The sequence below is a fragment of the Mangrovibacterium marinum genome (genome assembly GCF_003046625.1).
Lineage (GTDB): Bacteria > Bacteroidota > Bacteroidia > Bacteroidales > Prolixibacteraceae > Mangrovibacterium > Mangrovibacterium marinum.
This window is the reverse complement of the sequence record NZ_QAAD01000025.1, coordinates 1-48801: the sequence shown is the minus strand read 5'-3', so window position 1 is coordinate 48801 and position 48801 is coordinate 1. Positions and strand designations below refer to the sequence as shown.

Here is a 48801-nt window from a genome sequence, read left to right as displayed (position 1 = left end):
CTTAAATTCTTTGTCAAACTTCTTTCTCATAGGACTCATAATATAGGTAAATAAATTATACTTAACCTACCGTCCAGTCAAATGTAGCAGTTCCAGTTATTGGGATTGATTTGGGTGGAACAACCATAAAAGTAGGACGCGTAGGAAACGAGAAAATTGAAGAAATAGCAGTTAGTCCCACGCCAAAAGCTTATGATGCAATGGTGGTGGTAGATGCTATTGTTGAAACCATTTCGAAAGTTGTTACTTATAACACAAGTGCCATTGGCATTGGTATTCCGAGTATTGTTGACGTGGAAAAAGGAATTGTTTATGATGTAATGAATATTCCTGCGTGGAAAGAGGTGCCCATTAAAAGTTTGCTGGAAGAGAAACTGAATCTTCCGGTTTTTGTGAATAACGATGCCAACTGTTTTGCCATTGGCGAAAAAATTTATGGAGAAGGTAAAGACTTTCAGCATTTTGTTGGCGTAACGTTGGGAACCGGTTTGGGTGCTGGAATCATTCAAAACGGTAGGCTTTTAAAAGATGCCAACTGTGGATCAGGAGAATTCTGCATTGTCCCTTATCTCAATTCTGACTATGAACATTATTGTAGTGGAATGTATTTTCAGAAGCGTGGTCATAGTGGTCAGGAATTTTACGAGAAGGCAAAAGAAGGAGATCCTTCATCGCTAAAAGTGTTTAACGACTTTGGTTTTCATATCGGTCAACTCGTAAAACTTGTAATGGCTACTGTCGATCCGCAAATGATTGTTTTTGGCGGTTCTGTTGCAAAAACATTTCCATTCTTCAAAGATGCAATGCGGATGGCAATAACTGATTTTCCTTATTCCAAATCGGCAAATAAATTGGAGATTCGGATCTCAGAAAAAGATGATCACGCGATTTACGGAGCGGCAGCCCTTTGCCGTTAACCGAAGTTGAACATTAATTTAAAAACGACAAATGAGAACAAATCGACGTAACTTTTTGAAGAAAAGCGCGCTGGCAGGATCTGCAATGTCTCTTGCTCCTATCGTACTTAAAGCCGAAGAAAGAAAATCAGAGTATAAATTGCCATATAAAAATACCTATGTAAAAAACAGTTTTGTTGCAGAAAATGAATTCCGGCGAATGGATCCTGATTTGATAGAGCCACCGTCATTTGAAAATGGGAAGAAAGTATTACCGTCTCCTTTCTGGAAAGGACACGATGACGCCATCGATATGTATTGGAAAGCTTGGGAAATAGGGATTGGTCATGTTCGTAAACCGGAACCTGGTTCAGGATTTGTTTCGAGCTACCTTGATACGGCATACAATGGTAATATTTTTATGTGGGATTCTGCCTTTATTACCATGTTTGCCCGTTATGGAAGTCGTTTATTCCCTTTTCAGCAAACACTCAATAATTTTTACTCTCTACAGCATCTCGACGGTTTTATCTGCCGTGAAATTATGGCTTCCGGCGATGATGCTTTTCATCGTTACGATCCGGTAAGTACTGGCCCCAATATTATTCCGTGGTCTGAATTGGAATATTACAACCATTTTGGCGATTGGGACCGTGTGAACATGATCTTCCCTGCGTTAGCTGCATTTAGTCGTTGGTTGCGTCTGAACCGTACCTGGCGAGACGGATCGTACTGGACCAGCGGTTGGGGAACAGGCATGGACAATATGCCACGTGTTCCTAAAGAGTATAATCTAATATACAGTCATGGGCACATGGTTTGGCTTGATGCCTGTTTACAGCAATTGATGGTAGATAAAATATTATTGAAATTTGGTTTTGTACTTGAGCGCTGGCAGGAAATTGAAGATATTGAAGATGAAATAGGCCTACTGAGCTCTTACATTAGAGAACATCTTTGGGATGAGAAATCTGGCTTTTTATATGACAGCTTTGCCGACGGAAGCCTGAGTATTACAAAAGGGGTAGGTGCGTATTGGGCTTTGCTTGCCGATGTGTTGGATAAATCCCAATTGGATAAACTTGTAAATCATCTGAATGACACAAATACATTTAATCGCAAATTTCCGGTTCCTTCTCTTTCTGCCGACCATGAAAAATATCAAACTGATGGTCGGTACTGGCAGGGAGGAATCTGGGCCCCAACAAATTTCATGATTATTAAAGGGCTTCAGAAAAACGGCTATGATAAGCAGGCTTTTAACATTGCACGTCGGCATCACGATCAGATTCTTCAGGTATTCAGAGATACCGGAACCTTTTGGGAGTATTATGCACCGGAAAGTGCAAACCCAGGCCTGTTAGCACGCCCCGATTTTGTAGGATGGACAGGCTTGCCTCCAATTGCTGTGCTTTTTGAAGGTGTATTCGGAATCAACGTCAATTTGCCTGAAAAAAGCGTTAATTGGAAGATTAACCTTTTAGAGGAGCATGGTATTGAAAGATATCCAATGGGGAAGGAGGGCTTGCTTTCGTTTAAATGTTTTACAAGAAATTCACCATCAGAAAAGCCTGTTCTTGAAATAGAATCGAACATAGAGCTAAAGCTCAACCTGTTTTGGGATGGAGGCGGGGAACAGCTGATAATTCAAAAAGGGAAAAACAAATTCTAAGAGAATAATCTGCCTTTTCCATAGCTGAGTTGCACTTTGCAACTCAGCTATGTCAGATTCGGCAGGCTGTTTTGCTATTTCCCGGTTATTTTATGCTGAACGAGAGTAGAATGGAATGCAAATTTTTGCTGTCCGGGCATATCGGTATTTACGGGAGTCCGTTTATGATCCGGTACCGGAAACAGCAGGTTACATTGGCTTAACCCGAAGGAGTGTTTTTCGGATTCACAGAGAGCCTCTCCCAAATTTTAACTATTATTAAGCCGAATTTGTTATTGGAACATGGGCATACAGGGAATTGAATTACTGGTAGGGAGACTAAAAGCAGGAGATGAAATTGCGTTTCATTCGCTTTTCGATCATTTCTACCCTTCGCTCTGTTTGTTTGCCTTGAAATACGTCGAAGACCAGCATGCTGCGGAAGATATTGTTCAGGATACCTTCATAAAGTACTGGGATAAACACATCGACTTCGATCATGCTTACAAAATTAAATCCTATCTATACCTTGTTACCCGCAATAGCTGTTTGAACTACCTGCGCGACCGCAAAAAACTGGCAAAAATTCAAGAAGGAGCCGACGTTGAGGCGGACGAAAAATTTCTTCAATACCTAATGGAAGAAGAAGCTTACCGCATTCTTTACCAGGCAGTGGAGCAATTGCCCCCGCAAATGCGATTGGTGATTAAACATGCCTTGATGGGGCTCAAAAACAGCGAAATTGCCGAAAAAATGGAACTCTCGGAACACGCGGTCCAGGCGTATAAAAAGCGAGCTTACAAAAAATTACGGGAAAGCCTGAACGAGCAGAGTTTGCTGGTTTTTCTGGTGTCTTGCATTTTGTTTCAGTAGAAAATATCCCGACCATTCATTCTCGTTTTCACAATGTGACTTTGGGGGCGTTAATTTCACTTTATTGAAACCTGAAGGGCTGTATTTGTGGCAATTTATCGACCTTTTTTAAGAATATTACAAAAAAGATAATTTTCGACGTACCCTGTTTTTGTATCCAAGTGTTATAGGATTGTCAATGCAGAAAATAAAAAAGAATATATGAGTCTTGAAAAGTACCATTTTGATATTGCAGCCTTGGTTGGAAAGTCGTTGGCCGGGCAGCTGAACCAAGAGGAACAGTCTGTCTTAGACGGTTGGTTGGCCGAGTCGGAAGAGAATCGGGAGTGGTATGCTCAGATTTCCGCCGAGCCTTTCAAATTAAAAAAACTTGAAGCGCTGAAACAGATCGACTCCAAATCGGCTTGGGCTGGTTTAAAGAAAAAGCAGCGTGGTAAGAAGCAGCGCCGCCTGATGCCGGTCTGGATCAAATATGCAGCAGCCGTGATTTTACCGATTGCAATCGTCATGGGCTATTTGTTTAGCGATAATTTGAACGTATTTAAACGAAATGAGCTGCCTGAAATCTCACCCGGATTTAGCCAGGCAACACTTGTTCTGGACAATGGAAAAGCGATTCGTTTAAATGATATCGAGGAAAATGCGCTGCGGGTTGAAACAGGAGCAGAGCTAAAGCTTTCTGAAAAACACTTGGCCTACGAACAGTTAAAAACAGAAAAGGCAGCCAAACCGGTGTATAACCAACTAATTGTGCCGCGCGGAGGCGAATACGTTTTGACGCTGAGTGACGGGACAGAGGTTTCCCTGAACGCCGATTCGCGCCTCAGGTTTCCGGTCAATTTTGAGGGTAATATCCGGAAAGTGGAACTGGAGGGCGAGGCTTATTTTAAAGTAGCCCACAACAAAGCCAAGCCGTTTATTGTCAATGCCGGGGGAATGGATGTTCGTGTGCTGGGAACCGAGTTCAACATTTCAGCTTACAAAGATGAACCCGCAGTATATACCACGCTGGTGAATGGTTCGGTTAGTGCAAGCACCGCCGATGGAGAAAGTACAATCTTGGTTCCCGGGGAACAGGCTGCCTTGGAGATCCGGTCGGGTCGGTTAACGAAACAGACGGTCGATGTATCCTTTGCAACAGCCTGGCGCAATGGACGCATTCGTTTCCGCGACCGTCCTCTCGACGAAATTATGAGCAATGTAGAGCGTTGGTATGATGTAAAGGTCATTTATGAAGACGACGATCTGCGGAAAATGACCTTCGGCTGTAATTTAGATCGGTACAGCAACATCGAACCTCTGTTGAAGGTGTTTGAGGCAAATGGTTTACTAACCATGTCGATTAATGATCGGGTAATCACGGTCCGTCACGCATCTCATTAAATAGTCGAAACGACAAGAAAAATTTACCCAAAACCATAATTTGTTAGTATGAAAAGAAAACTCTGTAATGTTTGCCCCCGTGGCGAAATGAGGAAGTACGCGCTTAAGCTATGCTTGCTGTTGCTGCTTATTCCTTTCATTTCCAATGGAAAGGCTTATGCGATGATGCAAAATAATGTCATCAGGTTGACGATGAAGAATGCTTCGCTCCAAGAGGTTATCTGGGAGTTGGAGAAATCGTCGGAATTTATTTTCGCTTACAATGCGGAAGAATTGAAGGCAGTCGGAGAAATCAATGTGAACATCTCCGGCGAAACGGTGCAGGATGCCTTGGCCAGCTGTTTACAAGGCACCGGGCTGACCTATGTGGTGGAGCAGAATGTGATTGTGATCCGCAAGATGGAGCAAACCGACCAGTTGCCTCAGGAAAAGAAAGTGATCACGGGCCGGGTGGTTGACTCCAACAACCAGCCAATTCCCGGGGTAACGGTTCGGTTGAAAGGCACCAACATTGGTGTGTTTACCGACGACAAAGGGAATTACAGCCTGAAAGCGGATTTCCCGGCTGATGCGGTCATTCAGTTTTCATTCATCGGAATGAAACTCGAAGAAGTTGCTGTCGATGGTCAGTCACAAATCAGTTTAACCCTGAAGCCGGACACGCAAGACGTTTCGGAGGTCGTTGTAACCGGGGCTTTTACCCGTAAAGCCAACACATACACAGGCGCTGTGACGACAGTTAAACGCGACGAGTTGCTGAAAATGAGTACGCAAAACGTTTTGAGTGGCCTGGCAAATATCGATCCTTCGTTTGTGAAAGTTGACAACCTTGCTGCCGGGTCCGATCCGAATGCCACTGCAACCTATCAGATGCGCGGAACCAGTTCAATTTCGCAAAACTTTCAAAGCCAGTATGAAAATGATCCAAACCAACCGCTTTTCATTTTAGATGGTTTCGAAACCACGATAGAAAAGGTAAAGGACCTGGACATCAATATGATTGAGAGCATCACCCTGTTGAAAGATGCTACTGCAAAAGCAATTTACGGCTCAAAGGGTGCGAATGGGGTGGTCGTTGTTGAAACACGCCGGCCCGAAGGAGGCAAGCTTCGTGTAACTTACAATGGTGGCTTGTCGCTTGAGATGCCCGATCTGACCAGTTACGATCTGGCCAACGCTGCTGAAAAGCTCGAAGTTGAGCGTTTGGCCGGCCTTTACAGCTCCGACAACTATGTCACGCAATTGTCGCTGAATAAAACGTACAACAATAAAATGCTGGAAGTTTTGCGCGGGGTGGATACCGATTGGCTGGCGCAACCTGTACGAACAGGCGTTGGCCAAAAGCACTCGGTTTATATCGATGGTGGCGACGATGTCATGCTCTACGGTGTCGACCTTTTTTACAACAACGTTGCCGGTGCCATGAAAGGCTCTGATCGCGAGACTTTTGCCGGTGGCATTACCTTAACTTACCGTAAAAAGAACATCTTGTTTCGTAACCGTTTGGCTGTTACTTATAATGAAAGTAATAATTCGCCTTATGGGACCTTCAGTCAGTACGCGCTGATGAACCCTTACAGTCGCTTGTACGACGAGAATGGCAATATGGTCCAGTCATATAACTATAACGGAACACTGGAAGCAAACCCAATCTGGAACACAACGATCAATACAACAGATCGTTCAACCTATACCGATATCTCCAACAACTTCTATGGTGAGTGGACAGTCCGGCAAGGATTGAAAGTGGTTGGTCGTTTGGGCGTTAGCGCTAAAGAATCCCGAACTGACCTGTTTAAACCGGCTTCTCATACTGATTTCCTGAATTACACTGATGTCCTGAAAAAAGGAAGTTACGTTCAATCAAATGGACGGACACATTATATAAATGGCGATATGGGTGTAAACTATTCGTTTGTGAAAGGAAAGCACCTGCTGTTTACGAACGGTCAGGTTAATTTTGCCAGCAATAGTTACGACCGGGTTGCCTACAGTGCTGAAGGCTTCCCGAATGACTACATGGATCATATTATTTTTGCCGTGCAGTATGCTGAAGGCGGCAAGCCAACCGGAACAGAAGGGATCAGCCATACTGCCGGAGCTTTACTGTCGGCGAACTATTCTTTCGACGAGCGTTATTTGTTTGATGCCAACTATCGTCTGTCCGGTTCGTCGGAATACGGCAGCAATAAACGTTGGGGAACATTTTGGTCGCTAGGTGCCGGATGGAACATGCACAAGGAAACATTCCTGGCCGACAGCCCCTTTATTAGCCTGCTAAAGCTGCGTTTCTCGGTTGGGTACACCGGTTCTCAAGGGTTTAATACTTACGAAGCCCTATCGACCCTGCGATATTATACAAATACAAGTTATTACGGAAATATCGGTTCGTATCTTGTAAGTTTGGCTAATCCTGATCTGAAATGGCAGTCAAAATACGACAAGAGTGTCGGTCTTGATTTTGCTTTGGCGCATAACCGTATTAGTGGACGTTTTGACTACTATGTCGCAAATACAGAAGATATGTTAACCGATGTGACTCTTCCGCCGTCAACCGGATTTGGCTATTACCGGGCCAACCTGGGTAAAACGGAGAACAAAGGGATTGAAGCCAACCTGAATGTGCGGGCTTATCAAAGCAAAACAAGTCGTGACTTCTTGAATTTGTACGTGTCGGTTGCTCATAACAAAAACAAATTGAAAGAGATTTCGAACAGTTTGAAAGCTTTCAACGACACGCAGGATGAAACCAAAAGTGAAGCTGAAACATCGACAAACTACGACGACATCACAACGCCATCGGTTCGTTACGTTGAAGGGCAGTCGATCAATACAATTTGGGCGGTGCAGTCTTTAGGAATTGATCCGCAAAACGGACAGGAAATTTTTGTGAAGAAAGATGGTACAACAACCTACGAGTGGGATGCCAACGACCAGATTGCCGCAGGCGATGCCATGCCTAATGTAACCGGTAACCTGGGCATCAGCGGCGAATTTAAAAACATCGGTTGTAACATCTCATTCTACTACCGCTTGGGTGGTCAGATTTACAATTCAACCTTGGTGGACAAAGTTGAAAATGCTGATGTTGCCTATAATGTTGATCGAAGAGTGTTTACCGATCGTTGGCAGCAAGAAGGTGATTTAGCCCGCTTCAAGGCCATCACCGATAAAAGTTACACGCGCCCGACCACTCGCTTTGTGGAAGATAACAACACGCTGACACTTTCGTCGGTGAACGTTTACTACGATTTCCGCGAGACGAGCCTGGTTCAAAAATCTTTCTTGCAACAATTGCGATTGAGCGTCAACCTGAACGACATCTTCGTGATCTCATCCGTGAAAACCGAACGTGGTACCTCGTATCCGTTTGCCCGTAATGCAACTTTCACCATTCAAGCAACCTTTTAATCCGGAACGATTATGAAACGATTTTCAATACTAAAAATAACGGGTAAACTATTCGCAGGCAGCGTACTGGCCCTGTCGATGGCTTCCTGCTCGGACTACTTCGATGTTAGCCCGAAATCCCAAATCCTTACCGACGAGCATTTCAGCCGCGAGAGCGGATTCTACGACCAATTGACCGGTGTGTACTCCGAAATGGCAACCGGAGCTTTGTATGGTCGCGAAATGACTTTTGGCCTGGCCGAGGTCCTGTCGCAAAACTACGATATGGACGCGACGAATACCTATCGGTATGCAGCCCAATACGATTACGAGAACTCGGGAGTTAAATCACGAATCAACAATGTCTGGAGTACGGCTTACAATTGTATTGCCAATCTGAACGTGATGCTGGAGTATTACAATACCGTTGATTCGACCATATTTACGGCGAACCATTACAATCTGTATCGCGGAGAGGCTTTAGGCCTGCGGGCATTTTTACATTTCGAATTGCTGAAAGCTTTTTCACCAAGCCCGGCCAGCAATGCACAAGCATTGGCTGTACCTTATGTAACTGCTTATGATCCTTCAATAACACCGCAAAAAACGGTTGATGAAACGATGGATTTGATTATTGCTGATTTGGAAGACGCTGTTAGTTATTTACAAACCGACTCGCTGCGTATTGGTGATAGTCCGTATTCATTTTCAGAGGAGCGCCATTACTTTTTCAACTATTATGCGGCAAAGCAAACTCTGGCCCGGGCCTACCTTTGGAAAGGTGATTTAACCAATGCGGCAGAAGTAGCCGAAGAAGTGATCACCGACTACGAAGATGGAAATAGCTCACCCGCTGGCTGGGTACACTTTACCCAAGTACAGGGCCCACCCAACGATCAGGTGAACCGCCTTTATACGCCGGAGTTGGTTTTTCGGCTGAATATTCCGGATATGCTGGACTATGTTGACGCTTATTTCACCGAGGAGGCTGGTGCAAATTCATTCTACTTTACGGAAGAAAGTCTGGATAAAATCTTCGAGAAATCCTCGAAAGGGCTGGGAAATGATTTCCGCTCCTTGTTCGGTTTTCAGTACGACGGCGAAAATCAGTATCTCTGGAAATATCACCAGTATGATGATTTTAAAGACATGATGCCGGTAATTCGCAAGTCGGAAATTTACTACATCGCGGCCGAAGCCGAAAAGGAAACCAATCCGGCGCGTGCCGTCGAGTTGTTGAATGAAGTGCGTTCGTACCGAAATATTTCAACCGATAATGAATTGCCGGAAAGCCTGACTGCTACTGAAATTCAGGAAGAAATTTTTAAGGAATACCGCAAGGAGTTTTTAGGTGAAGGACAGCTGTTCTTTTACTACAAACGCTTGAATATTGGCACCATTGAGGGTTCATCGGTTGCAGCCAACAATGCGGTGTACGTTTGGCCGATGCCGGATAATGAAGTTGAATTTGGCAACCGCTAATGTTAAAACCAGGAACAATGAAAAGATTAAAACTATATCTGGCAATATCCGCTTTAATAGCGCTGGTTGCCTGCGAAAACGATCCGTTTTATTTTAACTCGGAAGCCCGGCTGAGAATGGAGGGGCCGGAAGTATGGACACTTGGAACCGATTCGCTGGAATTTTCATTCGCGAATTACAGTTCCACAATTACCGACACCACTTTTGAGGTTACCGTTTATGTGATGGGAGAGGCTTCGGATGCAGACCGGACAGCGGAGTTTGAAATTGATCCGGCTTTATCGACTGCCGAAACCGGCATGTATTCTTTCCCCGAATCGGTGATCATTCCTGCCGGTTCCTATTCGGCAACGCTTCCGGTGGTTGTTAACCGAACCGAAGAATTGCAAGCAACACAAGTGAGCTTGTACATTCAGGTGAAAGGGAATGCTGATTTCGGAGTCGGAGTGAACGAGCAAAATCACTTGTTGCTGAAATGGTCCGATATCCTGTCGAAACCCAATAATTGGAGTGACCTGGAAGAGTTCTTTGGCGAGTACAGTCTCACAAAATATCGCTTCATTATCGATGTCTTGAATACCGGATCGTTTGACACGGATGTATTAAGCTGGGCACAGTTGAAAAACTACCAGATTCAGTTGGCCGAAGCGCTTCGGGTGTATAACCTGGAGCACCCGGGTGATCCTTTAACCGATGAGGACGGCAACTTAATTACGTTTTAACAGCTACTTTCAAAATTATTCGAATTATGAGAAAATTATTCTTTGCCATATTGCTCACGCTCGCGATTGCAGCACTGGTGCCCTCGTGTTACAAAGACCACGGAAACTACGATTATATTGATGCTGACGAGTTGGCAATCGATACGACTGGTGTTACTAAGGCCAGTCCTTATTTTACGGTTCACCTGGGTGATACCATAAAAGTGAATCCCATGGTGGATTATGCTCATCCCGAAAACTTAAGTTACACCTGGTTTCTGTTGCCTTTCCCTTATGAAACAGAGATCGTTGGAAATACGACCCAATATCCGGCTCCGGATACCATTGCACACACATTAGACCTGGATTGGATTGTGGATGTTGAACCGGGGGGCTACAGATACTACCTGGAAGTGAAGGACACCGTGTTGGGCTTGTCAGACAACATTTATCCGAACCACAGTAATTACCTGAATGTCGTTTCGGCCAGCTCTTTTTATGGATTGATGTGTTTAACTGAATATGACGGAAACACGGATATTGATATTTACTACACGCCATTGGCATTGATCTTCAGTGCCGAAACCAAACAACACTTTTACAGTGAGAAGACGGGCAGTATGATTCCTGGTTCTCCATCAACCTTTGGTTATTGCAGTAAAGGCTATTATTATGCATTTACCAACCAGGAAGGGCGTCGTCTGGATAAAAATGATTTCCTGACCATGGAGAATTTTGACGAGATGTTTTACTCCGCTCCAAGCCTGAATGCCCGGGAATATCAATATGTGAAAAACCAGGAACTGCTGGTTAACGACGGAAAGTTGCACGTGATCAACAATAATCTTAGCAACGATCGTAAATTCTCCTCCGCTATTTCCGGCGACTACGAAGCGTTCCCGTACATTACCCAAAAGGGATACTCGAACAGTTCGGGAGCTGCATGTGTCATCTTCGACGAAGAGAGCAAGTCGTTTATGCGGTATTACACCGGCGGCACAAGCTTCAGCAAATACGGGGCAGCAAGCGCCGGCGCTTATGTCGATGCCCGTAATTTGCCCTCGCTCCCCCTGGCTATGTTCACCTACAATGGCGATTATACGGGTGTTGTTCTCCGAGACGAAGACGGGAAAATGGCTTTGTGGTTATACAACCTGTGGGCTTCCGACGACAGCGACCTGTCGGGGAATGGTTCTCGCTCCAAAATCGATCTGTCGGCTTGTGAGGACATTGAAAACGCGACCATGTTCTATGCCGAGTCATCCGGCACTACCTTCCACTACGCAACCGACAAAGCCATTTACGGTTTCTCAATCACTTCGGGCGAAACAACTTCAAATAAGGTTTACGATTTGCCCGAAGGAGATGAAGTTACAGCGATGTACAGTATCCCGGCGAAAGGTTTCCCTACGGGAGGTCGTGTTTACTGGTTTGCAACCTGGAACGAGGCGTCGAAAAACGGTAAAATCGTGGAATGCGAAATCGACCCGTACTCCGGTAAACTGGATTGGTTTTGGGGGATGATGTTTGGCTTGCCGGGGCCTAACCCAAGCGTAACTGAAGGCTACGGGAAAATTGTCAGGATGAAAGTAGGTATTTGATTTTTTAATTTATAGACGATTACAATGAAGAAATTATTAACAGGATTTTTAGGCTTGCTCATCATTTGCAGCCTGGGATGTAGCCGTGGCTACAAGATTGAAGGCGAGTTAAGCGAAGCCGCCGACGGGACAAAAATTGCCCTGGTGCCTTTTGCCAAATACGACGTAAAACCCGAAGCTGAAACGACGATCGAAGGCGGAAAATTTCATTTCGCAGGAACGGTTCCGGAGCCACGCTTGTACTTTCTGGTTTTGGGAGACAAGGAAGACTATTTCCAGTTGATGGTTGAAAACAACTCCATCAGCGTAAAAGGTACGGTAAAAAAGCGCCCCGGGAACGATGGCGCAACAACTCAGGCCTTCGACAAAATGGAGGTGACAGGATCTGAAAGCCACAACTACTTTAAAAGCCAAATGGCCGTAAGGGAAGGGCTGAATAAATTATTCGAAGAGAAAAACGAACGTTATGCCGACGTTCAGGCCATGTACGGCAAAGCGCGGGGTGAGAAGGACCAGGCCCGGATGGATTCCATCAAAAACCTGCCTGCTTATCAGGACTATGTGCAGGCGGAGAATGCTTTTTTCGCTGAAGTGGAGAAACGTTACAACCAGGTGTTCGAGGATAACAAAGAAACCTTCTGGGGGCCGTTGATGATGCTGAACCTGTACTCGTACTTTACTTCCGAAGTCCGCCCGACGTTCGACGCCATGTCGGAAGAGGCAAAAAATAGCTATTACGGTAAAATGGTGGCCGAGGACTTGTATCCTGCCAACCGGACAGGCGAAAAAGTACCGGATTTCACCACAACCGATAAGAATGGAAAGCAATGCACCTTAAATGAGTTGATTAAGGACAAAAAAGTGATTTTGATTGACTTCTGGGCGTCGTGGTGTGTGCCTTGCCGTAAAGAACTTCCAAATGTAAAAGCGAACTATGAAAAATATGCTTCCAAAGGATTTGAGGTGATCGGCTTTTCAATCGATAAAGACCCGAAAGCCTGGGCCAAAGCCCTGGAAGAAGAAGGCCTGAAGTGGCCAAACTTCAACGACCTGGAAGTATCATCGCTCTACAAAGTGAAAGCCGTTCCTACAACTTACCTGATTGATAACGAAGGCCGCCTGATCGCCGACAATGTTCGGGGCGAAGATCTAGGCAAAAAGTTGGAAGAAATACTGGGAGACTAGGATGACGTAGTTGAGAATAGATAAGCCCGGCTGGCAGGATTCTTCAAGTCTATTTTAGGATCTGCTGGCTGGGCTTTTCTATGCCCGGTTGAAAGGGCATTTGAGTTTGATTTTAGGAATAATTATAAGACAATGAAAAGAATAACTAAGTTGAAGTTGCTGGCCGTTTATCTGTTGTTTTGCGGACTCGTTACCCGAGGAGGAGAAGCGGCTGCGCAAAGCTATCCCAATCAGTGGACGGACTGGGAGAAACCACTCATTGAACAGGCTGATTCAATCATCAAGGCCGGAACCAGTGTCAGCCAGGAAGAAGCCCGGGAGCAAGCGGCTCCAAATGTCGGCCCGGTAAAGTTGAGTTTGCATCAGAAAAAAAATGAAAAGCGATTGTCCACCCCCGATTTGTATCGCAAAGTTGCTGCTGCAACTGTTATAATGACCGATGCCTGTTTGTGCGATAATTGCGATCAGCTGCACATTTTCCCGGCCACCGGCTACCTGATTTCGCCCGAAGGTGTTTGTGTTACGAATTATCATGTGCTGAATTACTTCATGAACCGGGATGGACATTTCAAACCGCAAGCTTTTGTCGCTTGTATGCACGATGGACGCACCCTGGCCGTTCGTAAAGTTTTGCTGGCCGCACCCGAGTACGACCTGGCTATTTTGCAGCTGGATACATCCAATGAAAAACTTCCGTTTTTGTCGTTGGCAGAGGAAGCCGAAATCGGCGATGATGCTTTTATCGTCAGCCATCCGCAGGGCATGTACTATACGCTTTCGCAGGGGATTGTAACCGGGAAACAAAATATCGGGTTTCCGACCTTCGATGGGAAAAGTACGATCGGGCGAGATGTGATGACCATCTCTGCCGATTTTGCAACCGGTTCGAGCGGCGCTGCTATTGTAAACACAGCCGGAAATGTGATTGGCACCGTCTCGGCTACGCGCACTCTGTTTCACACGGGATTACCCGACAAACCGGTGCAAATGGTTGTTAAAACAGCTATTCCAGTCGCTTCATTAAAAAAACTCATTCAATAAAGATCAATACCATGGTGCTTGAAAATACATCAGAATTACTTGATTTGCTTCATCGGGAAGTGGTCCCGGCAATCGGCTGTACCGAACCGGTTGCGGTTGCCCTAGCAGTGACTAAAGCAAGAGAGGTTCTTCAGGAAGAAGCGATTCGTGCTGAGCTGTTTCTGAGTCGGAATATTTTAAAAAATTCAATGGGCGTGGGCATTCCCGGAACCGGAATGATTGGCCTGCCCATTGCAATTGCGCTGGGGATGGTCGTTGGAAAGTCGGAATATGGACTGGAAGTACTAAAAGATATGGATCCGGAGTCTTTGGCCGAAGCGAAGAAGATTGTTGATGAAAAGCGAACTTCTGTTGAGTTAAAAGAAGATGTTCTCGATAAGCTGTATATCGAAGCGCGTTGTTTCGGAGCCCGGGGAGAGGCAAAGGTCATTATATGCGGAAGTCATAATAACATTGCCTATGTGGAGTTGAACGGGGACGTGATTCATGACGGGTTTACGAATGGAAACTTCCAGCAGGTAGACAGCAATGAAGTCCAATTGGACTTCAACCGGATATACGATTTTGCCTTGCAAGCGCCAGTCGAAGAATTGCACTTCATGCTGGAAGCTGCCCGGCTAAATAAAATGGCGGCCGAGGAATCCAGAAAAGGAACCTTTGGGCATTCGGTAGCCCGCGTGATCGAAAATGAATCCTTCCGCCATCTGATGGGGAGCAGTGTCTACAACCGATTGGTAGCCGTTACAGCCTCGGCCTGCGATGTGCGGATGGCCGGTGCAATGGTGCCGGTGATGAGCAACTCGGGGAGTGGTAACCAGGGGATTACCTGCACATTGCCGGTGGTTGTTTTTGCCGAAGAAATGCAAAAGCCTGAAGATGATTTGGTGCGTGCCCTGGTGCTTAGCCATTTAATGGTCATTTACATCAAACGTCGGTTGGGACGCTTGTCGGCGCTCTGTGGCGTTACCGTCGCAGGTATTGGCGCAGCCTGCGGAATTACCCACTTGATGGGCGGTAACCGCGACCAGGTGGCTTATGCGGTGAAAAATATGATCGGGAACATAACCGGTATGTTATGCGACGGCGCCAAGCCTAGTTGTGCGTTAAAAGTATCAAGTTCAGTTTCATCAGCAGTATTCTCGGCGATGATGGCCATGGATAACAAGGTGATCAGCTCCCTGGAAGGAATTGCCGATGCCGATGTGGATAAAACAATCAAAAACCTCACCGATATTGGTAGTACAGGAATGGGGGATGTCGATAAAATGATTCTGAAAATCATGACCAGTAAATAATTCGTAATGATTTGAAATTGTAAATAGTCCGTTTTAATAATAGCATCGATTTTGTTTTTACGAACTGCCATGGAACCCGACAGGTTTCATGGTTTTTTTGTATAGACCGGTTCCGAAGACTTGGGCTGAAGAGGTGAATATTCAGCTTGGCAATTTGGATTTGTATGCCGGAGCCGAATACCTTCTACTGGTGTTGTCGATTGCAGCTGTATCTCGATCTCTTTTGGTCGCGGGATCGCAAAATAGTTGCTTTGTAATAAAACAGCTGCGGAAAATATTCTACATTTTATTGATTTACTAATTTAGCCTCACCAATAAACCGTCAACAATGAAATACCAATATCTCCTGCTGTCCTTTTTGCTAATGCAATCGTTATTTGGCTTCAGCCAGCAGCCCGGGAATCTGTACTTTGAGAAAGTTGTAGCCGGGCCGGATACGCCACATACTGCAATAATGGGAATTGTGAAGGACAAAGACGGGTTCGTCTGGTTTGGTAGTTGGGACGGATTGTTTCGCTTCGATGGTATACAGTTCAAAATCTTTCGAAATACGGAATCGGACGAAAATGGAATTTCTTCAAACCGAATCCGAACCATCTTTCCGGATGATGCGGGCGAGCTGATTGTGATGGGTTTTGACAGGGAATTACGGCGCTACGATCCTCTTCAGGAAAGCTTTCAGAAGATTGAAAAGGCAGCCACCGCTAACTATTCTAATTTGTATGAAAAGGCGCTTGAGTCAATCGCTAAAGGGAAGCAGGTTACCTATGCGAATATGCAATGGGAGCTGGACGATGGAGTCCTTTGGCAATATAATCTTCAAACCGGGCTGAAAAAGCAAGTTGTAAACGACTTGAGCAAGCCCGGGGCGCTATCTGACGATTTCGCTTCGTGGATTTTCCTGGATGATCAGCAAATATTGTGGGTGGGCATGGCCAACGGAGACATCAACAAAGCCGATCTCAATCGCAAACCCTTCAATTTTCAATACACCCGGTTTGAAGAACAGGGAATATGGAAAAATAACGCGATCCGGGCTATTTATGAGGACGATAAGTACCTTTGGTTGGCTGGAAATTATAGAAATGTAAGAAAGCTGGATAAGCAAACCGGTAGATCTGTTGATATGGCCGATGTGGTTCCGGGAGGTGACAATCTGCTTCGCACCCGGGCAATTGTTCCCGATGGCAAGGGGAATATCTGGTTTGGAAGTGTCCGGGGAATGCATCGCTACAGCCCTCAACGGAATCAACTGAAATCGTACAGTCCCAGAAAGCTGTTTAATGCCGATATGCCTAATTCGGTTTTTACTTTTTGTTGCGATGACAAAGGGCAACTCTGGGCAGGTCTCTACGGAAGCATTGCGCGCTATATCCCCGAAAAAGATCAGTTTGAATGGTTCGACCTATCATCCCACATTGGTGAGCGCAGCGTTATGGCGATGTTGTTTGACCGACAGGCAAACCTTTGGCTGGCGACAGAAGGGAGTGGGCTAATTTGTCTGAAGCAAGGAGCGGGAAAGCGCTTGGGAGAAGAAATTATTTCCTACCGCAACAAGCATGACTCCGTTCGGGGGCTGCCCGGCAACCGGGTTTATTGCCTCTACGAAGACGACGAAGGGCTTATTTGGGCAGGAACGTCAAATGGCTTATGTTACCTTGATCCCGAGGGTGAGGTTCATGTAATGCCTGAAAACAGTGGATTGTCCGATGGCTACATCTCGGCTGTCACGGGCGACGCTAACGGAAATATCTGGATTAGCCACAAAGCCGGTTTGGCCCGGTATAACAAGAAATCGGATGAGCTGAGGCATTTCGATCCTTTGGTCGATAAAGAACGAATTAGTTTTCTGGATAACAGTTGCTATAAAAATCCGGAAACCGGACAGATTTATTTTGGAGCACAAAGTGGTTGGTTGTCTTTTCAGCCTTCCGGGATAAAATTGAATCCGATTGCACCGGTTGTGCGTTTCACGGCACTGGAAGTCTTGAACTCGGAAGTGGCGATTGGGGAAGAATGGAGGGGGCGGGTATTGCTCGAACAGGCGTTAGCCCATACCAACGAGCTGACTTTCTCGTTTTGGGAACGAAGTTTTGCCTTGTCGTTTGCGGCATTGAGTTATGCCGAGCCGGCAAACAATCGCTACCGTTACAAGCTGGAGGGTTTTGACAAGAACTGGATTGAAACGGGAGCTGCCAATGCAAAGGCTGTTTACTCGAACCTACCTGCAGGGCGTTATGTGTTGAAGGTGAAAGCTGCCAATCCGGATGGCGCCTGGTCGGATGAGCAAGCGCGGATCCTGATTCGAATTAAGCCGCCTTTCTGGGCGAGTTCATTTGCCTGGGCATTTTATGTTTCGATAATAGTGGCGGTTTTGATAGCGATCTATTATTACTTGTTGGCAAAGGAGAAATTTCGCAGTCAGCTGGCGCTGGAGCGGGTCGAAAAAGAAAAAATAAGGGCCGTTGACAATGTAAAACTTGAATTTTATACCAATGTCTCACACGAATTGCGAACGCCGCTTTCCCTGATTTTAGATCCGGTTGAAAAGCTTTCAGAAGGGAATGTGCCACCGGATAAACAGCGAGACTACCTTCAGATTATTCACCGAAATGCGACCCGTTTATTGAGCCTGATTAATCAATTGCTCGACTTCCGGAAAATTGAAACACAAAACGAAACCTTAAACCCGACCTATACCGATTGGGTTGAATTTGCCCGGCAGATTACCGGTTCGTTTCAGATGCGCGCCCGTCGCCGGCAAATCGAACTGAGCTTTCACGCATCAGAACCTTCCGTTTGGGGAAGGATCGACCAGGATAAGTTTGAAAAGATTCTTTTCAATCTGTTGGGCAACGCCATCAAATATACGCCCGATGAAGGGACTGTTCAGGTAGATGTGCAAGAGCGCAAGGCCGCGGACCAGTCTGTCGGAAGCCGTAAGACGCTGGTGTTGTCAGTCAACGACTCGGGGATCGGAATCCCGGACGATGCGCAGCAAACGATCTTTAGTCCTTTTGTTCGCATTGCTGCCAACAAAAGCTATGAAGGAAGTAGCAGCGGTATCGGCTTGGCGTTGACCAAAAAGTTGGTCGAACTGATGGGCGGAACAATCCGGGTGGAAAGTAAACCCGGGCACGGTAGCCGGTTTATTGTAGAGCTGCCGCTGGAGGATGAACAGCAAGCTGGAGAACAAGTCGTCCCGGTTGCTGAGGAAGTGCCTTTGAATCAACAAGCCGGGCAGGAATATACATCGGAGAAGCCCTTGCTACTGATTGTCGACGACAATCCGGAAATTCGGAATTACCTGGAGAAAGAATTACAGGACTTGTTTAAAATTGAAACGGCAGAAAATGGGAAAGAAGCCAAACAGAAAGCGACGAACCTGGTGCCCGACATTATCATCAGCGACCTGATGATGCCCGAAATGGATGGCATAGAGTTTTGTAAAAAAATCAAGTCTGACATCCGAACCAGCCACATTCCGGTAATCTTACTGACTGCCCGGCAGGCGCACGAGTTTAAAATTGAAGGTCTGGAAAAAGGAGCGGATGCCTACATGACCAAGCCGTTTAACAGTTCGGTACTGAAAGCACAGGTGAAAAGCCTGGTGGAAAATCGCCGGAAAGTGCAGCAGCAGTTTCAACAGGCCGGTGAACCGCTGCTCGACGCAAAACCGGAGCTTGATCTCGAACAGGAATTCTTGCGCAAAGCAATCGGGCTGGTTCAGGAAAATCTGAATGTCGAAGGATTTAATTCCGATGTGTTGGCCGAAAAACTGAACCTCAGCCAGCGGCAACTATACCGAAAACTGGATGCACTCACTGGTCAAACAGTTCACCAATTCATCACCTCCATCCGGATGAACCGGGCCAAGGAGCTTTTGCTGAAAAAGGAGATGAGTATTTCTGACGTTGCTTTCGAAGTTGGTTACAACGAATTATCTACGTTTTCACGCAGCTTCAGCAAACAATTTGGTAAAAGCCCGTCGCAGTTTTTGGCTGAAAATTAATGCTTTGACTCGGCTCTTTTTAGCTGTGGCAAGTTTTGTCAAGTCGGCGTCAAGAATTGTCAAGCCGCTTTAAGCTTGATCAGTTAGCTTTGAAAATGTTTCTGCATTGCCCGGTGGCAGCATTCAAAAAAATGAGCCGGAATGCACAACTTAAAAGTCAATCTAACTAATACACGTGAAAATGGAGCACAGTCGACCAAACAGGATCCGAGTCTTATTTTTTATTCTGGCAGTCGTATTTAATCTGAATGCGGTGGCGCAGGGAAGCCGCCACACCTATAACTTCAATCCCGATTGGAAACTGTTTATCGGCGATGCTGAAGGGGCCGACCAGGTTGGTTTCGACGATTCGAGTTGGAAAAACGTTACGCTGCCCTATGCCTGGAATGAGCATGAAGCCTTCCTGAAAGACATCACCGAACTGTCAACCGGAATTGCCTGGTACCGCAAAACCTTCGTTTTGCCGAAAGACGATCAGAATACAAAAATCTTTTTGGAGTTTGAAGGAGTCCGTCAGGCGGGCGAGTTCTATGTAAATGGAGTCAAAGTCGGCCTGCACGAAAATGGTATCACAGCGATTGGCCTGGATATTTCCGATTTGGTAAAACCTTATCCGCAAGAGAATGTGGTGGCCGTTCGTACCGATAATGCCTGGGATTACCGCGAACGATTCTACAACCAGCGCTACCAGTGGAACGATAAAAATTTCAATGCCAATTATGGCGGTATTCCGAAAAATGTGAAGTTGCACACGGCCGGTTCAATATATCAAACCTTGCCTTTGTTTTCAACCCTGGGAACAACCGGGGTTTACGTTTATGCCTCTGATTTCGATATTCCAGGAAAGTCGGCCACTGTGCATGTTCAGTCTGAAGTGAAAAATGAATCTGGTAAAGCAGTGGCTGCCGGCTTACAGATTACGGTTGAAGATTTGGATGGTAAGCAAGTTGCTAAATTTGATGGAACCCAACGAATGATTTCACCCAACGGAATCCAAACCATCACAGCGCAGGATAGCATCAGCGGATTGGAATTTTGGAGCTGGGGTTATGGTTATTTATATACCGTAAAATCGAAACTGCTTGTCGACGGGAAAGTCGTTGAAGAAGTGCCTGTTCGGACCGGCTTTCGCAAAACCGAATTCAAAAACGGCATGGTTTACCTGAACGACCGGGTACTTATGATGAAAGGATACGCCCAACGCACCAGCAACGAGTGGCCTTCGGTGGGGATGTCGGTTCCGGCGTGGTTGAGCGATTACAGCAATAAACTGATGATTGAGTCGGGTGGCAACTATGTGCGCTGGATGCACACCAGTCCGTGGAAACAGGATGTGGAGTCGTGCGATCGGGTCGGATTGATCCAGGCGATGCCTGCCGGTGACTCGGAAAAAGACGTGACCGGCCGTCGCTGGGAACAACGTTGCGAGGTAATGCGCGATGCCATCATTTACAACCGCAACAACCCAAGTATCCTGTTTTACGAAGGTGGAAATGAAAGCATCAGCGAAAGTCACATGGCCGAACTCAAACAAATTCGCGATACCTACGATCCGCACGGGGGCAGGGCCATTGGCAGTCGCGAAATGTTGGACAGCAAAGTTGCCGAATATGGTGGCGAAATGCTCTACATTAATAAGAGTGCCGGAAAACCCTTGTTTGCCACCGAATACTCGCGCGACGAAGGTCTGCGCAAATACTGGGACGAATTTACACCACCGTATCACAAGAACGGGGAGGGCGGTACCTATGCCCACAACATTAACGGGAGCAAAGTAACCGATGCAAGTGCTTACAATCACAATCAGGATTCGCACGCGATTGAAAATGTGGTTCGCTGGTTCGATTACTGGGAACAACGCCCCGGAACCGGAACACGGGTGAGCAGTGGCGGCGCCAAGATCATCTTCTCGGACAGCAACACCCATTATCGCGGGGCACAAAATTACCGTCGTAGCGGCGAGGTTGACCCAATGCGTATTCCGAAAGATAATTTCTACGCCCAGCAAGTCATCTGGGCCGGTTGGGTCGACCTGGAAAAGCAGCTAACCCACATTATCGGGCACTGGAACTACGAACCGGGCACGGTGAAACCAATCTATGTGGTTTCGGGTGGCACTCAGGTTGAATTGTTTGTCAACGGAAAATCAAAAGGATTGGGCGAAAATTCTTACCGATTCCTGTACACCTTCCCCGACATTAAATGGGAAGCCGGTGAAATCAAAGCCGTTTCTTATAACAAGGCAGGCGAAGTGGTTTCTGAAGATCGGATTCAAACGGCTGGTGAACCTTATGCCATCAAGCTGACAAGCATTCAGTCGCCGGTTGGTTTTAAAGCTGATGGCGTTGACCTGGCTATTGTTCAGGTTGAAGTGGTTGACAAAAACGGCCAACGTTGCCCGACAGCCCTGAATAAAATTGATTTCGAGTTGAGCGGAGCCGGTGAGTGGTTGGGTGGCATTGCCGAAGGACCAAACAACTACATTGGTTCAACAACGCTCCCGGTGGAGTGTGGTGTGAACCGCGCGTTTATTCGTTCAACAACCAAAGCCGGTAAAGTAACGGTGAAAGCTTCTGCTGAAGGATTGAAATCAGCGAAGATTGATTTTGAGACCCTACCCTTTGCGGTAGAGAACGGCCTGAGTCGCCAGTTACCATCAGCAGGTTTACCGACCAACCTGGAGAAAGGGCCGACACCATTGACACCTTCGTACAAAGTTACCCGCAAAACTCTCGAAATTGTCGCTGTGAAAGCCGGAGCAAACCAGGATAAAGCAATTCAGAGTTACGATGACAATGAACTGAGCGAGTGGACCAACGACGGACTATTATCCACGGGATGGATCAGCTACGAGCTGGCCGATGAAGCCCGCATTGATGAGATCTCGCTGAAAATGACCGGCTGGAGACGGCAGTCGTACCCGATCGATATTTTAGTTGGCGACCAGACTGTATGGTCAGGCAAAACGGAACGTAGCCTCGGGTATATCACCATCCCGGTAAAACCGACCGTTGGTAAAACCGTGACCATCAAACTAACCGGTGCTGGCGTCGAGGAAGATGCTTTCCAGAATATGATCGAACTGAGCGGAAACAAAGAGCTCGACGGATTTAAAGACCCGGAAGGTTTGAACACCGAAGGTCAGCTTCGGATCGTTGAAGCGGAGATTTTTCAGAAGGTCGCTGAATAGCTGATCTCGTCGAGCCTCTTTCTGTATGCTGATAAGCTCACGGCAATGGCAAACTACTATTGAATGGCTTTTTTACACAATTATAATCTACTACAACTACTACTACTAATGTGGCTACACCACAAGTCGGTCCTTCCACGAGCTTTTGCCGGTGGTTGGACGGACTTTTCCGTCGGCAGCATGGTTGGCTTATTCGGTCAGGATTTGTATCGGAAAAAGGGAACACCGTAGCGGGATTCTTTGACCTGACACGCTGCTGCTGTTGACCGTTCGGGATGAAAACGCCGAACGCACACGACGACTACACTACGAATGAAATACTAAACGAATGAAAACTAAACAACTACTACTTTTACTACTGCTGATTGGGTGTTCCTCCGGCCCGGTTTTCAGTCAACGACCGATGGAATACCTAAACCGGAGTATCGTTCCCCTGGAAACTAAAAACGGAATTTATCTCACTTGGCGCATGCTGGGTACCGATCCGGCGGATGTAGCTTTCAACCTATATCGAAACGGTGAGAAAATAAATGAAAACCCGATTGATGGTGCCAGTAATTACACGGATGCAAGCGGATCGGTTACCGACAAATATTCGGTTGAAACAATTGTAAATGGCGAAGCTGTTGAAATTTCCGGCGAGTTTGAGGCGTGGGCACAGCAAGATCCACTTGAAAATTATGCTTCCAAAGGAAAACTCGCGTTTAAACGCATACCGCTGCCAGCACCCCCGGTATTGGAAGGGGCGACTTTTTCAGCGGGCGACATGAGTGTTGGCGACCTGGACGGCGACGGGCAATACGAATTGATTTTCGAATGGGAATCATCAACGCTGAAGAACTCATTTCTGGAAGCCATAGACCTGGAGGGAAACAGTTTGTGGCGGATTAACGCAGGCCCAAATACATCTGCTGTAAAACTTGGTTTTATGGTTTACGATTTGGACGAAGACGGTAAAGCAGAGGTGGCCTGCAAAACCGGACCCGGAACCGTTGATGGAACCGGAGCATTTTTAAGCACAGGGCCTGCGGCGGAAGATAACGACCAGCAATTGGTGCTTCGCTCATCCAGCGGCCATCTGCAGGTTGATCCGGCCTACCTGACTGTTTTTGACGGTGCCACAGGGAAGGAATTGAAAACAGTTGATTATTTCCCGGCGATAGGCCCCATTGGAGAACAGGACGCGACCTGGGGAGATGGCCGAGGCTATCGCGCCAGTTCGATAAAATCAGCCGTACTTTACCACAAAGACCTGGGACCCATGCTTGTTTTCGGAAGAGGTATTTATACCCGTATTGCAATGGCGGCGTTTACCTGGAACGGCCAGGATTTAACTCAGGTCTGGACTTTCGATACCAAAGATAATCCGGATTATAAAGCTTATGAGGGTATGGGAAATCACGGCGTTTGTGTCGGTGATGTGGATGGCGACGGTTCGGATGAATTGATCTACGGAGCTTGCGCGATCGATCATGATGGCAACGGCCTGTACACCACCGGGCGTGGCCATGGCGATTCACATGCGCTGGGCGACCTCATCCCGGATCGCCCCGGGCTGGAATTTTTTCAGCCCCACGAAAATTCAACCTATGGTATCTCGATGCGTGACGCGGCAACCGGCGAAATTATCTGGGAAGGCCTGGATTCGGGAGATGTTGGGCGGGCTTGGGCTGCCGATGTCGATTCGCGTTACCCCGGAGCTGAGATTTCGGCAATTGGTATGGGAAACTACGACAGTAAAGGTCGTTTGTTGGAAACAACCTACAACGCCTATTGTCAGCCGCTTTACTTTGACGGCGATGTGCAAAAAGAATTAAGAAACGGGAATACCGTGGACAACATAACTGATGGTAAGGGAAACCGGATTCTTACTGCTTATTACTACGGGGCATCGACAATTCACAGCACCAAAAAAGATATGAATTTGGTTGCTGATATCGTAGGCGATTGGAGGGAAGAGATCGTGATCCGCGATGCTGAAAGCACGCAGCTTTTTATCTTCTCGTCCTGGTTCCCGACGGAAAGAAAGAACTATACCCTGATGCATGACCCGGCCTACCGCATGCAGGTGGCTACTCAGAATATCGGTTACAACCAACCGGCCAATGTAAGTTACTACTTTCCCGAGCCAGCACCTGTGCCAAACATTTATACCATTAAGTACGACCCTGACGATTCAGTCCCAACAAGTTCGGATGAGATTGACAAGGCTCGAAATGAACTCGTCGTATTTCCGAATCCGGCGAAGGATTTTGTGACTATTTCCGTGTCGGCAAGCAGCCCTAAGACAGTTGAACTTTACTCGGCTATGGGAACAAAGATCTCATCCACCGAGTCTTCCGATCGGTTGATAGAAGTCAACCTAAAAGGACTTGCTCCCGGAATGTATGTGCTTCGGATATGCTCGGACGGGACAATGCAGGCGGTCACTGTAATCAAAAACTGATCACGTCTGCAAAATAGTTGCGCGGCCTTTATTTCAATGTTAAAACGAACGGTCATCAGATGATTTTAGCTTTTAAAACCGACAGATCCGTGCCGCGAATCGTGATGATAACCTTTCCTTGATAGACAATTCAATTTGGAACAACGTGAATGTTCAGTAAGCTAAACCGAATGAAAAAAATGGATAAAAAAATAATTCTTGCTTCGCTTTTATTGGTTGTTAACCTGCTTGTACCGGCGAAGCTGTTTGCTCAAAAGCCTGCTCATGTTTTTATCACTGCCGGGCAGTCGAATACCGACGGGCGAGTGAACAATGCTGAGTTACCCGGTTATATCAAGCAATTTGCCACCGATACTGTTGATTTTAAAACAGGAGCTTACCGGTATTGCCAGATTTCGCAGAACCGCAACGACGGACATTTTGAATCGTACTTCCCCAAGGGCCGGATCACCGAAGGGCTTTGGACTTACGATGCCGTAACTTACTATCTCTTGGAGCAAGCGTTGCAAGAAGAGTTTTATGTGATAAAATATGCTGTTGGGGGAACTTCGATTCAGTATCCCAACGATACCGTGAAAGGTCGCTTTTGGTCTGCAAATCCGGCGTGGCTCGCCAATACAAGCTCCTTTGAAAAGGGTGGAAAATCGCTTTTGAAGTCTTTCACTGAAAGCATTGATGCGGCGATTGACAGCACCTTGTCCAAACTGGAAAACGGCTACACGATCGATGCTTTTTTGTGGCACCAGGGCGAAAGCGACGACCGGTACGAGGAACAGTATTATGAGAACCTGAAGGCGGTGGTCGCTTACGTGCGGAATCATCTGACAGCGAAAACGGGGCAGGATTATTCGGCTCTACCCTTCGTTTTTGGATCGATCCCAAAATCGAACCGTCATTTTCGGCAGGGGATCGAAGAGGCTCAGCAGCGCAAAGCGAAAGAAGATCCGAATGCCTGGTTGATCGACATGTCGGCACAGGAGTTGCAAAAGGACCGCACGCATTTCAATGCCCGGTCGGCCGAGTACCTGGGGCAGAAAATGTATGCCGTTTTGGACAGCATTCAGTATCGAAACCGCCCTGATTTCAGCGTGGCAAAATACAAAGATGATAAAAGCTGTGCCATCAGTTACACTTTCGACGACGGTACTTTGGAGCATTATACCCTGGTATTCCCCAAACTGAAAGAACTGGGATTTGAGGCAACCTTTTGGGTAAACGGGAATACCATTGACAAAGCCGAGAAAGAGGGCTTGGTAAACAAGCTTCCGCGTATTTCGTGGGCGCAGCTAAAGGAAATGGCCGACGCCGGGCAGGAGATCTCCAACCATGGCTGGGCTCACAAAAACCTGACAAAATGTACCGAGGAGGAGGCGCGCATCGAAATCGAAAAAAATGACAGCGCAATTGAGACCCGGGTGGGCGTCAGACCGGTTACCTACTGTTATGCGGGAAACCGGAAAAATGAGATGGCTATTCGTCTGGCTTCCGAGAATAGGGTGGGAACCCGGATCAGTCAGCAATCGTTGGGCGGAAAAGCAAGCCCCGAAAAATTGAAGGCGAAAATTGGAAGTCTTCTTCAGGATCATTCCTGGTGGGTGACCATGACACATGGCATCAACGAAGGGTATGATATTTTCAAGTCGGATACCATTTTATGGAACCATTTAACGGAGGTTAAAAAGTTGGAAGACCAAATTTGGGTGGCCACTTTCCGCGATGTAGCAGCCTATTCAACCGAACGCGATTCCATAAAGCTCACGACCAAAGCGCAAGGAAAGAAAACGTACATTATTCCATCGCTCTCGCTCGACCAGCGTTTGTTTTGTCAGCCGCTCACCATGGTGGTGAATAAAAAAGGCATTGAAAACATTCGTGTAAAGCAAGACGGCAAAACGATTGCTGTAAAAATTGACCGCGATAAAGCTTTGTTTGACTTTGATCCCTATGGCGGTGAAATACAAGTGAAATTGAAATAAAAATACCATTCATGTTTAGACAAAAATTCATCAGCTGCTTTTCTTTTTTAATGTTCATACTCCTGCTGGTTTCTTGCCGAGAACAACGAGCTACGCATATATGGCTGGTGGGTGATTCCACCATGGCCTGGAAAAAGCCGTCGCGTGCGCCTGAATCGGGATGGGGCGAAGGCTTAAAGCTTTATGTGACCGGGAGAGCCACCGTTCACAATCATGCTGCCAGTGGGCGGAGCACCAAAAGTTTTCTGGATGAAGGACGCTGGCAAGTCGTTCAGGATAGCCTGGAGACGGGCGATTTTGTAATCATTCAGTTTGGGCACAATGATGAAAAAGCAGATGAGAGATTGCACACTGTGGCGTTTGGTACATTTAAAGAGAATCTGAAAACGATGATCAACGAAACAAGGCTGAAAGGTGCAACTCCCATTGTTTGTTCATCAATTGTCCGCCGCCAGTTTCGTCTCGATGGAAGCCTGAAAGATACTCATGGTGATTATATCGTTGCAGCCCGGGAAATCGCAACAGAAACCCAGACACCTTACATCGATCTGGAGTCGCTTTCGCGGGAGTTGGTGACAAAGATGGGGCCGTTGGCATCCCAGGAAATCTATAATTATACCACCCGGAAACAAGATTCAACCCACCTGAATGTAAATGGAGCAAAAGTAATTGCCGGGCTTTTTGTTGCGCAGGTAAAATCGGATCAACTCCCGTTGGCTAAGTATTTTAAATAAAATAACACCCAAAGAATAAACCAGATATGTTCACGACAGTAAAGATTTTAACAGCGGCGTTTGTGCTGTATTTAATGCAGGTGACAAACCCGCTTTGCGCAGCAACTAACAAGCAATGGAAATTCGACCTCGGAAACGGAAAAGTGCATAAAGAATTTGTAGCCGTCACATCCGAGACTGCGTATTCCGACAGTTTAGGATATGGATTGATTTGCCCCGAAGGCAAGCTGTATTCAACTGAAGCCGGAAAAGGCGATGCCCGCACTTCCGACTGCATTACATCCGATCAGGCCTTTTATTTCCGGATAAATCTGGACGAGGGAAGGTATAAAATTAAGCTTACCCTGGGTAGCAGTGCCCATGAATCGGCAACAACGGTCAAAGCCGAGTCGCGCCGATTAATGCTCGAAAATGTCGAGACTGAGAAAGGACAAACCATTGAAAAGACGATTGTGGTGGATGTTCGCCGCCCCGAGATTAACGATACTTTGCGTGTCAGGTTGAAGGAACGGGAGATCGGTTCGAAAAACTGGGACAATAATCTTTGTCTGGAATTCAATGGTTCACGGCCTTCGGTTTCGTCAATAGTCATCGAGGAAGCCAACGATTTGCCGGTCATCTTTTTGGCCGGAAATTCAACGGTAACCGACCAGCGAAACGAGCCTTGGGCATCATGGGGACAAATGCTGCCTCGCTTTTTATCACCGGAAGTTGTGGTGGCCAATCATGCCGAATCCGGTTTGACGCTGATTTCATTCAAATACCAAAACAGGCTGAAGAGAATTATCAGTGTGATGAAACCGGGTGATTATCTTTTTGTCGAGTTTGCGCATAACGATCAGAAACCCGGTTCATGCCATGTCGAACCATTTACAACGTACCAGGATGAACTCCGCTATTTTATCAACGAAGCCCGGAAAAAGGGTGGCATCCCGGTTTTGGTGACTTCAACCAACCGGCGAAAGTTCGATGAGTCGGGGAAACTGGTTAACACCCTGGGCTACTATCCCGAGGCTATGCGACAACTGGCCAAAGAGGAAAATGTTAAGCTGATCGACTTAAATGCGATGACCAAAACCTTGTATGAGGCGTACGGGGAAGAGGACTCCAAAAATTTGTTTGTTCATTATTCGGCCAACACCTTTCCAGACCAGGAAAAGGCCCTGGCCGACAATACACATTTCAGTACATTCGGCGCCTACGAACTGGCCAAGTGTGTCGCAGCCTCCATCAAAGACAACCATCCGGGCCTGGCCCAATACCTATACCTCGACTTCAAAGGCTTTGATCCCGGAAAACCGGACGCTTTCAAAGACTTCTTTTGGCCGTTGAGTCCATCAGTTGATCTGGTAAAACCCGATGGAAACTAGAAATTAACAGAAAATCAATAAAAAGAAAATACAATGAGACTACTCAACTTACTACTATTTTTTGGTCTGGTGCTGTCTGCCTGTAATCATCAGGCAGATGGTCCGGACCGTAAAATACTATTCGATGCCGATTGGCATTTTCACAGAGGTGCGATTGAAAACGGAGAAAACCCGGAACTGGATCACGCTGACTGGAGGGTGGTGGACTTGCCCCACGACTGGTCGGTTGAACCGCTTGCGGAGCAAATACCTGATTCTGTTGTAGGTCCTTTCAGTAAAGCCAGTGTTGGTGGTTTTGCAACCGGTCAAACCGTAGGCGGCGAGGGCTGGTACCGCAAAACCTTTGTGGTTGCTCCTGAAGATGCGGAGAAGAGACATGAGCTCTATTTTGAAGGCGTGTATAACCAATCGGAAGTGTGGGTAAACGGGAAAAAAGCCTACACGAATGTTTACGGTTACAGCTCTTTTCGTTTCGACATCACGTCGTTTTGCAAACCGGTTGGCGAGACGAATGTCATTGCGGTGAAAGTCGTGAATGAAGGCCAGAACTCCCGTTGGTATTCAGGTTCTGGTATTTACCGCCATCTGTGGCTGCTGAAAACACCTAAAACTTATCTCGAAGATTGGGGGACTTTTATCGCCACAGCAAACATCGAAGATAACAAGGCTTACATTTCGGTTTCTGCAACCGTAATTAATGGAGATGGAAATTACGATCTAAGTGTTCGTCTTTTGGCTCCTGATGGTCGTGAAGTGATTCAGTCTGGAAAAAACATCCGCATCGAAAATGCACCAAAGCGGGAGGCGAGTTTTAAACTGGAGGTGAACAGCCCATTGCTTTGGTCGCCCGAAACGCCCCATCTGTACGAGGCTCGGATCATATTGAGCCAATCGGGGAAGGAGATGGATCGTCTATCGGTTTCTTTTGGCATCCGCACCATTCAGTTTTCGGTAGAGAAAGGCTTCGAGTTGAACGGACAACCGCTTTTGCTGAAAGGGGGCTGTGTCCATCATGATAACGGATTGTTGGGGGCTGCTGCTTTCGACGATGCCGAGGAACGGAAAATCAGGTTGCTGAAAGAAAATGGCTATAATGCTGTTCGGGTGGCTCACAACCCGATGTCGGAGAGTTTTATGAATGCCTGCGACAGGCTGGGGATGTTGGTTATAGATGAAGCTTTTGACCAGTGGAACGGAGGGAAAAACCCCGATGATTATCATAACTATTTCAAAGAATGGAGTGCCAGGGATATCAAAGCGTTGGTGCTACGCGACCGCAACCATCCCTCCGTCATTCTTTGGAGCATCGGGAACGAAATTCGGGAACGCATCACCGAGGAAGGAAAAGAAACCGCCGGGTATCTGAAGAACGAAATTTTAAAATACGACAGTACCCGTTTGATTACTGCCGGTGTCAACAAACATTGGAATAAAGACCGCACAGCGATGCTGCCGCTGGATAACGCGATGTATCATTTGGATGTCTTGGGCTACAACTACATCTGGCGATTCTATGAGGAAGAGCACAGGAAATACCCGGATCGCGTGATTATTGGCACCGAAAGTGTCGCCACCGAGGCATCTGAAAACTGGGACAAAGTGGAGGCGCTGCCCTATGTGGTTGGCGATTTTGTTTGGACAGCGATGGACTACCTTGGCGAATCGGGCCTGGGAAGCACAGTAGAAGTATCGCCACAGGAAAATGTGCACCAGTTTATGGGTTGGCCTTGGTTCAATGGCTGGTGCGGCGATTTGGATTTGATCGGCACCAAGAAACCGCAGTCGTACTATCGGGATATTTTGTGGCGCGAAACGCAAATTACGATGGCCGTTGAAATGCCTGTGGCAGAAGGTAAAATTCGCAAAGTCAGTTTCTGGGGCTGGCCCGATGAAGCACTGTCCTGGACCTTTCCCGGCATGGAAGGCAAAACCGTAAAAGTGAATGTTTACACCCGCGAGCCCAACGTAAAGCTTTACCTCAATGGCGAGCTTATTGGCGAGCAGGCGACCGACGAAAAATACAAGGCCACTTTCGAAGTATCCTATCAACCCGGAAAACTGGAAGCAGTTGCTGTTGACAATAGTCAGCATGTGGCGACAGCCGCTTTGGAAACCACCGGCGAACCCGTGGCGCTTCGGTTGACATCAGACCGTACAACACTGGAAGCTGATGGTCAGCAGCTGGCTTACGTTCTTATTGAATTGGTTGACGGCAACGGAAATGTTGTGGTGAACAACGACCGCAAGCTTAAACTCAGTTGTAATGGTGCCGGGCGTATGATCGCTTCAGGGAATGCTTCACCAATGGATATGGCAAGCTTTGGTTCGCTGGAACCATCTCTTTTTATGGGTAGGGCAATGGCTATTCTGCGAGCTCCGAAAAAACCAGGGGAAATCAAGTTGATGGTCGATGCTGAAAATATGGGGACATCGACATTAATCCTTCAATCAAAATAATCGACATAAACTAACTGATACGTTCGATGCGAATGATTCTGAGGTTGATTCGCGATTCGAGGGTATTGACAAAGAAAATAAACGAACAAGATATGAAACGAATACAAACGATATACCTGCTGATATTTTTGTTGTTAACGCCAGTATTTCTGAATGCTGCAAACAGAACGAAATACAATTTTAACCCGGAATGGTTGTTAAAAGTTGGAGATTTTAAAGGAGCAGAGGCAGTCAATTATCCGGATGGCGATTGGAAAAAAGTAACGCTGCCGCACGCTTGGAATGAGGATGAAGCTTTCAAGGTTAATATTCGAAATATGACCGACACCGTTTCGTGGTATCGTAAACATTTTAAATTGCCCGTCACAGCCAAAGGGAAAAAAGTATTTGTCGAGTTCGAAGGCGTTCGTCAAGCTGCCGATATTTACTTGAACGGTAAACATATCGGCTTGCACGAAAACGGCGTGATGGCTTTCGGAATCGACCTGACACCGTATGTGAATTTCGGGGGTGAAAACGTCATTGCCGTGCGCACCGATAGCAACTGGCGCTACAAAGAACGGGCTACCGGAAGCCTTTTTCAGTGGAACGACATCAACTTTAACGCCAACTACGGTGGTATTCCTAAAAACGTGTGGTTACACGTGACCGACAGAGTGTATCAAACATTGCCGCTGTACAGCAATTTGCAGACGACCGGCGTTTATGTATATGCAACCGATATTCAGGTTCAAAGTCGAAAAGCAGTTGTGAATGCTGAATCGGAAATCCGAAACGAGTACAAAAAGCCCGTGGAAGTTGGCTACCAGGTAGAAGTTTTAGATTACGAAGGAAAACAAATTGGTCTTTTTAATGGAGAAAAGGTGACCATTAAGCCAGGAGAAACAACGACAGTGAAAGCATCGAAAGAACTTGGCGGACTCCATTTCTGGAGTTGGGGATATGGCTATTTGTATCAGGTAAAAACCAGACTTGTTGTTGATGGTGAAATTGTTGATGAAGTAATTACGCGAACCGGTTTCCGGAAAACACATTTCGGCAAAGGTAAAGTATGGCTGAACGACCGCGTGCTGCAGATGAAAGGATATGCACAACGCTCCAGTAACGAATGGCCCGGAGTGGGCATGTCGGTTCCGGCATGGATGAGCGACTACTCGAACCAGGTGATGCTTGAACACAATGCTAACTTCTACCGCTGGATGCACGTTACGCCCTGGAAACAGGATGTGGAATCATGCGATAGAACCGGTGTTATTCAGATGATGCCGGCGGGTGATGCAGAACGGGATGCGAATGGTCGCCGATGGGAACAACGTAAAGAATTAATGCGCGATGCCATTATCTACATGCGCAATAATCCGAGTGTCATTTTTTATGAGTCAGGAAATGAATCCATCAGCCGGGAGCACATGCTTGAGATGATTGCTGTTCGGGATAAATATGATCCTCACGGCGGACGGGCAATCGGTTCGCGTGAGATGTTGGACATTCGGGAGGCAGAATACGGAGGCGAAATGCTTTACATCAACAAAAGCGAACACCACCCGATGATACAGACCGAATATTGCCGCGACGAAGGTTTGCGCAAATATTGGGACGAATATAGCTATCCATTCCATAAAGAGGGAGCTGGACCATTGCACAAAGGACAGGATGCCAGTTCTTATAACCACAATCAGGATCAATTGGCGGTGGAGTTTGTTCGCCGTTGGTACGACTACTGGCGCGAACGCCCGGGAACCGGGAGACGGGTTAACTCCGGAGGCGCACAGATTGTTTTTTCAGACACCCAAACCTACGGGAGAGGTGAAGAGAATTATCGCCGCAGCGGCGTGGTTGATCCGTTGAGAATACCCAAAGATGGTTTTTATGCACACCAGGTGATGTGGGACGGATGGGTCGATGTGGAAAAGGACCGTACATACATCATCGGTCATTGGAATTATACGCCCGAGGTTGTAAAGCCAGTGTATGTTGTTTCGACAGGCGATAAAGTAGAGTTGTTTGTCAATGGACGGTCGAAAGGTTTTGGTAAACAGGATTACCGTTTCTTGTTCACCTTTGATTCGATACAGTGGGAGAAAGGAAAAATTGAAGCTGTGGCTTATGATAAGACAGGAAAAGAAGAGAGTCGGTATGCTATCAGTACTGTTGGAGAACCAAATCGATTGAAACTAACCTTGATGCACGGGCCTAAAGGTGTTTATGCCGATGGAGCAGATATAGCGATGGTACAGGTTGAGGTCGTTGATAAAGACGGAAACAGATGTCCGTTGGCCAACGATATGATTAGCTTTGATTTACAAGGTCCTGCCGAGTGGCGTGGCGGAATTGCTCAGGCTGAAGATAACTTTGTTTTGGCCAAAGAGTTACCCGTAGAGTGCGGCGTGACAAGAGTAATAATTCGCTCCGGGGTGCAGGCAGGGAACGTAACTTTAAACGCAACAGCGAAAGGACTTGGAAGTGAATCCGTATCGTTCTCAACGATTCCGGTTGAAGTGCATGATGGTTTGACCACGTTCAACCAGGCTGACGAGCTACCGAGTCTGTTCGAGCGTGGTGAGACACCGTCTTCGCCTTCGTATGTCGATCGAAAGATTGACGTGAGAGTTAAAGATGCCATTGCTGGGATAGACAGTGAACATGCGAACGCCAGCTATGACGACAATGAATTAAGCGAGTGGAAAAATGACGGGCACCTTAGTACGGCATGGATTACCTATCAACTGGAAAGATATGCCGAAATCGACGATATCTGCATTAAGTTGACAGGATGGCGTCGTCGTTCATATCCTATTGAGGTTTATGCCGGAGATGTGTTGGTTTGGAGTGGTAAAACAGACCGAAGCCTGGGATATGTCCATCTTTCGGTGAAACCGGTTAGAGCCAACACCATTACAATACGTCTGCAAGGAGCAACGCAAGATGCAGATGCCTTCGGTCAGATTACGGAAGTTGCTGCTGCTACAGCTGGAGAACTTGATCTTTACAAAGCCGAAGGCGGAGACAAAACAAACAACGAACTACGCATTGTCGAGATTGAATTCCTTGAAACGTTGAATGAATAGTATTCAATACAGGTGGTTCCTTTTTGGGGAGCAGCCTTCAGCTATATTGTGATTGGTTCTGAATATGAGCGATATGTATTCAATAATGATACGGATTGTAAAACGTATGAAGTGTAAAAAGACGATGATAGCCATCTGTGCGTTTCTGATGCCTCTGGCGTTTGTTTCTTGTGGCGGTGCCAAACAGGAGCCGATGGAACTTGTTATTGAAAGAGGTCTTGCCAATTCCAAACAACAAGCACTGCTGATGGCGAAAAGCCTGGAGGATAAAGATGGGGAACTGCCACGTACATTTGAAGATAGCATACTTAAAACCTGCAATTACCGGGCGTGGATTTCGGGATTTTTTCCTGGAACACTGTGGTATCTCTTTAGCGTAGATAGCGACAAGGAGTTGTTGAGCTATGCTCAAATGTATACTGAACGGGTTGAAGAAGCGAAACACGTTACCACCAACCATGACCTTGGGTTTATGTTGAATTGTAGTTTTGGGAATGGTTATCGCTTGACCGGAAACGAACAATATCTTGACGTGATGAAAACCGGAGCACAGTCATTGGCTTCTCGGTTCAATCCCAATATGCAGCTCATCAAGTCGTGGGAAACCAGTAAAAAATGGCAATACCCGGTAATTATTGACAATATGATGAACCTGGAATTTCTTTGCTTTATGGCCAAAGAAACAGGAGTTGTTAACTATCTGGACATCGCGAATCAACATGCGCAAAAGACACTCATCAACCACTTCCGACCTGATTACAGTTGTTATCACGTCGTCTCATACGATACAATTACGGGCATGCCCCATTTTTAGGGGACACATCAGGGATATGCCGATGAGTCTGCCTGGGCACGTGGGCAAGGATGGGCATTGTACGGTTATACGATGATGTATCGGGAAACGGGAAATCCGGCTTATCTGGAGCAAGCTGTTCGTGTTGCCTCTTTTATTATGAACCATCCCAATATGCCCAAAGACAAAGTGCCCTACTGGGACTTTAATGCTCCGGATATTCCCAACGCCAAAAGGGATGCCTCGGCTGCTGCCGTGATGGCTTCTGCTTTTGTTGAATTAAGTCAATTAGACAATACGGACAAATCAGAAAGTTATTTACGCTTTGCCGAAGAGCAGATTCGTTCTTTAACATCTCCTGAATACCTGGCAGAAGTTGGAACAAACGGAGGCTTTATTTTGAAGCACAGTGTGGGAAATCACAATAAGAATTCGGAGGTGGATGCACCGCTGACATACGCGGATTATTACTATGTAGAGGCGCTTTTACGCTTAAAGGAGGTGTATCATGAGAAATAGCGTTTTATATCTGTTCGTGCTTCTTGCGCTATTTCTTACTACATCATGTGAGGAAAAGCAAGAGTCAGACAGAGCTTATTGGATTGAAACCATGACGCGCATTGTTGATCCGGTTTTGAATAATCTCGCCGAAAATACACTGAAGAAGAACATGCCGTTTGAATCGCTTTCGGATGATACCTTACGCCAACAGGTAAGTTACCTCGAAGCGGTTGGCCGTTCACTCTGTGGGATAGCTCCCTGGCTGGAGCTGGGAGCTGATTCAACAACAGAGGGTAAGCTTCGGTCAAAGTACATCCGTCTGGTTACAAAAGGGATCTCGAATGCCGTTAATCCGGAGGCACCGGATTACCTGGTGTTTGATGACAGGCATAGCCAGGTGCTGGTTGATGCCGCTTTTTTAGCGCAAGCACTATTGAGGGCTCCCACCCAAATATGGGGCAAGCTTGATGCAACAACTCAACAACGGCTGATATCCGAATTGGAAAAGACCCGTTCTATTTCTCCCAAAGAAAGTAACTGGCTGTTGTTCGCATCGATGATCGAGGCTGCAATGCTGGAGTTTACCGGTGATTGCGATTCCACCCGATTGTATTACGGAATAAACCGTTTTTGCCATGAATGGTATAAAGGTGACGGATGGTATGGTGATGGAGCCCGGTTTCATTTTGATTACTACAACAGCCTTGTGATTCACCCCATGCTTACCGATGTGTTCGCGGTACTTGAAAAACACAAAATGGCAGGGGCTGAGCATCTGAAATCAGAACAGGAACGCTTTTCACGTTTTGCTGTGCAACAGGAACGATTGATATCTCCTGAAGGAACTTATCCGGTAGTAGGGAGATCAATCGTTTATCGATTTGGCGTTTTTCACGGATTGGCACAAGCTTCTTTGATGGAAATCTTGCCCCTGGAGTTACCTTACGGGCAGGTTCGGTCAGCGCTCACCGCCGTTATGCGCCGTCAATTTAATGCCGGTAATAATTTTGATGAAAATGGCTGGTTAAAAGTAGGTTTTACCGGAAGCCAGATCAACATGTCGGAACCATACATCAATACCGGAAGCCTTTATTTATGTACCGCCGTAATGTTACCATTGGGATTGCCGGAAAGTCATCCTTTTTGGTCGGAACCTGATCAGGAATGGACTAACCTGAAAGCATGGAATGGCATTGATGTTGGAAGAGATAAAGCCTATCGCAAATAAACAAAAAACAATGCTTATGATACTGAAAAGAAATCACGTTACTAATATTAATCGCCCTTGTTTATCCTTCGGGGAGTAGGGCAGATGTTGTTTTCAGAAGTGGAAAAACACAGGCAATTGTATTGAGTAGCAACGAAGAACAGGTTGTCAAAACCGCGTTTGAAATGTTTCAACATGACTACGCGACTGTTTTTAATGCTGATTTGCAGCTGTCGGCCGATGATGGGATCATCTACCTTGGCACAATCGGTTTCGGGGCAAAGGCAGAAACCTTTGTATCCGAGGACGATATTGCTCAACTTACTGCACACGAAGAGGCGTTTCTGATTCAGGTAATTGAAGATAAATTGATCGTACTGGGAAGCGACAAACGAGGAACAGCCTACGGAATGTTAGAACTGTCGCGAATGATCGGTGTTTCCCCATGGGTTTGGTGGGCCGATTCACCCGTGTCCGAAAAAGAATCATTTACCCTGAAAAATGGCTACCGGGATATTCAATACCCGTCGGTTGCCCGCCGAGGTATTTTCCTGAACGACGAAGATTGGGGGCTGATGCCCTGGAGCAGCCAAAATTATGAAGCGTCGGATGTTGACGGACAGATTGGTCCCAAAACCCATGCCCGCATCTTTGAACTATTGCTGCGTTTGCGCGCAAACACACTGTGGCCGGCCATGCACAAATGCTCAGAGGCTTTTTATCTGACACCTGGCAATAAAGAAATGGCCGATAAATACGGTATTTACATTGGTACATCACATTGCGAACCTATGGCATGCAATGCCAACTATGAATGGCGAAGAAGAGGTGAAGGCAAATATGATTATGTGAATAATCGCGAGAATGTATTAAAGTTTTGGGAAGAACGAGTATCGAGTCTTTCAAACTCCGATAACATTTACACCCTTGGCATCAGGGGCGAACATGATGGCCGTATGCAAGGCGCAAAATCCATTCGGGAGCAGCGTGATGCTATTGCTAAAATTTTTAAAGATCAACGGGATATGATTGCCAAATATGTGAATCCGGATGTAGAAAAGGTTTCGCAGGTTTTTATTCCCTACAAAGAGGTATTGTATGCTTACAACCTGGGGCTCGAAGTTCCTGAAGATGTAACCCTGATGTGGACGGATGACAATTACGGCTATATCCGTCATTACCCGGACAGTGCTGAAAGTGCCCGAAAAGGCGGCAATGGAGTGTATTATCACATCTCATACTGGGGACGTCCACACGACTATTTGTGGTTAGCCACCAATCACCCGGCGCAGCTTTATACACAAATGAAAATGGCCTGGGACAAGGGTGCCCGCGATATGTGGATTCTGAATGTTGGCGACATCAAACCGGCCGAGTACCTTACCGAGCTATTTATGGATATGGCCTGGAGTATCGATTCGATTCAAAATAACAAAGAAGGACTGGACAAGCATCTTTGGGACTGGTTAGCCCGCGAATTTGGTCGCGAAAATGCGGATGACCTGCTTCAGGTGATGAATGAATATTATCGCCTGGCTTACATTCGGAAACCGGAATTCATGGGGAATACCCGCACCGAAGAACGCGATCCCGGCTATAAAGTTGTTTCGGATTTGCCCTGGAGTAAGCAAGACATCGAAAACCGTATTCGTAACTATCAGCAGATTTCGGATCGGGTGAAACACTTGGCTGCGAACATCCCACTGGAAAAGCAAGCATCCTGGTTCGAACTTATAGAATATCCGGTACTGGCAGCAGCCGAAATGAACTTTAAACATTTGTATGGACAGTTAGCCCGCCACGGTCTGGCCGATTGGAGTAAGAGTGATGCAGCCTACGAAGAGATCGTTGCTCTCACTGAAAAGTATAACTCGCTGCTGGACGGCAAGTGGAATAAAATGATGGATGACCAACCAAGACGTTTGGCTGTATTTCAGCGTGTTATCCAAACGGTTGCCAATGAACCCTTGGCTGAGGAGTTGAAACCCTTGGCCGCCTTCAATGGAAACGATTATGCTTCTTTCACCGGAAGTCAACCAATCGCACACGGACTTGGCTATCAACGCGGCGCAATCCAGTTGGCGAAGGGGAGTAGTGTGATTTATAAATTTGAGTCACAAACTTCAGATTCTTTGGCTGTTGAGGTTAATTTAGCGCCGAATCATCCTGTCGCCGGAGACAAAATCAGATATGGGATAGCCATAGATGGAGAACCGGGCCAGGTCGTTGACTATACCACAAAAGGGCGCAGCGAGGAATGGAAACTAAATGTGCTGCGTAATCAAGCCATTCGTAATACGACGCACCTGCCGACATCATCATGGCAACATTCGATTAAAATAACGGCTTTGGACGAAGGGGTGTTTGTTGATCAGATTAAAATCAGGGAAAAATAACGTTTCAACGAATGAAGTAATAATTATACTTTTTGCCGTATCGATGGTAATCCTAAGCCAAGTTCAGATACGAAGCGAATTCATATTTGAATTGGTAAGTTCTCAATTCAGATTAACCTATACGACCCCAAAAGGTGACCATTCCGTTAAGCGGGGCTGCCATTTTTTGCGAGTAGTAAATGAGCAGAGTTAACCGTTCTTTTATAACAGAAGCTCGCCTTTTAAGCGTCTTTTGGCTGAATCCGCTGCTTCCAGCGACCTACGTCATTTTGTCTAAAATGATGGAAGTGCTTGATCATAGCACAATTCTTCCATCCGGTATCCCTAATCGTAAATTAAATATCCAAAACTGTAAGGCTCCCCTGGTTAATCGGCGTAATTTGGTCGTTGTAAAACTAAACTGATAACGAATGAAACGATTGCTTTTTGCGGCGTTTATGATCATCTCTTCGATTGTGAATGCTCAGGAATACACGGAGTCTGCCCCCCTGGGATTTGATGTAGCCCGACAGAATATCGCGCATGGAAAAATTGATACACTTGTTTATCATTCCGAAACGGTTGACACCAACCGGCGAGCATTAATTTATACGCCTCCCGGCTACTCCACCAACAATAAATATCCGGTTTTGTATCTGTTGCACGGCATTGGCGGCGACGAAAAGGAGTGGTTCACCCAGGGACAGCCGCAGGTTATTCTCGATAATCTTTATGCTGAAGGGAAGTTAATACCGATGATTGTAGTACTGCCCAATGGGCGGGCAATGAAAGATGATCGCGCAGCCGGAAATATAATGGCTCCGGATAAGGTGCAGGCTTTTGCGACCTTCGAAAAAGATTTGTTGAACGACCTGATTCCCTTTGTTGAATCAAATTACCCCGTGTTGACAGAACGTGAACACCGTGCTTTGGCCGGTTTATCGATGGGTGGTGGCCAGTCGCTGAACTTTGGGCTGGGAAACCTCGATAAATTTGCCTGGGTGGGTGGTTTTTCATCGGCTCCCAATACGAAATCGCCCGAGCTGCTTGTTCCTGAACCTGATCAAGCGAAGCAACAATTGAAACTACTGTGGCTCTCATGCGGCGATCAGGATGGCCTGATCAACTTCAGCAAACGGACGCATGAATACCTGGCGGCGAATGGGGTTCCGCATATTTATCAGGTCATTCCGGGAGGCTATCACGACTTTAAAGTTTGGAAAGACAATCTCTGGCAGTTTTCACAATTACTTTTTAAATCGGCCGATTGAGGTGCTGCGGGGTCGAAGGGCTGCAGTTGAAGGAGAGATATTTTGCACTTCGGCTTGTTCCTGATTTCGAGGCTTTGAAAATTAGTTTCCGGTAGAATTTTAGGATCTACGGCGAATGATGACGGCGGGGAAGGTCATTTTCCACGGCTTGCACGCTGGCGGTTATTGGTCGTGTTGTTTTAGCAAAAAGAGAAAACAGAATGAAAAATCGAATGTTCACTTTATTATTATTGGGGATTCTGATCGCATCGGTTATCGATGCAGAAGCTCAAAATCCCATCGTTCAAACGGCCTTTACCGCCGACCCGGCGCCCATGGTGTACAATGGCACGGTTTACTTGTATACTTCGCACGACGAAGATTCAACGGTGAACAACTTTTTCACCATGTACGACTGGCATTGCTATTCGTCGGACGACATGGTGAACTGGACCGACCACGGCGCTGTGGCTTCGCTCCGAAACTTCAGCTCGATGAACAAAGCCAACGGTGCCTGGGCTCCCCAATGTATTGAGCGTAACGGCAAGTTCTACTTGTATGTCCCGATTCATGGGGAAGGCATTTCGGTGTTGGTTTCCGATTCGCCAACCGGCCCGTTCCACGACCCGATTGGGAAACGACTGGTTGACAGCAAGCATATTTGGCAAGACATTGACCCAACAGTTGCCATTGACGACAACGGGCAAGCCTATTTGTATTGGGGAAACCCCGCTTTGTGGTATGTGAAGTTGAACGAGGATATGGTTTCGTACGACAAAAGCGTGGGCGACAATGGAGTTGTTTCAACCGAGATGACCGCCGAAGCCTTTGGCTCGAAATCGGCCCCCGACGGTAGCCCCGGAACCACTTACACCGAAGGGCCTTGGTTCTTTAAACGCAATAGCTTGTATTACCTGGTGTACGCTTCCGAAGGCGTTCCCGAGTACATTTCGTATTCAACTGCTCCAACGGCCGAGGGGCCTTGGACTTACCAGGGACATATCATGAAACGGGCTGATCAATTGGCATTTACCAACCATGCCGGAATCATCGACTTCAACGGAAATTCGTACATCTTCTATCACGACCAGAGTCTGTCGAAAGGACAGGGCTTTAAGCGCTCGGTAAGTGTGGAGCAATTCACCTACAAGGCCGATGGTCGCATTCCGCTCATCACTCCAACCAAAGAAGGTGTAATCAAAAGCGTCACTAATTTGAGTCCTTTCAAAAAGGTTGAAGCCGAAACAATTGCCTGGAGCGAAGGCCTCAAGACAGCCGGTAACAGTCAATCAGGTGTTTATGTAACCAACATTGACAATGGCGATTACCTGACGCTGCGCAGTGTCGATTTCGGAGAAGGCGCCAAAACGTTTGTGGCCCGCGTGGCTTCGGGGGCACAAGGTGGGCAAATTGAAATCCGAATGGACAATCCCAATGGCGAGCTGCTGGGCATCGTGAAGGTGAGCAATACGGGTGGTTGGCAAAACTGGTCAGCCGTGAAGGGCAAAGTCAAAGCAGTTGCCGGTATTCACGATCTCTGCCTGCTGTTCAAAGGAGCTGAAGGCGAGTTGTTCAATTTTGATTGGTGGAAATTTGAATAAGAAACCCTCGGAAATTGTCATCCCTGTGACTTTTAATGGGGATGTCGTTAATGATTAAAGGATTATAGTATGGTGGATATAACATTTCGCCCGGGCATGTTAAGAGCGTTTGTAATTCTCTTGCTTGTTTTCGTCGCGGGGAAAGTTTTTTCTCAGAATAAGGATCTGGAGAGTGAAAAAAGTATTTATCAGAATTTCAAGACCGAACTGACGTGGAAGGCAAAAGTGAAGGTTGGTACGATGCTCGTTGTTGGTGAAAGTAAACGGGGAATACGGCGTGTGGTTCCCGTTACCGGCGGCACGTTCAGTGGGCCCAAAATTAAGGGCGAAGTTCTACCGGGTGGTGACGATTGGCAGTTGGTTCGCCCCGATGGTGATACTGAGCTGGATGCACGCTATCTTCTCAAAACCGATGATGGATTTGTTATTCAAATCCGAAATCAGGCATTGATGCATACTTTGGTCAGTGAAGAAGGTGGCCTCGTTTATGTAAAGTCTGTTGTCGATGTCGAGGCTCCTGCCGGAAGCCCATACGACTACCTGAACCATTCCATATTTTTAGGAACACTCGAGATTCCCGTTTTAGAAGCGAGTGAAGACCCTTATGTGATTATTGGAGTGTATCGGGTTTTGTAATTAATGTTGCTAAGTTTGGTGTATTGGAAATTATTAAAGTTAAAACACGGAGTATATGAAATATTCTTTTTGGGTTGTTGCAGCGTTTCTGGTGTTGAACATTTCTTGTTCAATTCCCAGTCAGGCACAAGGTGCCACAAATCCGATTATTTATGCCGATGTCCCCGATTTATCGATGATCAGGGTCGGCGAAACCTACTATATGAGTAGCACGACGATGCACATGAATCCCGGCGTGCCGATTATGAAATCGAAAGATCTGGTAAACTGGCAATTGGTGAATTATGTCTATCCAACCCTGGCTGATGTTGACGCCACAAAGCTGGACAATCTGCAGAATGAGTATGGTCGGGGTTCGTGGGCCAGTTGTTTGAGGTACCAAAACGGCGTTTATTATGTTTCAACATTTTCAGGGACAACTCATAAAACGTACATTTATTCAACCAAGGACATTGAAAAGGGGCCATGGATGCTCACGACAATCGATGCGAGCCTGCATGATCATACGTTCTTTTTCGACGATGATGGGCGCGTGTTCATCATTTGGGGAAATGGCAAGTTAATGATTGCTGAGCTGGAAGCTGATTTTTCCGGATTAAGAGAAGGTTCCGAACGGGTCTTAATTGAGAATGCCAGTGCTCCTGCTGGTCCCAATATTGGTTTGGGAGCCGAAGGATCACAGCTTTTCAAAATTAACGGCAGCTATTACCTGTTTAATATTACATGGCCGCGTGGTGGTATGCGTACGGTTGTTGTTCATCGTGCGCAAAGTTTGGACGGTCCCTGGGAAGGCCGCATTGCACTTCAAGATAAAGGTGTTGCTCAGGGTGGTTTAATCGATACTCCCGATGGCCGATGGTTTTCATATTTATTTCGCGACAACGGAGCGGTTGGACGGATTCCGTACCTGGTTCCGGTGACCTGGGAAGATGGCTGGCCCCTGTTGGGGGTTGATGGAAAAGTTCCCGATGAACTGGATTTACCGGCAAGCAAAGGTTTGATTCCCGGAATTGTAAACTCCGATGAATTTACCCGCAAAAAGAATGATCCAGATCTGCCACTGGTTTGGCAGTGGAATCACAATCCGGTAAACGAACTATGGTCCGTTCGTGAGCGAAAAGGTTATTTGAGACTAAAAACAGGAAGGCTTGACGGCGATTTCCTACAAGCCCGAAATACGTTGACACAACGGACCATTGGCCCGGTTTGCTCCGGTTCAACATCTATTGATATATCAAATATGAAAGACGGTGATTTTGCCGGTCTGGCCTTGTTGCAGAAGAAGTACGGGCAGGTAGGCGTGAAGTCGGAAGATGGATTGAAATATTTGGTGATGGTTAGTGCCCAAACCGAAAGTCCTGTCGAAATTGAACGGATGCCTTTGACCCAACAAACCGTGTTCTTAAAAGCGGACTGCAATTTCATCGATCGCAAAGATATGGCCAATTTTTATTACAGCCTCGATGGGAAGAACTGGACGAAGATCGGTGAACAGTTGAAAATGGAATATACCCTGCCGCACTTTATGGGCTATCGCTTTGGGCTGTTCAATTATTCAACGAAAAATCCAGGAGGCTTTGTCGATTTTGACTATTTCCACATGAGCGATCAGCTTGTTAATGAAGACAATAACGATTCAAACAACGAATAAAAACAAAAAGCACCTAAAATATGAAACAAATAACTTACTTCGGCACTTTGTTGCTGTTGTTCTCGATGACTTTTTGTACCCCTAAAGAACAGACAATTGTCGAGGTAGAAGGAGGAACGATTCAGGGAACCCGGGAAGACAGCTTGCTCGTTTTCAAAGGCATTCCCTTTGCAGCGCCTCCCATCGGTGATCTTCGCTGGAAGGCTCCGCAGCCTGTTCAAAATTGGGAGGGAATAAAACAAACAACCGAATTTGCTTCCGCGCCAATGCAGGCCGGCAACCCACCATCGGGGAAAAGTGAAGATTGTCTATACCTGAATATTTGGACGCCTGCAAAATCAACCACTGAAAAGCTTCCCGTACTGGCTTGGATTTATGGCGGGGGATTCAGCTTTGGCTCAACTTCCGAGCCGGTTTACAACGGGGCTAAGCTGGCAAAAAAAGGCGTTGTTTTAGTGAGTATTGCGTATCGCGTTGGTCAGCTTGGGTTTTTAGCTCATCCGGAGCTGAGTGCGGAAAGTCCGGAGCACGTTTCCGGTAATTATGGGCTGCTCGACCAGATTGCCGGGCTGAAGTGGGTACAAAACAATATCGGTCAGTTTGGCGGTGATCCGCAGAGAGTAACCATCTTCGGTGAGTCGGCTGGTGGAATTTCGGTGAGCATGTTATGTGCATCACCTTTGGCAAAAGGCTTGTTTGCCGGGGCAATTTCACAGAGCGGTGGTTCATTTGGTCCAACCCGCCCAACCACATATCCGGGCGAGAATATGAAGACTTTGAGACAGGCAGAGCTCGACGGTGAAGTATATGCACAACAACACGGAGCGTCGTCGATTGAGGAGCTGCGAAAACTGGATGCAGACCAACTGATTCCTGCAGGATGGACGATGCCGGGTGGCTGGCCAATTGTAGATGGATATGTTATTCCTGATGACCAGCATAAATTGTATGAAGCCGGTAAATATAATGATGTGCCTGTCTTGATTGGCTATAATTCTGACGAAGGGGCCAGTTTCTCAAGGGAAAGAACACCAGCGGAGTACATTTCAGGGGTTAAAAGGCGGTACGGCAAATTTGCCGATTCGTTAATTGCTGCTTATCCGGTTGGAGAAAGCTCAGTGCCGAAAACTGCACGCGACTTAATGCGGGATGCTGCTTTCGGTTGGCATACCTGGAGTTGGGCACGTCTTCAAGCAGAAACCGGAAAGTCGAAGGTTTTCTATTACTATTTCGATCAGCATCCCGATTACCCGGAAGATTCGCCGATGTTTGGTTATGGTTCTCCTCACGGGCAGGATGTGGTTTACGTTTTCCAGCATCTCGATCCTTCGAACCCGCAAACTTCGGAGTCTGATTTGGAAATCTCGGAGGCCATGGGGACCTACTGGACAAACTTCGCCAAATACGGCGATCCAAATGGCGAAGGTGTCCCGGAATGGCCAGCCTTCAGTGCCGAAAACCCGCAGCTGATGTACCTGGGGCCGACGCCACATATAGGGCCGGTTCCAAGTTCGGAGTCATTAAAAGTTCTAGATCGTTATTTCAGCTGGCGCAGAACTCCGGAAGGTGCCGATTGGGCTGAATAACTCATGATAAAATACGATTCAAAATGAAAAACCTAATCTTAATACTTTTTTTTACAGTCTTCATCGTGGTGGTGGCCAAAGCCGAAAAGCAAGAAGTTATCAGCCCCGATGGAAATTTGATAGTGCATGTCTTCTGTGACGGTGGAGAACCGGCCTACAGCATTTCGTTAAACGGGCAAAGCTTTCTGGAATCATCACCGCTTGGAATGAGAACCAATGTGGGCGATTTTTCAACCCATATCACTTTACTTGATGATGTCAAGCGAAGCGAAATTAGCGGAGCCTATGAACTCCCGAATATCAAAACAAGCACCGTTCATTATAAGGCTAACGAGGCCGTGTTTTCGTTTCAGAAAGATGGAAAGCCTGCTTTCGATGTTGTTTTCAGGGTGGGGAATAATGATGTGGCTTTCAAATACAAAATATATCCGCAGAAAGACAGACTTGCTTGCGTTGTTAATGAAGAGGCAACAGGTTTTGCATTTCCCGAAGGAACGACTACTTTTTTGTGCCCACAGAGTGCCCCGATGGTCGGTTATGCCCGAACCAAGCCAAGTTACGAAGAGCCTTACCAGCTGGATGGGGCTATCGGGCAAAACGGCCATGGAAATGGCTACACCTTTCCCTGTTTGTTTAAAGTGAATGAAAACGGTTGGGTATTAATTTCAGAAACAGGCGTTGACAGCCGCTATTGCGCAAGCCGTTTGATAGGGCATGATGGCGGATTGTATACTGTTGGGTTTCCGCAGCAAGGCGAAAATAACGGTATCGGAACAGCGGAGCCGGGTATCGAACTTCCGGGCGAAACGCCTTGGCGGACAATTACCCTTGGCGAAACCTTAGCTCCGATTGTGGAAACAACGATCCCCTTCGATGTTGTGAATCCGAAATATGAGCCATCCCAACAATATCAATACACGAAAGGGGCGTGGAGTTGGATTATCAAAATGGATAATAACACGACCTTCCCTGTTCAAAAAGAATACATCGACTTTAGTGCAGCCATGGGCTGGAACACCATCTTGATTGATGCGCTTTGGGATACCCAAATTGGTCGCGATAAAATAGCAGAATTGGCTGAATACGGCACAACAAAAGGTGTTGGCTTGTATTTGTGGTACAATTCGAATGGCTACTGGAACGATGCGCCGCAGGGACCACGCGGACTGATGAACAGAGCAAATGTCCGTCGTCAGGAAATGGCCTGGATGAAAAGCATAGGCATAAAAGGGATTAAAGTGGATTTCTTTGGCGGCGATAAACAGGAAACCATGAAGCTGTATGAAGATATTTTGACCGATGCCAACGATTTTGGGATTATGGTTATTTTTCACGGTTGCACCTTGCCTCGCGGATGGGAGCGCATGTATCCAAATTATGCGTCGAGCGAAGCGGTGCTGGCAAGTGAGAACCTTCACTTTGGTCAGGGAAGCTGCGATCAGGAAGCCTTTAATGCTTGTATTCACCCTTTTATTCGGAATACCGTCGGTAGTATGGATTTTGGAGGAAGCGCCCTGAATGAGTTTTACAACGCCGACAATACACCTAATAAGGGAAGCCGGCGGGTAACTTCGGATGTGTATGCGCTGGCAACGGCTGTGTTATTTCAGAGTGCAGTGCAACATTTTGCATTAGCGCCAAACAATTTGACCGATGCTCCGGCCTGGGCGATCGATTTTATGAAACAAGTTCCCACAACCTGGGACGAAGTAAAATATATTGATGGCTACCCGGGCAAATACGTGTTGTTGGCACGTCGGCACGGTAACAAATGGTATATTGCTGGTATTAATGCTCAACCTGAAGCACTGAGATTAAAGGTTCAGCTTCCGATGCTGGAGAAAGGAGAGATGTTGACTCTATTCGCTGACGATGCAAATTTACAGGGGAGCGTTTCTACCGTTCAATTGAATAAAAAGCAGGAGCTGGAATTCGTAATCCCCAGTAACGGCGGGATGGTCGTCGTCAACTGAATCCGAGAATAGATTTGCATCGGATTTGACAAAGTCGGTTGGATTTTTGTCTGAAACCGCTTGATATTCCCGAAATATCCCGAATTGAAAATCCTGTGTCTGCAATTGAAACACGGAATGCGTTTATTGGGCTAATTTTAAAGGCAAGTTTGACGTCCCGTCCTCCAAATTTAACCGGAATAGCAAAAGCGGTTTTACGGTAGCCGGGGTCAGCTTTTGTTTTTAATTTTATTCTAACCTAAACAAAATGAAAGTTAAAAGTAAATTGCTTCTGCATTTTTTTGCATTGCTTGTTTCGTCAATCGTTTTGTCGCCCCGTGTAAACGCCCAAAAGTTATACAGCGACAATGGCGACGGCACTTACACCAATCCGGTTATTCCCGCCGATTTTCCCGATCCCGATGTCATTCGGGTTGATGATACCTACTACATGGTCAGCACCACCATGTGGGTGTTTCCCGGAGTAACCGTGCTGCA

The 48801-nt window shown here is 46.6% G+C and carries 30 protein-coding genes and 1 pseudogene; all 31 read left to right on the top strand.

What is annotated here, in order from left to right:
• Positions 1-98: 98 nt before the first annotated feature.
• The gene (locus tag C8N47_RS16565) at positions 99-917 is read left to right on the top strand and encodes an ROK family protein (RefSeq protein ID WP_107823689.1); all 819 of its coding nucleotides are present in this window, start codon (positions 99-101) and stop codon (positions 915-917) included.
• A gap of 31 nt (positions 918-948) precedes the next feature.
• Positions 949-2568, top strand: a complete 1620-nt coding sequence (locus C8N47_RS16560) for an MGH1-like glycoside hydrolase domain-containing protein (RefSeq protein WP_107823688.1) — start codon at positions 949-951, stop codon at positions 2566-2568.
• 282 nt (positions 2569-2850) lie between these two features.
• Positions 2851-3420 (top strand): RNA polymerase sigma-70 factor, encoded by a 570-nt coding sequence (locus C8N47_RS16555; protein WP_211316188.1) that lies wholly within the window; start codon positions 2851-2853, stop codon positions 3418-3420.
• A gap of 201 nt (positions 3421-3621) precedes the next feature.
• Positions 3622-4803, top strand: coding sequence for a FecR family protein (locus tag C8N47_RS16550; protein ID WP_107823687.1), 1182 nt, complete (start codon positions 3622-3624; stop codon positions 4801-4803).
• Positions 4804-4851: 48 nt separating this feature from the next.
• Positions 4852-8214, top strand: a complete 3363-nt coding sequence (locus C8N47_RS16545; protein WP_107823686.1) for a SusC/RagA family TonB-linked outer membrane protein — start codon at positions 4852-4854, stop codon at positions 8212-8214.
• Between the two features lie 12 nt (positions 8215-8226).
• Positions 8227-9675, top strand: a complete 1449-nt coding sequence (locus tag C8N47_RS16540) for a RagB/SusD family nutrient uptake outer membrane protein (protein WP_107823685.1) — start codon at positions 8227-8229, stop codon at positions 9673-9675.
• Positions 9676-9692: 17 nt separating this feature from the next.
• A complete protein-coding gene (locus C8N47_RS16535; RefSeq protein WP_170111431.1) occupies positions 9693-10397 on the top strand; it encodes a DUF4843 domain-containing protein in 705 nt (234 codons plus the stop codon).
• 26 nt (positions 10398-10423) lie between these two features.
• Positions 10424-11977: a PKD-like family lipoprotein gene (locus C8N47_RS16530; protein WP_107823683.1), complete on the top strand. Its 1554-nt coding sequence runs from the start codon at positions 10424-10426 to the stop codon at positions 11975-11977.
• A 24-nt stretch (positions 11978-12001) separates the two neighbouring features.
• Entirely contained in the window at positions 12002-13162 is a 1161-nt protein-coding gene (locus tag C8N47_RS16525; RefSeq protein ID WP_107823682.1) for a TlpA disulfide reductase family protein, read from the top strand.
• A 132-nt stretch (positions 13163-13294) separates the two neighbouring features.
• Positions 13295-14203, top strand: a complete 909-nt coding sequence (locus C8N47_RS16520) for a S1 family peptidase (RefSeq protein WP_107823681.1) — start codon at positions 13295-13297, stop codon at positions 14201-14203.
• Positions 14204-14214: 11 nt separating this feature from the next.
• Positions 14215-15498 carry an L-cysteine desulfidase family protein gene (locus tag C8N47_RS16515; RefSeq protein ID WP_107823680.1) on the top strand — a complete coding sequence of 428 codons (1284 nt, stop codon included), beginning with the start codon at positions 14215-14217 and terminating at the stop codon, positions 15496-15498.
• Between the two features lie 328 nt (positions 15499-15826).
• Positions 15827-19510, top strand: a complete 3684-nt coding sequence (locus tag C8N47_RS16505; protein WP_107823678.1) for an ATP-binding protein — start codon at positions 15827-15829, stop codon at positions 19508-19510.
• 181 nt (positions 19511-19691) lie between these two features.
• Entirely contained in the window at positions 19692-22700 is a 3009-nt protein-coding gene (locus C8N47_RS16500; protein ID WP_107823677.1) for a glycoside hydrolase family 2 protein, read from the top strand.
• A gap of 63 nt (positions 22701-22763) precedes the next feature.
• On the top strand, positions 22764-22931 hold the full coding sequence (locus C8N47_RS18810) for a hypothetical protein (protein ID WP_170111430.1): 168 nt from the start codon (positions 22764-22766) through the stop codon (positions 22929-22931).
• Positions 22932-23028: 97 nt separating this feature from the next.
• A complete protein-coding gene (locus C8N47_RS16495; protein WP_107823676.1) occupies positions 23029-25146 on the top strand; it encodes a rhamnogalacturonan lyase family protein in 2118 nt (705 codons plus the stop codon).
• Positions 25147-25325: 179 nt separating this feature from the next.
• The gene (locus C8N47_RS16490) at positions 25326-27122 is read left to right on the top strand and encodes a polysaccharide deacetylase family protein (protein WP_146161553.1); all 1797 of its coding nucleotides are present in this window, start codon (positions 25326-25328) and stop codon (positions 27120-27122) included.
• Between the two features lie 11 nt (positions 27123-27133).
• Positions 27134-27856 carry a rhamnogalacturonan acetylesterase gene (locus C8N47_RS16485; RefSeq protein ID WP_245915738.1) on the top strand — a complete coding sequence of 241 codons (723 nt, stop codon included), beginning with the start codon at positions 27134-27136 and terminating at the stop codon, positions 27854-27856.
• 26 nt (positions 27857-27882) lie between these two features.
• Complete coding sequence (locus C8N47_RS16480) at positions 27883-29226, top strand: rhamnogalacturonan acetylesterase (protein ID WP_107823673.1); 1344 nt, start codon at positions 27883-27885, stop codon at positions 29224-29226.
• Between the two features lie 33 nt (positions 29227-29259).
• Positions 29260-31683 carry a glycoside hydrolase family 2 TIM barrel-domain containing protein gene (locus C8N47_RS16475; protein WP_107823672.1) on the top strand — a complete coding sequence of 808 codons (2424 nt, stop codon included), beginning with the start codon at positions 29260-29262 and terminating at the stop codon, positions 31681-31683.
• A gap of 92 nt (positions 31684-31775) precedes the next feature.
• Positions 31776-34751, top strand: coding sequence for a glycoside hydrolase family 2 protein (locus tag C8N47_RS16470; protein WP_107823691.1), 2976 nt, complete (start codon positions 31776-31778; stop codon positions 34749-34751).
• A gap of 106 nt (positions 34752-34857) precedes the next feature.
• Positions 34858-35565: a glycoside hydrolase family 88 protein gene (locus tag C8N47_RS18880; RefSeq protein WP_211316187.1), complete on the top strand. Its 708-nt coding sequence runs from the start codon at positions 34858-34860 to the stop codon at positions 35563-35565.
• A 72-nt stretch (positions 35566-35637) separates the two neighbouring features.
• Positions 35638-36063, top strand: a complete 426-nt coding sequence (locus tag C8N47_RS18875) for a hypothetical protein (RefSeq protein ID WP_245915737.1) — start codon at positions 35638-35640, stop codon at positions 36061-36063.
• A complete protein-coding gene (locus C8N47_RS16460; RefSeq protein WP_107823671.1) occupies positions 36053-37273 on the top strand; it encodes a DUF2264 domain-containing protein in 1221 nt (406 codons plus the stop codon). Before C8N47_RS18875 ends, C8N47_RS16460 begins: the two co-directional genes overlap by 11 nt.
• Before the next feature lie 164 nt (positions 37274-37437).
• Entirely contained in the window at positions 37438-39648 is a 2211-nt protein-coding gene (locus tag C8N47_RS16455; RefSeq protein WP_107823690.1) for a glycosyl hydrolase 115 family protein, read from the top strand.
• Positions 39649-40058: 410 nt separating this feature from the next.
• Positions 40059-40898 carry an alpha/beta hydrolase gene (locus tag C8N47_RS16450; RefSeq protein WP_107823670.1) on the top strand — a complete coding sequence of 280 codons (840 nt, stop codon included), beginning with the start codon at positions 40059-40061 and terminating at the stop codon, positions 40896-40898.
• Positions 40899-41098: 200 nt separating this feature from the next.
• Positions 41099-42478, top strand: coding sequence for a glycoside hydrolase family 43 protein (locus C8N47_RS16445; protein ID WP_107823669.1), 1380 nt, complete (start codon positions 41099-41101; stop codon positions 42476-42478).
• 69 nt (positions 42479-42547) lie between these two features.
• Positions 42548-43114, top strand: a complete 567-nt coding sequence (locus C8N47_RS16440) for a DUF3237 family protein (protein WP_107823668.1) — start codon at positions 42548-42550, stop codon at positions 43112-43114.
• Positions 43115-43169: 55 nt separating this feature from the next.
• Positions 43170-44765 carry a glycoside hydrolase family 43 protein gene (locus C8N47_RS16435; RefSeq protein ID WP_107823667.1) on the top strand — a complete coding sequence of 532 codons (1596 nt, stop codon included), beginning with the start codon at positions 43170-43172 and terminating at the stop codon, positions 44763-44765.
• Between the two features lie 20 nt (positions 44766-44785).
• Positions 44786-46351: a carboxylesterase/lipase family protein gene (locus C8N47_RS16430; protein WP_107823666.1), complete on the top strand. Its 1566-nt coding sequence runs from the start codon at positions 44786-44788 to the stop codon at positions 46349-46351.
• Positions 46352-46374: 23 nt separating this feature from the next.
• Positions 46375-48324: a glycoside hydrolase family 97 protein gene (locus tag C8N47_RS16425; protein ID WP_107823665.1), complete on the top strand. Its 1950-nt coding sequence runs from the start codon at positions 46375-46377 to the stop codon at positions 48322-48324.
• A 247-nt stretch (positions 48325-48571) separates the two neighbouring features.
• Positions 48572-48801, top strand: a pseudogene (locus tag C8N47_RS18940) (family 43 glycosylhydrolase); the annotation flags it as partial.

Bases quoted from the DNA above. Each gene is read 5' to 3' on its own strand.
- C8N47_RS16560 (WP_107823688.1), top strand. From the start codon at position 949: ATGAGAACAAATCGACGTAACTTTTTGAAGAAAAGCGCGCTGGCAGGA.
- C8N47_RS16555 (WP_211316188.1), top strand. From the start codon at position 2,851: ATGGGCATACAGGGAATTGAATTACTGGTAGGGAGACTAAAAGCAGGA.
- C8N47_RS16550 (WP_107823687.1), top strand. From the start codon at position 3,622: ATGAGTCTTGAAAAGTACCATTTTGATATTGCAGCCTTGGTTGGAAAG.
- C8N47_RS16545 (WP_107823686.1), top strand. From the start codon at position 4,852: ATGAAAAGAAAACTCTGTAATGTTTGCCCCCGTGGCGAAATGAGGAAG.
- C8N47_RS16540 (WP_107823685.1), top strand. From the start codon at position 8,227: ATGAAACGATTTTCAATACTAAAAATAACGGGTAAACTATTCGCAGGC.
- C8N47_RS16535 (WP_170111431.1), top strand. From the start codon at position 9,693: ATGAAAAGATTAAAACTATATCTGGCAATATCCGCTTTAATAGCGCTG.
- C8N47_RS16530 (WP_107823683.1), top strand. From the start codon at position 10,424: ATGAGAAAATTATTCTTTGCCATATTGCTCACGCTCGCGATTGCAGCA.
- C8N47_RS16525 (WP_107823682.1), top strand. From the start codon at position 12,002: ATGAAGAAATTATTAACAGGATTTTTAGGCTTGCTCATCATTTGCAGC.
- C8N47_RS16520 (WP_107823681.1), top strand. From the start codon at position 13,295: ATGAAAAGAATAACTAAGTTGAAGTTGCTGGCCGTTTATCTGTTGTTT.
- C8N47_RS16515 (WP_107823680.1), top strand. From the start codon at position 14,215: ATGGTGCTTGAAAATACATCAGAATTACTTGATTTGCTTCATCGGGAA.
- C8N47_RS16505 (WP_107823678.1), top strand. From the start codon at position 15,827: ATGAAATACCAATATCTCCTGCTGTCCTTTTTGCTAATGCAATCGTTA.
- C8N47_RS16500 (WP_107823677.1), top strand. From the start codon at position 19,692: ATGGAGCACAGTCGACCAAACAGGATCCGAGTCTTATTTTTTATTCTG.
- C8N47_RS18810 (WP_170111430.1), top strand. From the start codon at position 22,764: ATGGCTTTTTTACACAATTATAATCTACTACAACTACTACTACTAATG.
- C8N47_RS16495 (WP_107823676.1), top strand. From the start codon at position 23,029: ATGAAAACTAAACAACTACTACTTTTACTACTGCTGATTGGGTGTTCC.
- C8N47_RS16490 (WP_146161553.1), top strand. From the start codon at position 25,326: ATGGATAAAAAAATAATTCTTGCTTCGCTTTTATTGGTTGTTAACCTG.
- C8N47_RS16485 (WP_245915738.1), top strand. From the start codon at position 27,134: ATGTTTAGACAAAAATTCATCAGCTGCTTTTCTTTTTTAATGTTCATA.
- C8N47_RS16480 (WP_107823673.1), top strand. From the start codon at position 27,883: ATGTTCACGACAGTAAAGATTTTAACAGCGGCGTTTGTGCTGTATTTA.
- C8N47_RS16475 (WP_107823672.1), top strand. From the start codon at position 29,260: ATGAGACTACTCAACTTACTACTATTTTTTGGTCTGGTGCTGTCTGCC.
- C8N47_RS16470 (WP_107823691.1), top strand. From the start codon at position 31,776: ATGAAACGAATACAAACGATATACCTGCTGATATTTTTGTTGTTAACG.
- C8N47_RS18880 (WP_211316187.1), top strand. From the start codon at position 34,858: ATGAAGTGTAAAAAGACGATGATAGCCATCTGTGCGTTTCTGATGCCT.
- C8N47_RS18875 (WP_245915737.1), top strand. From the start codon at position 35,638: ATGATGTATCGGGAAACGGGAAATCCGGCTTATCTGGAGCAAGCTGTT.
- C8N47_RS16460 (WP_107823671.1), top strand. From the start codon at position 36,053: ATGAGAAATAGCGTTTTATATCTGTTCGTGCTTCTTGCGCTATTTCTT.
- C8N47_RS16455 (WP_107823690.1), top strand. From the start codon at position 37,438: ATGTTTCAACATGACTACGCGACTGTTTTTAATGCTGATTTGCAGCTG.
- C8N47_RS16450 (WP_107823670.1), top strand. From the start codon at position 40,059: ATGAAACGATTGCTTTTTGCGGCGTTTATGATCATCTCTTCGATTGTG.
- C8N47_RS16445 (WP_107823669.1), top strand. From the start codon at position 41,099: ATGAAAAATCGAATGTTCACTTTATTATTATTGGGGATTCTGATCGCA.
- C8N47_RS16440 (WP_107823668.1), top strand. From the start codon at position 42,548: ATGGTGGATATAACATTTCGCCCGGGCATGTTAAGAGCGTTTGTAATT.
- C8N47_RS16435 (WP_107823667.1), top strand. From the start codon at position 43,170: ATGAAATATTCTTTTTGGGTTGTTGCAGCGTTTCTGGTGTTGAACATT.
- C8N47_RS16430 (WP_107823666.1), top strand. From the start codon at position 44,786: ATGAAACAAATAACTTACTTCGGCACTTTGTTGCTGTTGTTCTCGATG.
- C8N47_RS16425 (WP_107823665.1), top strand. From the start codon at position 46,375: ATGAAAAACCTAATCTTAATACTTTTTTTTACAGTCTTCATCGTGGTG.